Origin of the sequence: Pseudomonas sp. 18173 (assembly GCF_050432945.1) — a bacterium.
In the GTDB taxonomy this organism is placed as follows: Bacteria; Pseudomonadota; Gammaproteobacteria; order Pseudomonadales; family Pseudomonadaceae; genus Aquipseudomonas.
Genome location: NZ_JBKFTN010000015.1, coordinates 112,807 through 170,313 on the forward strand (window position 1 = coordinate 112,807; position 57,507 = coordinate 170,313).

50 protein-coding genes (1 of these 50 only partly in view) are annotated in these 57,507 nt (G+C 60.9%); 26 read left to right on the forward strand and 24 right to left on the reverse strand.

The genetic code is table 11. From position 1 onward, the window contains the following. The first annotated feature begins 58 nt into the window (after positions 1-58). From gshA to tauD, 5 genes are all read left to right on the forward strand, one after another. Complete coding sequence (gshA, locus tag ACLD1X_RS17900) at positions 59-1,642, forward strand: glutamate--cysteine ligase (RefSeq protein WP_429369853.1); 1,584 nt, start codon at positions 59-61, stop codon at positions 1,640-1,642. A 245-nt stretch (positions 1,643-1,887) separates the two neighbouring features. Then, positions 1,888-2,865, forward strand: coding sequence for a taurine ABC transporter substrate-binding protein (gene tauA / locus ACLD1X_RS17905; protein WP_429369855.1), 978 nt, complete (start codon positions 1,888-1,890; stop codon positions 2,863-2,865). Between the two features lie 15 nt (positions 2,866-2,880). Further along, on the forward strand, positions 2,881-3,675 hold the full coding sequence (gene tauB, locus ACLD1X_RS17910; protein WP_429369857.1) for a taurine ABC transporter ATP-binding subunit: 795 nt from the start codon (positions 2,881-2,883) through the stop codon (positions 3,673-3,675). Continuing rightward, positions 3,672-4,505, forward strand: a complete 834-nt coding sequence (gene tauC, locus ACLD1X_RS17915; protein ID WP_429369859.1) for a taurine ABC transporter permease TauC — start codon at positions 3,672-3,674, stop codon at positions 4,503-4,505. Before tauB ends, tauC begins: the two co-directional genes overlap by 4 nt. A gap of 138 nt (positions 4,506-4,643) precedes the next feature. After that, positions 4,644-5,486, forward strand: a complete 843-nt coding sequence (gene tauD / locus ACLD1X_RS17920) for a taurine dioxygenase (RefSeq protein ID WP_429369861.1) — start codon at positions 4,644-4,646, stop codon at positions 5,484-5,486. Positions 5,487-5,633: 147 nt separating this feature from the next. On the opposite strand, the gene mgrA is transcribed toward tauD, so the two are convergent. Continuing rightward, positions 5,634-6,671 (reverse strand): L-glyceraldehyde 3-phosphate reductase, encoded by a 1,038-nt coding sequence (gene mgrA / locus ACLD1X_RS17925; RefSeq protein ID WP_429369863.1) that lies wholly within the window; start codon positions 6,669-6,671, stop codon positions 5,634-5,636. A gap of 238 nt (positions 6,672-6,909) precedes the next feature. On the opposite strand from mgrA, the gene ACLD1X_RS17930 reads away from it, so the two are divergent. Next, the gene (locus tag ACLD1X_RS17930; protein ID WP_429369865.1) at positions 6,910-7,170 is read left to right on the forward strand and encodes a hypothetical protein; all 261 of its coding nucleotides are present in this window, start codon (positions 6,910-6,912) and stop codon (positions 7,168-7,170) included. 24 nt (positions 7,171-7,194) lie between these two features. Here ACLD1X_RS17930 and betT read toward each other — a convergent pair whose 3' ends face one another. Further along, complete coding sequence (gene betT, locus ACLD1X_RS17935; protein ID WP_429369948.1) at positions 7,195-9,156, reverse strand: choline transporter BetT; 1,962 nt, start codon at positions 9,154-9,156, stop codon at positions 7,195-7,197. Between the two features lie 355 nt (positions 9,157-9,511). After that, on the reverse strand, positions 9,512-10,438 hold the full coding sequence (gene epsC / locus ACLD1X_RS17940) for a serine O-acetyltransferase EpsC (RefSeq protein ID WP_429369867.1): 927 nt from the start codon (positions 10,436-10,438) through the stop codon (positions 9,512-9,514). 190 nt (positions 10,439-10,628) lie between these two features. Here epsC and ACLD1X_RS17945 point away from each other — a divergent pair, with 190 nt between their 5' ends. The 11 genes from ACLD1X_RS17945 (at position 10,629) to ACLD1X_RS17995 (ending at position 22,263) form a co-directional block, all read left to right on the forward strand. Next, positions 10,629-11,621: a D-cysteine desulfhydrase gene (locus ACLD1X_RS17945; RefSeq protein WP_429369869.1), complete on the forward strand. Its 993-nt coding sequence runs from the start codon at positions 10,629-10,631 to the stop codon at positions 11,619-11,621. A gap of 300 nt (positions 11,622-11,921) precedes the next feature. After that, complete coding sequence (gene tcyJ, locus ACLD1X_RS17950; RefSeq protein ID WP_429369871.1) at positions 11,922-12,722, forward strand: cystine ABC transporter substrate-binding protein; 801 nt, start codon at positions 11,922-11,924, stop codon at positions 12,720-12,722. Next, positions 12,722-13,387 carry a cystine ABC transporter permease gene (gene tcyL, locus ACLD1X_RS17955; protein ID WP_429369873.1) on the forward strand — a complete coding sequence of 222 codons (666 nt, stop codon included), beginning with the start codon at positions 12,722-12,724 and terminating at the stop codon, positions 13,385-13,387. Before tcyJ ends, tcyL begins: the two co-directional genes overlap by 1 nt. Before the next feature lie 4 nt (positions 13,388-13,391). Then, complete coding sequence (gene tcyN / locus ACLD1X_RS17960; RefSeq protein WP_429369875.1) at positions 13,392-14,147, forward strand: L-cystine ABC transporter ATP-binding protein TcyN; 756 nt, start codon at positions 13,392-13,394, stop codon at positions 14,145-14,147. A gap of 486 nt (positions 14,148-14,633) precedes the next feature. Then, a complete protein-coding gene (locus ACLD1X_RS17965; protein ID WP_429369877.1) occupies positions 14,634-15,398 on the forward strand; it encodes a hypothetical protein in 765 nt (254 codons plus the stop codon). A 370-nt stretch (positions 15,399-15,768) separates the two neighbouring features. After that, positions 15,769-17,001 (forward strand): SfnB family sulfur acquisition oxidoreductase, encoded by a 1,233-nt coding sequence (locus ACLD1X_RS17970; RefSeq protein WP_429369879.1) that lies wholly within the window; start codon positions 15,769-15,771, stop codon positions 16,999-17,001. A 23-nt stretch (positions 17,002-17,024) separates the two neighbouring features. Then, on the forward strand, positions 17,025-18,218 hold the full coding sequence (locus tag ACLD1X_RS17975; protein ID WP_429369881.1) for an SfnB family sulfur acquisition oxidoreductase: 1,194 nt from the start codon (positions 17,025-17,027) through the stop codon (positions 18,216-18,218). Beyond that, positions 18,218-19,576, forward strand: coding sequence for an LLM class flavin-dependent oxidoreductase (locus tag ACLD1X_RS17980; protein ID WP_429369883.1), 1,359 nt, complete (start codon positions 18,218-18,220; stop codon positions 19,574-19,576). The genes ACLD1X_RS17975 and ACLD1X_RS17980 overlap by 1 nt, the downstream gene beginning before the upstream one ends. A gap of 119 nt (positions 19,577-19,695) precedes the next feature. Then, on the forward strand, positions 19,696-20,505 hold the full coding sequence (locus ACLD1X_RS17985; RefSeq protein WP_429369885.1) for a MetQ/NlpA family ABC transporter substrate-binding protein: 810 nt from the start codon (positions 19,696-19,698) through the stop codon (positions 20,503-20,505). A 2-nt stretch (positions 20,506-20,507) separates the two neighbouring features. Next, a complete protein-coding gene (locus tag ACLD1X_RS17990) occupies positions 20,508-21,629 on the forward strand; it encodes a methionine ABC transporter ATP-binding protein (RefSeq protein ID WP_429369887.1) in 1,122 nt (373 codons plus the stop codon). Next, complete coding sequence (locus ACLD1X_RS17995; protein WP_057712488.1) at positions 21,619-22,263, forward strand: methionine ABC transporter permease; 645 nt, start codon at positions 21,619-21,621, stop codon at positions 22,261-22,263. The genes ACLD1X_RS17990 and ACLD1X_RS17995 overlap by 11 nt, the downstream gene beginning before the upstream one ends. A gap of 38 nt (positions 22,264-22,301) precedes the next feature. Here the strand turns inward: ACLD1X_RS17995 and ACLD1X_RS18000 are convergent, their stop codons facing one another. Beyond that, positions 22,302-25,013, reverse strand: a complete 2,712-nt coding sequence (locus ACLD1X_RS18000; RefSeq protein WP_429369890.1) for an RHS repeat domain-containing protein — start codon at positions 25,011-25,013, stop codon at positions 22,302-22,304. A gap of 589 nt (positions 25,014-25,602) precedes the next feature. Here ACLD1X_RS18000 and ACLD1X_RS18005 point away from each other — a divergent pair. Together ACLD1X_RS18005 and ACLD1X_RS18010 are read left to right on the forward strand one after the other, a co-directional pair. Next, positions 25,603-25,941, forward strand: coding sequence for a DUF6124 family protein (locus ACLD1X_RS18005; RefSeq protein ID WP_223502498.1), 339 nt, complete (start codon positions 25,603-25,605; stop codon positions 25,939-25,941). A 156-nt stretch (positions 25,942-26,097) separates the two neighbouring features. Then, positions 26,098-26,724 (forward strand): class I SAM-dependent methyltransferase, encoded by a 627-nt coding sequence (locus ACLD1X_RS18010; RefSeq protein ID WP_429369892.1) that lies wholly within the window; start codon positions 26,098-26,100, stop codon positions 26,722-26,724. Between the two features lie 138 nt (positions 26,725-26,862). Here ACLD1X_RS18010 and ACLD1X_RS18015 read toward each other — a convergent pair whose 3' ends face one another. From ACLD1X_RS18015 to ACLD1X_RS18025, 3 genes are read right to left on the reverse strand one after another with little or no spacing between them, the layout of a single operon-like run. After that, positions 26,863-29,910 (reverse strand): efflux RND transporter permease subunit, encoded by a 3,048-nt coding sequence (locus tag ACLD1X_RS18015; protein WP_429369894.1) that lies wholly within the window; start codon positions 29,908-29,910, stop codon positions 26,863-26,865. Continuing rightward, positions 29,907-30,971, reverse strand: coding sequence for an efflux RND transporter periplasmic adaptor subunit (locus tag ACLD1X_RS18020; RefSeq protein WP_429369896.1), 1,065 nt, complete (start codon positions 30,969-30,971; stop codon positions 29,907-29,909). The genes ACLD1X_RS18015 and ACLD1X_RS18020 overlap by 4 nt, the downstream gene beginning before the upstream one ends. Beyond that, on the reverse strand, positions 30,968-32,071 hold the full coding sequence (locus ACLD1X_RS18025; protein WP_429369898.1) for an efflux RND transporter periplasmic adaptor subunit: 1,104 nt from the start codon (positions 32,069-32,071) through the stop codon (positions 30,968-30,970). The genes ACLD1X_RS18020 and ACLD1X_RS18025 overlap by 4 nt, the downstream gene beginning before the upstream one ends. Before the next feature lie 175 nt (positions 32,072-32,246). On the opposite strand from ACLD1X_RS18025, the gene ACLD1X_RS18030 reads away from it, so the two are divergent. Further along, positions 32,247-33,443, forward strand: a complete 1,197-nt coding sequence (locus tag ACLD1X_RS18030; RefSeq protein ID WP_429369900.1) for an AAA family ATPase — start codon at positions 32,247-32,249, stop codon at positions 33,441-33,443. A gap of 414 nt (positions 33,444-33,857) precedes the next feature. On the opposite strand, the gene ACLD1X_RS18035 is transcribed toward ACLD1X_RS18030, so the two are convergent. The 8 genes from ACLD1X_RS18035 to ACLD1X_RS18070 form a co-directional block, all read right to left on the reverse strand. Further along, positions 33,858-34,640, reverse strand: a complete 783-nt coding sequence (locus tag ACLD1X_RS18035) for a MetQ/NlpA family ABC transporter substrate-binding protein (RefSeq protein ID WP_007972924.1) — start codon at positions 34,638-34,640, stop codon at positions 33,858-33,860. A 134-nt stretch (positions 34,641-34,774) separates the two neighbouring features. Next, positions 34,775-35,716, reverse strand: a complete 942-nt coding sequence (locus ACLD1X_RS18040) for a sigma 54-interacting transcriptional regulator (RefSeq protein WP_429369903.1) — start codon at positions 35,714-35,716, stop codon at positions 34,775-34,777. 54 nt (positions 35,717-35,770) lie between these two features. Further along, a complete protein-coding gene (locus tag ACLD1X_RS18045) occupies positions 35,771-36,352 on the reverse strand; it encodes an alpha/beta hydrolase (RefSeq protein ID WP_007972928.1) in 582 nt (193 codons plus the stop codon). Positions 36,353-36,640: 288 nt separating this feature from the next. After that, positions 36,641-37,042, reverse strand: coding sequence for an ExbD/TolR family protein (locus tag ACLD1X_RS18050; RefSeq protein WP_429369905.1), 402 nt, complete (start codon positions 37,040-37,042; stop codon positions 36,641-36,643). A gap of 1 nt (position 37,043) precedes the next feature. Then, a complete protein-coding gene (locus ACLD1X_RS18055; RefSeq protein WP_429369907.1) occupies positions 37,044-37,769 on the reverse strand; it encodes a MotA/TolQ/ExbB proton channel family protein in 726 nt (241 codons plus the stop codon). A gap of 44 nt (positions 37,770-37,813) precedes the next feature. Next, positions 37,814-38,623 carry an energy transducer TonB gene (locus ACLD1X_RS18060; RefSeq protein ID WP_429369909.1) on the reverse strand — a complete coding sequence of 270 codons (810 nt, stop codon included), beginning with the start codon at positions 38,621-38,623 and terminating at the stop codon, positions 37,814-37,816. A 259-nt stretch (positions 38,624-38,882) separates the two neighbouring features. Next, entirely contained in the window at positions 38,883-41,243 is a 2,361-nt protein-coding gene (locus tag ACLD1X_RS18065; RefSeq protein ID WP_429369911.1) for a TonB-dependent receptor, read from the reverse strand. Between the two features lie 132 nt (positions 41,244-41,375). Beyond that, a complete protein-coding gene (locus ACLD1X_RS18070) occupies positions 41,376-42,296 on the reverse strand; it encodes a TauD/TfdA dioxygenase family protein (RefSeq protein WP_429369913.1) in 921 nt (306 codons plus the stop codon). Positions 42,297-42,479: 183 nt separating this feature from the next. On the opposite strand from ACLD1X_RS18070, the gene ACLD1X_RS18075 reads away from it, so the two are divergent. Beyond that, positions 42,480-43,400: a LysR family transcriptional regulator gene (locus ACLD1X_RS18075; RefSeq protein WP_429369915.1), complete on the forward strand. Its 921-nt coding sequence runs from the start codon at positions 42,480-42,482 to the stop codon at positions 43,398-43,400. Between the two features lie 90 nt (positions 43,401-43,490). Here the strand turns inward: ACLD1X_RS18075 and ACLD1X_RS18080 are convergent, their stop codons facing one another. Then, positions 43,491-44,504 carry an ABC transporter substrate-binding protein gene (locus ACLD1X_RS18080; protein WP_429369917.1) on the reverse strand — a complete coding sequence of 338 codons (1,014 nt, stop codon included), beginning with the start codon at positions 44,502-44,504 and terminating at the stop codon, positions 43,491-43,493. A 380-nt stretch (positions 44,505-44,884) separates the two neighbouring features. Here ACLD1X_RS18080 and ACLD1X_RS18085 point away from each other — a divergent pair, with 380 nt between their 5' ends. Genes ACLD1X_RS18085 through ACLD1X_RS18095 form a run of 3 tightly spaced genes read left to right on the forward strand, consistent with a single transcriptional unit; the run spans position 44,885 to position 48,921 of the window. Next, positions 44,885-46,483 carry an ABC transporter permease gene (locus tag ACLD1X_RS18085; protein ID WP_429369919.1) on the forward strand — a complete coding sequence of 533 codons (1,599 nt, stop codon included), beginning with the start codon at positions 44,885-44,887 and terminating at the stop codon, positions 46,481-46,483. Then, on the forward strand, positions 46,480-47,295 hold the full coding sequence (locus tag ACLD1X_RS18090; RefSeq protein ID WP_429369921.1) for an ABC transporter ATP-binding protein: 816 nt from the start codon (positions 46,480-46,482) through the stop codon (positions 47,293-47,295). Before ACLD1X_RS18085 ends, ACLD1X_RS18090 begins: the two co-directional genes overlap by 4 nt. 15 nt (positions 47,296-47,310) lie before the next feature. After that, on the forward strand, positions 47,311-48,921 hold the full coding sequence (locus ACLD1X_RS18095; protein WP_429369923.1) for an arylsulfatase: 1,611 nt from the start codon (positions 47,311-47,313) through the stop codon (positions 48,919-48,921). A gap of 132 nt (positions 48,922-49,053) precedes the next feature. On the opposite strand, the gene ACLD1X_RS18100 is transcribed toward ACLD1X_RS18095, so the two are convergent. Next, positions 49,054-50,127 (reverse strand): fatty acid desaturase, encoded by a 1,074-nt coding sequence (locus ACLD1X_RS18100; protein WP_429369925.1) that lies wholly within the window; start codon positions 50,125-50,127, stop codon positions 49,054-49,056. 100 nt (positions 50,128-50,227) lie between these two features. On the opposite strand from ACLD1X_RS18100, the gene ACLD1X_RS18105 reads away from it, so the two are divergent. Further along, positions 50,228-51,232, forward strand: coding sequence for an AraC family transcriptional regulator (locus ACLD1X_RS18105; protein ID WP_429369927.1), 1,005 nt, complete (start codon positions 50,228-50,230; stop codon positions 51,230-51,232). A 107-nt stretch (positions 51,233-51,339) separates the two neighbouring features. On the opposite strand, the gene ACLD1X_RS18110 is transcribed toward ACLD1X_RS18105, so the two are convergent. Further along, complete coding sequence (locus tag ACLD1X_RS18110; RefSeq protein WP_429369929.1) at positions 51,340-52,026, reverse strand: Crp/Fnr family transcriptional regulator; 687 nt, start codon at positions 52,024-52,026, stop codon at positions 51,340-51,342. Positions 52,027-52,109: 83 nt separating this feature from the next. Here ACLD1X_RS18110 and ACLD1X_RS18115 point away from each other — a divergent pair, with 83 nt between their 5' ends. Continuing rightward, the gene (locus ACLD1X_RS18115; RefSeq protein WP_429369931.1) at positions 52,110-52,634 is read left to right on the forward strand and encodes a DUF962 domain-containing protein; all 525 of its coding nucleotides are present in this window, start codon (positions 52,110-52,112) and stop codon (positions 52,632-52,634) included. A gap of 88 nt (positions 52,635-52,722) precedes the next feature. Here ACLD1X_RS18115 and ACLD1X_RS18120 read toward each other — a convergent pair whose 3' ends face one another. From ACLD1X_RS18120 to dibA, 6 genes are all read right to left on the reverse strand, one after another. After that, positions 52,723-53,712, reverse strand: coding sequence for a sulfate/molybdate ABC transporter ATP-binding protein (locus ACLD1X_RS18120; RefSeq protein ID WP_057399154.1), 990 nt, complete (start codon positions 53,710-53,712; stop codon positions 52,723-52,725). 4 nt (positions 53,713-53,716) lie between these two features. Beyond that, positions 53,717-54,586 (reverse strand): sulfate ABC transporter permease subunit CysW, encoded by an 870-nt coding sequence (gene cysW, locus ACLD1X_RS18125; RefSeq protein ID WP_008019109.1) that lies wholly within the window; start codon positions 54,584-54,586, stop codon positions 53,717-53,719. Between the two features lie 12 nt (positions 54,587-54,598). Continuing rightward, positions 54,599-55,417 carry a sulfate ABC transporter permease subunit CysT gene (cysT, locus tag ACLD1X_RS18130; protein ID WP_429369934.1) on the reverse strand — a complete coding sequence of 273 codons (819 nt, stop codon included), beginning with the start codon at positions 55,415-55,417 and terminating at the stop codon, positions 54,599-54,601. A 172-nt stretch (positions 55,418-55,589) separates the two neighbouring features. After that, complete coding sequence (locus tag ACLD1X_RS18135; protein WP_102701901.1) at positions 55,590-56,603, reverse strand: sulfate ABC transporter substrate-binding protein; 1,014 nt, start codon at positions 56,601-56,603, stop codon at positions 55,590-55,592. A gap of 74 nt (positions 56,604-56,677) precedes the next feature. Next, positions 56,678-56,860 (reverse strand): sulfur starvation response protein OscA, encoded by a 183-nt coding sequence (gene oscA / locus ACLD1X_RS18140; protein WP_007975618.1) that lies wholly within the window; start codon positions 56,858-56,860, stop codon positions 56,678-56,680. Positions 56,861-57,146: 286 nt separating this feature from the next. Further along, positions 57,147-57,507: the final stretch of a phosphodiesterase DibA gene (gene dibA, locus ACLD1X_RS18145; protein WP_429369937.1), read on the reverse strand. 1,580 nt of this gene lie beyond the right edge of the window; 361 of the gene's 1,941 nt are visible here — the last part of the coding sequence; the start codon falls outside the window, past its right edge — the gene reads right to left on this strand; the stop codon is at positions 57,147-57,149.

A 57,507-nucleotide genomic window follows, 5' to 3' on the forward strand; every position in this document is an offset into this window, starting at 1 on the left:
TTGTAGACCGTCTTGCCCACCCCCATATTGGGGCGACTGACGCGTGAAGGAATCCAACTTGAGCGAACTTCTCAACCGCCGCCTGGCCCTGCTCGGCGAGCGCGCTAACCTCTCTCTGCTCGAACAGTGCCTTCACGGCATCGAACGTGAATGCCTGCGCGTGACCGGCGAAGGTCGCCTGGCGCAAACGCCGCACCCGGAAGCATTGGGTTCCGCGCTGACCAACGAACAGATCACCACCGACTATTCCGAGTCGCTGCTGGAGTTCATCACTCCGGCCCTGCCCGACCCGGCGGACACGCTGGCGAGCCTGGACAGCATTCACCGTTTTGCCTACAGCAAGCTCGGCAACGAGTATCTGTGGAGTCCATCGATGCCGTGCCCGTTGCCGGCCGAGGAAGACATCCCGATCGCCTACTACGGCACGTCCAATATCGGGCAGCTCAAGTACGTATACCGCAAGGGTCTGGCCCTGCGTTACGGCAAGACCATGCAATGCATTGCCGGCATCCACTACAACTTTTCCCTGCCGGAAAAACTCTGGCCGCTGCTCAGGCAGGCCGAAGGCTTTGTCGGCACCGACCGCGACTTTCAGTCGTCGTCCTACATCGCCCTGATCCGTAACTTCCGCCGCTACAGCTGGCTGCTGATGTACCTGTTCGGCGCCTCGCCGGCACTGGACGCCGGCTTCCTGCGCGGTCGCTCGCATCAGCTGGAGCAACTGGATCCGAGCACCCTGTACCTGCCGTACGCCACCAGCCTGCGCATGAGCGACCTGGGTTACCAGAGCAACGCCCAGGCCGGCCTGACCCCGTGCTACAACGATCTGAACAGCTACACCGACAGCCTGCGCAAAGCGGTGGCCACGCCATATGCGCCGTACGTCGAAGTCGGCACCCATCAGGATGGCGAATGGGTACAGCTCAACACCAACATCCTGCAGATCGAAAACGAGTACTACTCCAACATCCGCCCGAAACGCGTGACCTACACCGGCGAGCGCCCTATCCAGGCGCTGATGGCCCGGGGCATCCAGTACGTTGAAGTGCGCTGCCTGGACATCAACCCGTTCCTGCCGATGGGCATCGACCTGACCGAATCACGCTTCCTCGATGCGTTCCTGCTGTACTGCGCGCTCAACGACAGCCCGCTACTGACCAACACCAGTTGCGGCAACGCGACTTCGAACTTCCTCAGCGTGGTCAAGGAAGGTCGTCGTCCGGGCCTGCAACTGCAGCGCGATGGCCATCCGGTTGACCTGAAGGAATGGGCCGGCGAGTTGCTGGAGAAAATTGCTCCACTGGCCGCGATACTCGACCAGAGCCATGGCGGCGATGCCCATAGCAAGGCGCTGGACGCCCAGATGGCCAAGGTCCAGGACTCGTCCCTGACGCCGTCGGCACAGGTCTTGGCGGCCATGGCCGAGCACAAGGAGAGCTTTGCCCAGTTCTCCCTGCGCCAGAGCCAGGCCCATGCCGAGTTCTTCCGCAGCGAGCCGTTGGCGGCTGAGGAGCAGGCGAGGTTTGAAGAGCGGGCGCGTTCGTCGCTGGCTGAGCAGGCTGAGCTGGAGCAGAACGAAGTCGGTGATTTCGATGTGTTTGTCGGGGCGTACCAGGCGAGCATTCTGGCGATCAGCAACTGACCGTCAAACACAGCTCCCCCCTGTGGGAGCGGGCTTGCTCGCGAATGCAGAGTGTCAGGCGACTTTACTGCGACTGACACACCGCCTTCGCGAGCAAGCCCGCTCCCACAGAGAGCATGATCCGCTGACCTCCACAGATTGTTCCCCTCATAAGCTAATTCGAAAAAGTTATTTATTTTCGAATTCTTAGATCATTTAGTCTCTTTCTCACGCCGACATTCGGTCGCCTGACAAGGAGCTTTCTGATGAAACTGACTTTCCCTCTACGCTTGCTGGCGGCCGCTTCCCTGGCGACAGCGAGTTTGTTTGCCCAAGCGGCCGACGTCACCGTCGCCTACCAGACCACCGTTGACCCGGCGAAAGTCGCCCAGGCCGATGGCGCCTACGAAAAAGCCACCAAGGCCGATATCAGCTGGCGCAAATTCGACAACGGTGCCGACATCATCGCCGCCATCGCCTCCGGCGACGTGCAGATCGGCTACCTCGGTTCCAGCCCCCTGACGGCGGCCATCACCCGCAAAGTCCCGGTGGAAACCTTCCTCATCGCCACCCAGATCGGTGCCGCCGAAGCCCTGGTGGCTCGCGACGGTTCCGGGATCAAGAGCCCGCAAGACCTGATCGGCAAGAAGATCGCCGTGCCCTTCGTGTCCACCGGCCACTACAGCCTGCTCGCCGCGCTGAAACACTGGAACATCGACCCCTCGAAAGTCACCGTACTCAACCTGGCTCCGCCAGCGATCATTGCCGCCTGGAAACGCGGTGACATCGACGCCACCTACGTCTGGGACCCGGCCCTTGGCGTGGCCAAGGAAAACGGCAAGGTGCTGATCACCTCTGGCGAGCTGGCCAAATTCGGCGCACCGACTTTCGATGCCTGGATCGTGCGCAAGGACTTCGCCGAGAAGCACCCGGAAATCGTCTCCGCGTTCGCCAAAGTGACCCTGGACGCCTACGCCGATTACCGCAAGGACCCGCAAGCCTGGCTCGCCAACCAGGGCAACGTCGACAAGCTGGTAAAGCTGTCCGGAGCCAAGGCCAGCGACATTCCGCTGCTGCTGCAAGGCAACGTCTACCCGCTGGCGGCTGACCAGGTGATCACCCTCGGCGCACCGACCACCAAGGCCATCACCGACACCGCCGCGTTCCTCAAGGAACAGGGCAAGGTTGAGGCCGTGCTGCCGGACTACGCGCCGTACGTCAGCGCCAAGTTCATCACCAACTGATCGGGAGTCAATGCAATGGCCTTGCTACAGCTGGAGCGCATCAGCGCACAGTACCCCGGCAGCCCTACACCGGTGCTGGCGGATATATCCCTGAGCCTTGGGCCCCGGCAACTGCTGGTCGCCCTCGGCCCGTCCGGCAGTGGCAAGACTTCGCTGTTGAACCTGATTGCCGGTTTCGTCGAACCCAGCGCCGGGCGCATCACCCTTGATGGCGTGCCCGTCAAAGGCCCGAGTGCCGAGCGTGGCGTAGTGTTCCAGGACGACGCGCTGCTGCCATGGCAAGACGTGCTGGCCAACACAGGCTTTGGTCTTGAGCTGGCCGGCGTCGCCCGGGACAAGCGCGAGGCCCGCGCCCGGGAAATGCTCGCCCTGGTCGATCTTTCCGGCTTTGAACAGCGCCGCATCTGGCAGCTATCCGGCGGCCAGAAGCAGCGCGTCGGCCTTGCCCGTGCCCTCGCCGCCGACCCGCGCGTGTTGCTCATGGACGAACCATTCGGCGCCCTCGACGCGTTCACCCGTGAACAAATGCAAGAGCTCTTGCTGCAAGTCTGGCAACGCACCGCCAAACCGGTGTTCCTGATTACCCACGACATCGAAGAGGCCGTGTTCCTCGCCACCGACCTGATTCTGTTGGCGCCGAACCCGGGGCAAATCGTCGAGCGCCTGAGTCTCGACTTCGGTCAGCGTTATGCCGCCGGTGAGTCGGCACGGGCGATCAAGTCCGACCCGCGTTTTATCGAAACCCGCGAACACGTACTCGCCAAAGTGTTCTCCCAACGCAGCGCCGCCACGCGGCAGGAGCGCGCATGAGCAGTTACGAAATTCCCGTCGCCGCGATCAAGCCAGGCACTCCCGTGACTGCGGCACGACGCAGCTTGAGCACGCGCTGGATCAGTGTGCTGACACTGGTCGCTCTGATCGTTTTCTGGTGGGCCGTAACGGCAACCGGCTTGATCGAGCCGCTGTTCCTGCCACCACCTTCCGCCGTCCTGCAAAAAGGCTGGCTGCTGGCGACCTCGGGTTACATGGACTCAACCCTGTGGCAGCACCTCGGCGCGAGCCTGGGCCGAATCGGCCTGGGCCTCGGCTTTGCGACTCTCACCGCCGTGCCGGTGGGAATCGCCATCGGCGCCAACCGTATCGCCCGTGGCGTGCTCGATCCGCTGATCGAGTTCTACCGGCCGATTCCGCCGCTGGCCTACCTGCCGCTGATCGTGATCTGGTGTGGCATTGGTGAATTGTCGAAAGTGCTGCTTATTTATCTGGCCATTTTCGCCCCGATCGCCATCGCCACCGCAACCGGTGTGCGCACGGTCGACCCGGCGAAATTGCGCGCCGCGCAGTCCTTGGGGGCGACACGGGCGCAGTTGATTCGCCACGTTATTCTGCCGAGTGCCTTGCCGGACATCCTGACCGGTGTGCGCATTGGCCTCGGCGTAGGCTGGTCGACGCTGGTCGCCGCCGAACTGATCGCCGCCACCAGCGGCTTGGGCTTCATGGTGCAGTCGGCCGCACAGTTCCTGGTCACCGATGTGGTGGTACTGGGGATTCTGGTGATCGCGCTGATCGCCTTCGCCATGGAGATGGGCCTGCGCGCCCTGCAACGCAAACTGGTGCCGTGGCATGGCCAGGCTCACTGATAACTGAACAACCCCCTGTAGGAGCGAGCTTGCTCGCGATAGCAATGTGACAGGCAACACGATTGTGTCTGACTCACCACCATCGCGAGCAAGCTCGCTCCTACAAAAAAGCTCGACCCCGAATTTAAGAGAACCACCATGAGCCAACTGTCCATCGTCCCTTTGAGTTCTGCCCTCGGCGCGCAAATCAGCGGCATCGACATCAGCCAGCCACTGAACGTCGAACAGCGCGATACCATCGAGCAGGCACTGCTCAAGCATCAGGTGCTGTTTTTCCGCGACCAGCCGATCACGCCACAGCAACAGGCACGATTCGCCGCGAATTTCGGCGACCTGCACATTCACCCGATCTATCCCAATGTACCGGAACAACCGGAAGTGCTGATTCTCGACACTGCCGTCACCGACGTGCGCGACAACGCGATCTGGCACACCGACGTGACCTTCCTGCCGACCCCGGCCCTGGGTGCAGTGCTCAGCGCCAAGCTGCTGCCGGAGTTTGGCGGCGACACCTTGTGGGCCAGCGGGATTGCGGCGTATGAAGCCCTGTCCGCACCGATGAAAGCCTTGCTCGAAGGTCTGACTGCCACCCACGATTTCACCCGTTCGTTCCCGCTGGAGCGCTACGGCAATACACCTGAAGCACTTGCTCAGTGGGAAGAAGCACGGCGCAAGAATCCGCCGCTGTCACACCCGGTGATCCGCACGCACCCGGTCAGCGGGCGCCGTTCGCTGTTCGTCAATGAAGGCTTCACCTCGAAGATCAACGAACTGTCGGAAACCGAAAGCGAGGCGATTCTGAAGTTTCTGTTTGCCCACGCCACGCGACCTGAATTCACCATTCGCTGGCGCTGGCAGCAGGACGATATTGCGTTCTGGGATAACCGCGTGACCCAGCATTACGCGGTGGATGATTACCGGCCAGCGCGGCGGGTGATGCAGCGGGCGACGGTGTTGGGAGATGTGCCTTTCTTTCGCTGAACCCTGAAATCTTTGCTGTCAGGACCGGCCTCATCGCGGGCAAGCCCGCTCCCACAGTGATCTGTGTTGAACACAAATTTTGTGCACACCAGAAAAACCTGTGGGAGCGGGCTTGCCCGCGATGGGGCCGGAACAGACGCCGACAATTTACTCGGCTGTAGATGGCTTCTCCCAAAGATTGATCCCGCCCTCTTGGGCAAACCGGTCAATCTCCGCCAGTTCCTGCGCGCTGAAGCTCAGGTTCTTCAACGCCCCGACGTTCTCGATGATCTGCTCCGGCCGGCTCGCGCCGATCAATGCCGAAGTGACCCGCGGATCGCGCAGGGTCCAGGCCAGCGCCAGTTGCGCCAGGCTCTGGCCGCGCCGCTTGGCGATTTCGTTGAGTGCCCGCACCTGGGCGATGTTGGCCTCGGACAAGTGCGAGGCCTGCAACGAACCACCCCCCGGACGATTGACCCGCGCATCCGTCGGCACGCCGTTGAGGTACTTGTCGGTCAGCAATCCCTGCGCCAGCGGCGTGAAGGCGATCACGCCCGTGCCGAGTTCGTCAGTGGTGTCCAGCAGGTCTTTTTCAACCCAGCGATTGAGCAGGTTGTAGGCCGGTTGGTGGATCAGCAACGGCACTTTCCATTCCTTGAGCAACGTGGCCATTTCCCGGGTTTTCACCCCGGAATAGGACGAAATGCCGATGTACAGCGCCTTGCCCTGTTGTACCGCTGTCGCCAGTGCGCTGGCGGTTTCCTCCAGCGGCGTGTCCGGGTCGAAACGGTGTGAATAAAAGATATCGACGTAGTCCACGCCCAGGCGTTGCAGGCTCTGGTCGAGGCTGGCCAGCACGTACTTGCGCGAACCGCCGCCCTGACCGTAAGGCCCTGGCCACATGTCCCAGCCGGCCTTGCTGGAGATGATCAGTTCGTCACGGTACTGCTTGAAGTCTTCGCGCAGTAGACGGCCGAAGTTGATCTCGGCGCTGCCATACGGCGGGCCATAGTTGTTGGCCAGGTCGAAATGGTTGATGCCCAGGTCGAACGCCGTGCGCAGTAACGCGCGCTGGGTATCGATCGGCGTGCTGTCGCCGAAGTTGTGCCACAGGCCCAGGGACAGCGCCGGCAGCACCAGCCCACTACGGCCCACGCGGCGATAAGGGATGGAGTCGTAGCGGTTTTCGGCAGCGGTGTAAGTCATCGAATCCTCTCTTGTCTGTCTTGGATCTGGTATCGACTGCTTCGCCAGTCGCCCAGCATACGCCCACACGGGCGGCAAAAAACCGGGGATTCGGCTAAATGCTGAAACGTTTCACAAAAGAATTGATCAGCCCGCAAAATTCAACAAAACAGCGGCAGGCTTGCGTGATCAGGGTCGACAGGAACAAAGTCGCCAAGGCAACGAAGAAGCGATAGCTATCGCAAGGAGGGAAGCCGCCATGCACACCACGATCATCATCACCTTCGGCTTGGCCTTGCTCGCCCTGATGCTGTTCATCGGCGAGAAGATCGGCTTCAGCCGCCAGACCCTGACCTACGCGTTTGTGGTGCTGTGGCTGGCGCTGACAGTGATCAATGGTGCCATCGGTGTGGTGAACGCCGGCCAGTCGTTGAGTACGGAACTGGGGATTGGCACGGTGGTATTCAGCATTCCGGTGGCGGCGCTGGTGCTGTTCATGGTGCTGAGCGCCGAGGGCTGAAGAGCCCCGGCGCCCTGCCCGCGATCAACGCACCAGGTGCAGGAACTGCATGTGCCGTTCGTACTGGTCGAGGATGTCGTTGATGATCTGTTCCTTGGTGTAACCCACCAGATCGTAGTCCTGGCTGCCTTCGCTCAAATGCACTTCGGCCCGGTAGTAACGGCGATTGTTGAGTTGCTTGGAACCCATGCCGCCACGGGCAAACGATGGCGTGAAATAGCCGCGCATCTGCACTTGATAAACGAACGGATGCTGATCGCCATGGCCGATTTCCAGGCTGACGCTGTCATTGGCCGGGCCCGGATGCGTCTCTACGTGCAATCCCTTTTCGACGAATACGGCAGACACCTCTTCAATGGCCGGGCGCACCGTCGTATCGAGGAAGCGATAGACCTCATCGCGCGAAGGGAAATGCACCGCCTGGCTCAAGCGCTGACGCCAGCCGCCCTTGCCTCGCCGGGATCCCGAGACCGGTGCCAGTGAGTGCATCTGCGCAATCCGCTTCTGCGATTCCAGATAAAACGCCTTGTGCAGCCCCCACATCATCAACAGCAAGATCAACGAGAACGGCAGCGAGGTCAGGACCACCGCCGACTTCAACGCATCGATGCTGCCCGAGAACAGCAATGCACTGGTCACCAGCGCCGTCATTGCGCCCCAGAACACCCGCAGCCATTTCGGCCCGTCTTCATCGTGATTGCCGCCCTTGGCGGACAGCGTCGACAGCACCACGGTGCCGGAGTCGGCGGAGGTGACGAAAAACACGAAGCTGATGAACACCGTCACCGCGATGACGGTTTTGCTCCACGGGTAGGTTTCCAGCAGCAGGTAGAGCGTCATCGACGGGTTGTCGATGGCCGACATGCCGAGCGCGCTCATGCCGTGGTTGAGCACTTGGTCGATGGCACTGTTACCGAAAATCGACATCCACGCCAGGGTGAAGCCGAGCGGAATCAGCAGCACGCCGAAGACGAATTCGCGGATGGTCCGGCCACGGGAAATGCGCGCGATGAACAGGCCCACGAACGGTGACCAGGCAATCCACCAGGCCCAGTAGAACACGGTCCAGCCACCCAGCCAGTCGCTGGGCTTGTCGTAGGCGTACAGGTCGAAACTCTTCATCGGCAAGGCGCCGAGGTAATCGCCGAGGTTCTGGATCAGGGTGTTGAGCAAGTGCTGCGTGGGGCCGGCGAACAACACGAACAGCAACAGCGCGCAGGCCAGCAGCATGTTGATGTCGGACATGACCCGCATGCCCTTGTCGACGCCGGATACGGCAACGATGATCGCCGCCCCCATCATCAGGGTGATCAGGCCGACCTGAATCCATTGGGTATGGGCGATGCCGAACAGGTAGTCCAGCCCCGAGTTGAGGTGCAACACGCCGAAGCCCATGTCGGCACCGAGGCCGAACACCGTGGCAATGATGCCGAAGCCATCCACCGCATACCCGATGGGGCCATTGATGCGCTTGCCGATCAGCGGATACAGCGCCGAGCGCAGGGCCAGTGGCAGGTTATGCCGGTAGGCAAAGTAGGCCAGCGCCATGCCGACAAAGGCGAACACGCCCCAGCCATGCAGGCCCCAGTGCAGAAACAGAATCTGCATCGCCTGGCGCGCCGCATCCGCGGTACCCGCCTCGCCTTGTGGCGGTTGCAGCATGTGGGTCAGGGGCTCGGACACGCAGAAGAAAAACAGGGTGATGCTGATCCCCGCGGCGAACAGCATGCCGGCCCAGGACAGATAACTGAATTCGGGCTCGTCGTGGTCGGCACCGAGCTTGATCTTGCCGTAGCCGGACAAGGCGGTGACCACCACGAAGACCAGATACAGGGTCATCGCCAGCAGGTAATACCAGCCGACCGTGTTGGCCGCCCAGTTTTGCGCCGCCAGCAACCAGGCACCGGCCTGCTCGGGCATGGCGATGACAACGACACCAAACAACAGGATGAAACTCGCCGAGAACCAGAACACCGGCGGATTCATGCGGATCAGACCGCCTGGAGGGATGGACGATGCACTCATGTACGGTGCACCTCGAAGGGTAGAAACGTGGCTGTGGAAATCGGACTCAGCAAAGGCAAGCCTCCTGTTGTGAGCGGGCAGCGAACCGCCGGTTTAACTTGAATGAACGTTCAAGTTAAACATGGATAGGGGGCTAAGGACTAATCGCAGGGCTGGGCGGTACTGGTTGTACGCTAGCTCAAGGCAGGAAATGTGATGGATTTGGAAGCTTCGCGAGCAGGCTCGCTCCCACAGTGGATTTGTGACCGACGCACACACCCTGTGGGAGCGAGCCTGCTCGCGAAGAGGCCGGACCAGTCAAAGGAGATTCAAAGATCTACTTCTGCGCCCCATCATCATGCTGCAGATTCGCCTGGGTCAGGTTGCTGCCCGCCGGCACGCTGCGGGTCAGCCAGACATTGCCGCCGATGGTCGAGCCCTGACCGATGGTGATCCGCCCCAGAATCGTCGCCCCGGCATAGATCACCACGTCATCCTCGACAATCGGATGCCGCGGCTGGCCCTTCTGCAACTGACCGTCTTCGTCGGCCGGGAAGCGCTTGGCCCCCAAAGTCACCGCCTGATAAATCCGCACGCGCTCGCCGATGATCGCCGTCTCGCCGATCACCACGCCGGTACCGTGGTCGATGAAGAAACTGCGGCCGATCTGCGCGCCGGGGTGAATGTCGATGCCGGTGGCCGAGTGGGCGATTTCCGCACTGATCCGCGCCAGCAACGGCAGCCCGGCACGGTACAAATGGTGGGCCAGGCGATGATGAATCACCGCCAGAATCCCCGGGTAGCACAACAGCACTTCATCGACACTGCGTGCCGCCGGGTCGCCGTGATAGGCCGCCAGTACGTCGGTGTCCAACAGGCTGCGCAACCCCGGCAGGGCGAGGGCGAAGTCCTGAATGATCTGGATGGTCCTGGATTCGACTTCGGTATCGGCCTGGGCACTGTGGCGCGCGGCGTAGCGCAATTCGAGTCGCGCCTGGGCCAACAGCGCATTCAACGCCACATCCAGCGTGTGACCGACGTAGAAATCCTCGCTCTCTTCGCGCAGGTCGACCGGCCCCAGGCGCATCGGGAACAGCGCACCGCACAGGGCTTCGAGAATCTCTGCCATGGCCGCCCGGGAGGGCAGTTCACGACCGCCCTGCTCGCCGCTGGCCCGGCCGTTTTGTGCACGCCACTGTTCACGTGCCGTGCGCAGCTGGCTGACGATGGTCTGCAATTGCCAATGGCTGGAACGCTCACTCACGGTAAAAACTCCTCACGGGCGACCGGACTGTCTGGCCGCACTGACGGCAATTACTTTACGGCAAGGGTCGCAAGGCAAATTAAGAACCAATAGTGCTGTGCTCAGTTCGATTGGCTATAAGCGATTGACGGTTGCCCAGGCTTTGGGGCGTGCCTATAGTCCTGAGATCTTCAACGGCCAGTACGGACCCATGATCAAACAACAGCTCGCCTGCTTTAACCGCCTCGACCTGCTCGGTCAGCCCACCGCCCTGGAAAAACTCGAACGCCTGTCGACCTGGCTGGGTCGCGACGTGTACGTCAAGCGCGATGACCTGACGCCGCTGGCGATGGGCGGCAACAAGCTGCGCAAACTCGAATACCTGGCCGCCGATGCGCTGGCCCAAGGCGCCGACACCTTGATCACCGCCGGCGCACTGCAATCGAACCACGTGCGCCAGACCGCCGCCATTGCCGCCAGGCTCGGTCTGGGCTGCGTAGCCCTCCTGGAAAACCCCCTCGGCACCGATGACAGCAACTACACCGGCAACGGCAACCGGCTGCTGCTCGATTTGTTCGACGCCAAGGTCGAACTGGTGGAAAACCTCGACAACGCCGACGAACAACTGCAAGCCCTGGCCGGCCGGCTGCGCAGCAACGGCAAGAAGCCGTACCTGGTGCCGATCGGTGGCTCCAACGCGCTGGGTGCCCTGGGTTACGTACGTGCCGGGCTGGAACTGGCCGGGCAAATCAAGGACACCGGCCTGACCTTCGCCGCCGTGGTCCTGGCCTCGGGCAGCGCCGGTACCCACAGCGGCCTGGCACTGGCCTTGAGTGAAGTGCTGCCGGACCTGCCAGTGATCGGCGTGACGGTCTCGCGCAGCGATGAAGATCAGCGGCCCAAGGTTCAAGGCCTGGCCGAGCGCACCGCCGAGTTGCTGGGCGTGAACCTGCCGGAGGCTTTCAAGGTCGAGCTGTGGGATGAGTATTTCGCCCCGCGTTATGGCGAACCGAATGCCGGAACACTGGCGGCGGTGAAGCTGCTGGCGAGCCAGGAAGGCTTGTTGCTGGACCCGGTCTACACTGGCAAGGCCATGGCGGGCTTGCTGGACGGGATCGGGCGTCAGCGTTTCGATGAGGGCCCGATTATCTTCCTGCACACCGGTGGGGCGCCGGCGCTGTTTGCCTACAAGGATTTCCTGTAGGAGCGAGCTTGCTCGCGATGGTCGTCAACGATAACGCTGGCAACCTGATACCCCGCGGTGCCCTGTCGTCCATCGCGAGCAGGCTCGCTCCTACAGTGAAAAAGCAATCTATTCCAAAATTGAATAACCAGAAGATTAATTATTATTTTCTAATCTAAAGACGCCATCATATAGTCACGCTGCAGGCGAATTTGCAGCGAGACGCATAAGCTGCATTAGGGCAGGATATCGCAGTCGTCCGAATCCCGAATTTGCCAACTTTCCTTAAGCGTCTTCCATAAGAAAACACAGGGGCTTGTCATGAATTTTTCTGCACTACGTCGTAATCTGCTGGTGGGCTCGCTGGGCCTGGCACTGAGCGCCGGCCTGATTGGCCATGCCGTTGCCGGTGAGCAACTGAAACAGATCAAGGATAAAGGCGTGATCAACGTCGGCCTGGAAGGCACTTACCCACCGTTCAGCTTCGTCGATGAAAACGGCAAGCTTTCGGGTTTCGAGGTCGAGCTCTCCGAGGCCCTGGCCCAGAAGCTGGGCGTCAAGGCCAAGATTCAGCCAACCAAGTGGGACGGCATCCTCGCCGCCCTGGAATCCAAGCGCCTGGACGTAGTGGTCAACCAGGTGACCATCTCCGAGGAGCGCAAGAAGAAGTATGACTTCTCCGAGCCGTACACCATTTCCGGGATTCAGGCACTGGTGCTGAAGGACAAGGAAGCCGCGCTGAACATCAAGAGCGCCGCTGACCTGTCCGGCAAGAAAGTCGGCGTGGGCCTTGGCACCAACTACGAACAGTGGGTCCGTGCCAACGTGCCGGGTGCCGACGTGCGCACCTACGACGATGATCCGACCAAGTTCGCCGACCTGAACAACGGCCGTACCGACGCCATCCTGATCGACCGTCTGGCTGCCCTTGAATACGCCAAGAAAGCACCGAAAACCGTCGCTGCCGGCCAGGCGTTCTCTCGCCAGGAATCCGGTATTGCCCTGCGCAAAGGCGAGCCGGAACTGCTGGCTGCCGTGAACAAGGCCCTCGACGAGCTGCGTGCCGACGGCACCCTGGCGAAGATCTCGGAAAAGTACTTCCAAGCTGACGTCACCAAATAATGGAAGCAGCTTTCCAACTCGCACTGGACTCCGCGCCCTTTCTGCTCAAGGGCGCGTATTTCACGGTCATCCTCAGCCTGGGCGGGATGTTCTTCGGCCTGGTGATGGGGTTCGGCCTGGCGCTGATGCGCCTGTCGCGCTTCAAATCGGTCAACTGGCTGGCCCGCATCTACGTGTCGTTCTTTCGCGGCACGCCGTTGCTGGTGCAACTGTTCGTGATCTATTACGGCTTGCCGCAATTGGGTCTGGAACTCGATCCGCTGCCGGCGGCCCTGATCGGCTTCTCGCTGAACATGGCCGCCTATGCCTGTGAAATCCTGCGCGCCGCGATCGGTTCGATCGAACGCGGCCAGTGGGAAGCCGCTGCCAGCATCGGCATGACCCGCGCGCAAACCCTGCGCCGGGCCATCCTGCCGCAGGCCATGCGCACCGCATTGCCGCCGCTGGGCAACAGCTTCATTTCACTGGTCAAGGACACGGCGCTGGCCGCCACCATCCAGGTGCCGGAGCTGTTCCGTCAGGCGCAACTGATTACCGCCCGGACTTTCGAAGTCTTCACCATGTATCTTGCCGCCGCACTGATCTACTGGATCCTGGCCACGGTGCTGTCGCACCTGCAGAACCAGTTGGAAGCGCGGGTCAATCGGCACGACCAGGAGTCCTGACCCGATGATTGTCGTGGAAAAACTGACAAAGCAGTTCAAGGGTCAAGTGGTGCTCAACGGCATCGATCTTGAGGTCAAGGAAGGCGAGGTGGTGGCAATCATCGGCCCAAGCGGTTCGGGCAAGACCACCTTCCTGCGTTGCCTGAATTTTCTGGAAGAACCCACCAGCGGCCGGATCAAGGTCGGCGATATCGAAGTCGATACCAGCCGTCCCCTGAACCAGCAGCAGAGCCTGGTGCGGCGCTTGCGCCAGCACGTAGGTTTCGTGTTCCAGAACTTCAACCTGTTCCCCCATCGCACCGCCCTGGAAAACGTCATCGAAGGCCCGATCGTGGTGAAAAAGACCCCGCGCGCCGACGCCGTTGCCCTGGGTAAAAAGCTCTTGGCCAAGGTCGGTCTGGCAGGCAAGGAGGACGCCTACCCGCGTCGCCTCTCCGGTGGCCAGCAACAGCGCGTGGCGATTGCCAGGGCGCTGGCGATGGAGCCCGAAGTGATCCTGTTCGACGAGCCGACCTCGGCCCTCGACCCGGAGTTGGTGGGCGAGGTGCTGGCGACCATCCGCGGCCTGGCCGAGGAGAAACGCACCATGGTGATCGTCACCCACGAAATGGGCTTTGCCCGGGACGTGGCCAACCGTGTGGTGTTTTTCGACAAGGGCGTGATTGTCGAGCAAGGCGAAGCGAAGGCATTGTTTGCCAACCCGAAAGAAGAGCGAACCAAACAATTCCTGAGCAAGTTCCTGAATAACGGCCACAACTAACAACCCTGCGCAACAACGGTTAACTTCCATGGATGGAAGTGACACCCCTCGAAATACACTTAATTAATACCAAACTAAACCCGCCTATTCGACACGCATGCCCTGTATGCACACGCGGTACATATATATATGCATCGCAACAATTAAACAGTGCCAATCCAATCAGACTCTTCATGACAGGGCTGTGCCAATGACTGGCACAAAACTACCTGTATCCCGCCGCTTTCAGCAGATAAATTCGACGCAAGGACAGGGTTTACTTACTTGCTAGCGTAGGAACTTTCTGAATAACAGCACGCACCACTCACAACTAACAAATCTTATTGACAGCGGATCTTCCTGACTCTTATCTAGTCTCCTGCCAGCAACATTCATCACGCTTGAACCATTATTTCAACTCGAAGTAATGAATGGCTTTTTCGCTTCGATTTTTAGTTTTTTGATATTCCAGAAACGGACTTCGTTGCAAGACTTCAAGGAGACTTCATGAAAAGCACCTCAAACAAATCCGGGCTTGCGGCCCCGACCCTGGCGCAATCCAACAGGACCGGCATCAACGCCACTTGCGCAGCACATCTGCTGATCGATGTGGCGCCCTACCCCGCCATGGACGCAGGCGACCTGATCGAACTGTTCTGGGACAGCTGCTACGTGGCCTCCCGCGTGGTCACAGCCAGCGATGTCGGCCAACCGGTGCAGTTGAGGGTGCCTGAAAGTTTTGTCGCCAACGGTACTTCGCGCATTCACTACCGGGTCATGCAAATTGGCCGAGGCCCGGCGATATCGGCCAGTCGCAACGTGCAGATCAAACTCGACTGCCCGGGCGGCCAACCCTCAGCCCTGGGCGGCGATGAAAACCAGTGCCTGGCACCGGTGAGCATTCCCGAGGCGATTCGCCGCCAGGGTGTCAATCCGAGTCAGGTCAAACGCGGTGTTCCCTTGACCATCGAACCGTACCTGAACATGGCCGTGGACGACGAAATCACCCTGCGCTGGGGCGATGTGCGCATGGACCTGCCACGACTCAAGCCCGCCGATGTGGGCCAGCCGATCCAGGTGTGGATACCGCCGGCGGTCATCCTCGAAGCCGGCGAGGATCTGCGGCTGGAAGTGACCTACTGCATTCTCGACAGGGTGGGCAACAACTCGCGCTGGGCACCGGCCCGCACGCTGAAGATCGGTTGCGCCAATCCCTATCTGAAAGTCCCCCCGAAAAAAGCCCTCAAGGCCGCCGAATCCCGCAAGCAATGAATACAAGTTCTGTGGCGAGGGAGCTTGCTCCCGCTCGGCTGCGAAACAGTCGCAAAACCGGCTAATGGGTTAGAACCGGGAAAAATCATTAACAGGTTTTGGAGGCGCTTCGCACCTCAACGGGAGCAAGCTCCCTCGCCACAGGGTTCGCGCTCATCTTGCAGGTAACACAATCTATCCATATTCCTAAAAGTTAGTTCATAAAAAATTTATACGCGTTTAGGGTATATACACCGGACCACCGGACATTCTTGTTTTCACGCGCTGCCACAAGCGGCGCTTCCATGAGATGTGAGGTAGGTATGGTCCGGAACACAATCACCCCAGTGCAGATCGCCAGGGCATTGCGTGCAGCCAAGGAGCGGCACTGATGTCCAGTCTGGCAGACGCAATCGTCCAGAGTGACCTGGACATCGCCCCCCTTTTGTTGCCCGCAAAAGTCTTGCGCAACGATGCCCAAGCCATCAAGGCGGCCCATGAACTGGCGCAGGTGGCCCGCCTGCAAGCGGCCAAACGCGACCAGCAGCGCAAGCTCCCATGGTCTGAAATCGAACAGTTCACCCGCAGCGGCCTGGGCAGCATTTCCATCCCCCGCGAGTACGGCGGCCCGCAGGTTTCGTTCGTCACCCTGGCCGAGGTCTTCGCGATCATTTCCGCCGCCGACCCGGCGCTGGGGCAGATCCCGCAAAACCAGTTCGGCATTCTTAACCTGATCCTCGGCAGCGCCACCGAAGCGCAAAAAAGCCAACTGTTCAAAAGCGTCCTTGATGGCTGGCGCATCGGCAATGCCGGGCCGGAGCGCGGCACCAAAAACACCCTGGAACTGAAGGCACGCCTCACCGCCGACGGCGTCCTCAACGGCCAGAAGTTCTATTCCACCGGTGCCCTGTTCGCCCATTGGGTGGCGGTCAAGGCATTGAATGACGACGGCAGGCAGGTGCTGGCGTTCATCCGTCGCGGCACACCGGGATTGCGCATCGTCGATGACTGGTCCGGCTTTGGTCAGCGCACCACCGCCAGCGGCACGATTTTACTCAACAACGTGCAGGTCGACTCCGAACTGGTTGTGGATAACTGGAAGATCAACGACACACCGAACATTCAGGGTGCCGTCTCCCAGCTGATTCAAGCGGCCATCGACGCCGGTATCGCCCGAGGCGCCATCGACGACGCCATCGACTTCGTGAAAACCCGCGCCCGGCCGTGGATCGACGCCAAGGTCGAGCGGGCCAGCGATGACCTCTACGTGATCGCCGATATCGGCAAATTGAAAATCGAATTGCACGCCGCCGAAGCGCTGCTGCGCAAGGCCGGGCAAGTGCTTGATCAGGTCAGCGCCGCGCCGCTCACCGCCGAGTCCGCCGCCCGTGCCTCGATTGCCGTGGCCGAAGCCAAGGTGCTGACTACCGAGATTTCGTTGCTGGCCAGTGAAAAGCTGTTCGAGCTGGCCGGCAGCCGCGCGACCCTCGCCGAATTCAACCTCGACCGCCACTGGCGCAACGCCCGGGTGCACACCCTGCACGATCCGGTGCGCTGGAAGTACCACGCCATCGGCGCCTATCGCCTCAACGGCACGCTGCCTAACCGGCATTCCTGGATCTGACGACCAGACATCTGGAGAACAACATGACAAATTCTCAGCACGTCGCGGTCATCACCAGCGATGAACAAGCCCTGATCGTCGCCAGCGACCTGGCCGAAGATTTCAAACGCGACAGCGCCCTGCGCGACCGCGAGCGCCGCTTGCCACACCCGGAACTGGAAGTATTTTCCCGCTCGGGCCTGTGGGGCATCAGCGTGCCGAAAGAGTATGGCGGCGCCGGTGTTTCCAACGTCACCCTGGCCAAGGTCATCGCCTTGATTGCGCAGGCCGACGGCTCGCTTGGGCAAATCCCGCAAAACCATTTTTATGCCCTCGAAGTACTGCGGGTGAACGGCAACCACGCGCAGAAAAAACGTCTTTATGCCGAGGTACTGGCCGGCCAGCGCTTCGGCAATGCATTGGCCGAACTCGGCACCAAGACCGCACACGATCGCGTCACCCGCCTGACTCGCGACGGCAGCGGCTATCGCATCAATGGTCGCAAGTTCTACGCCACCGGCGCGATTTACGCCCAGCGCATTCCCACCTCGGTGGTGGATGAAAACGGCGTGCAGCAACTGGCGTTCGTCCCGCGCAACAGCAAGGGCCTGAGCGTGATCGACGACTGGAGCGGCTTCGGCCAGCGCACCACCGGCAGCGGCTCGGTGGTATTTGAAGATGTGTTTGTTGCCGCTGACGATGTGATCCCCTTTCAAAGCGCCTTCGAGCGCCCGACCCCGGTCGGCCCGCTGGCGCAGATTCTCCATGCCGCCATCGACACCGGCATCGCCCGCGCCGCCTATGAAGATGCGCTGCACTTCGTTCGCACCAAAACCCGGCCGTGGATCGACGCCACCCACGAAAAAGCCACGGACGATCCGCTGACCCTCAAGAGCTTCGGCCACCTGAGCATTCGCCTGCACGCCGCCGAAGCGCTGCTTGAGCGTGCGGGCGAATACCTCGACAAGGCCCAGGCCGACACGCGCGCCGAGACCGTCGCGGTCGCGTCGATCGCCGTCGCCGAAGCCCGCGCCCTGAGCACCGAAATCTCCCTGGCCGCCGGCAGCACGCTGTTCGAACTGGCCGGCAGCCAGGCAACCTTGATCGAACACAGCCTCGACCGCCACTGGCGCAACGCCCGCGTGCACACCCTGCACGATCCGGTGCGCTGGAAGTATCACGCCGTGGGCAACTACTACCTCAACGATGAAAACCCGCCACTGCGGGGGACCATCTGATGGCCGCCACTAAAAAGAAGATCCTGCTCAACGCGTTCAACATGAACTGCATCGGGCACATCAACCACGGCCTGTGGACCCATCCACGGGATAACTCGACGCAGTACAACACGATCGAATACTGGACCGATCTGGCGCAGCTGCTGGAGCGCGGGCTGTTCGACGGCCTGTTCATCGCCGACATCGTCGGGGTCTACGACGTCTATCAGAACTCGGTGGACGTGCCGTTGAAAGAGTCGATCCAGTTGCCGGTCAACGACCCGCTGCTGCTGGTGTCGGCCATGGCCGCGGTGACGAAAAACCTCGGTTTCGGCCTGACCGCCAACCTCACCTACGAAGCGCCGTATCTGTTCGCCCGACGCCTGTCGACCCTGGATCACCTGAGCCGTGGCCGGGTCGGCTGGAACATCGTCACCGGCTACCTCGACAGTGCGGCCAAAGCCATGGGCCTGAGCGAGCAAGTCGAGCATGACCGTCGCTACGACCAGGCCGACGAGTACCTGGAGGTGCTCTACAAACTCTGGGAAGGCAGCTGGGAAAACGGCGCGGTGCTGAACGATCGGCAACAGCGGATCTACGCGCAGCCCGAGAAAGTGCACAAGGTCGAGCACAAGGGCGAGTTCTATCAGGTCGAGGGGTATCACCTCTGTGAGCCCTCGCCGCAACGCACGCCGGTGCTGTTCCAGGCCGGCAGTTCGGATCGCGGCTTGCTGTTCGCCGGGCGGCATGCCGAGTGCGTGTTCATCAGCGGCCAGACCAAGGCATCGACCAGGGCGCAGGTGGACAAGGTGCGCGCCAGCGCCGTTGAAGCCGGACGCAACCCCGAGGACATCAAGGTGTTCATGGGCCTGAATGTGATCGTCGGCGTCACTGAAGACCAGGCCTGGGCCAAGCACGCCGAATACCTGAGCTACGCCAGTGCCGAAGCCGGCGTGGCGCATTTTTCGGCGTCCACCGGGATTGATTTTTCTCAGTATGAAATCGACGAACCGATCCAGTACGTGAAGAGCAACGCGATCCAGTCCGCCACCAAACACCTGCAAAACAACGACTGGACCCGGCGCAGATTGCTCGAGCAACACGCCCTCGGTGGTCGTTACATCGCCGTGGTGGGTTCCCCGGAACAGGTGGCTGACGAGCTGGAATCGTGGATCGCCGAAACCGGGCTGGATGGCTTCAACCTGACCCGCATCGTCACGCCGGAAAGCTATGAGGATTTCATTGAGCTGGTGATTCCTGAACTGCAACGGCGGGGGTCGTACAAGACTGCGTACGACAGCGGCACCTTGCGGGAAAAGCTGTTTCAGCGGGAAGCGTTTTTGCCTGAGCAACATACCGGTTCGGCTTACCGCCGCTAAAAGCTTCGCGAGCAAGCCCGCTCCCACAGGGGAATGCATTCCAAATGTGGGAGCGGGCTTGCTCGCGAAGAGGCCCGACCCAACACCACAAATTCTATGCACTGACTGGATAACTCATCATGAAAAAGCACTACCTCTCTCACCCAGTCAAAGCACTGGCCCTGGCCCTCGGCCTGTTCAGCTCGGTGACTTTCGCCGCCGACGCGCCACTGAAAATCGGCACCACCGCCGCCTTCGCCATTCCCCTGGAAGCGGCCGTCGAAGAGGCCGGCAAACAAGGCCTGAAAGTCGAGCTGGTGGAGTTCACCGACTGGATCGCACCGAACGTCAGCCTCGCCGCCGGCGACATCGACGTGAACTACTTCCAGCACATCCCGTTCCTGGAAAACGCCAAGGCCGCTTCGGGTTTCGACCTGGTGCCTTTCGCGCCGGGGATCATCAACAACGTCGGCCTCTATTCGAAAAAATACAAAAGCTTCGACGAACTGCCACAAGGCGCCAGCGTGGCCATCGCCAACGACCCGATCAACAGCGGTCGCGGCTTACAGCTGCTGGCCAAGGCCGGGCTGATCACCCTCAAGCCCGGCGTCGGCTACAAGGCCACCGAAGAAGACATCGTCGCCAACCCGAAGCACATCAAGATCCTCCAGGTCGAAGCCGTGCAACTGGTGCGTGCCTATGACGACGCCGATCTGGTGCAGGGCTACCCGGCCTACATTCGCTTGTCGAAAACCTTCGATGCGGGCTCCGCGCTGCTGTTCGACGGCCTCGATCACAAGGAGTACGTGATTCAGTTCGTGATCCAGCCCAAGAGCAAAACCGACCCGCGCCTGGTCAAGTTCGTCGACATCTACCAGCACTCGCCCGCTGTGCGCGCCGCGCTGGATAAAGCTCACGGCAAGCTCTATCAAGCCGGCTGGGAAAGCTGAGCATGACTGCCGCCATCCAACGGCGACTGGAGACTCCAGAGCCGCAAAGTGCCGAACGCACTGAGCTGCATCCCGAACTGAACCATGCCCACGTCCGCTTCATCGGCCTGGGCAAGACCTACAACGGCCAGCAAGGGCCGGTGGCGGCCCTGCACGGCATCGACCTGGCAATCCAGCACGGCGAAGTGTTCGGCATCATCGGCCGCAGCGGCGCCGGCAAGTCGTCGCTGATCCGCACCATCAATCGCCTGGAGCAACCGAGCAGCGGTCGGGTACTGATCGATCAGGTGGAAATCGGCGAGTTCGACGAAGACCGCCTGGTGGCGCTGCGTCGGCGCATCGGCATGATCTTCCAGCACTTCAACCTGATGTCGGCCAAGACCGTTTGGCAGAACGTCGAGCTACCGCTGAAAGTCGCTGGCGTGCCGAAGGAACAACGCGAGCAAAAGGTCCGTGAACTGCTGGAACTGGTCGGCTTGCAGGCCAAACACAAGGCTTACCCGGCACAGTTGTCCGGCGGGCAGAAACAGCGCGTGGGCATTGCCCGGGCGCTGGTGCATGACCCGCAGATCCTGCTGTGCGACGAAGCCACCTCGGCACTCGACCCGGAAACCACGCAATCGATCCTCGGCCTGCTGCGCGAGATCAACCGGCGCCTGGGCCTGACCATCGTCTTGATCACCCACGAGATGGCGGTGATCCGAGAGATCTGTGATCGGGTGGTCGTGCTCGAACACGGCCGCATCGTCGAGCAAGGGCCGGTGTGGGAAGTCTTCGGCAATCCACAACATGAGGTCAGCAAGACGCTGCTGGCGCCGTTGCAGCATGCATTGCCGCCAGAGCTGCAAAGCCGTCTGTTGGCGCAAGCGACATTCCCTGATGCCGCCGTGGTCCTGCGCTTGCAGTTCACCGGCAGCCAGCGCGACGAACCGGACCTGGCAGCACTGTTCAGCGCGCTCGGAGGCCGAGTGCGCTTGCTGCAAGGTGGCGTGGAAAGGATTCAGGGACATGCGCTTGGGCAACTGCTACTGGCGGTGACGGGCTCTTCCCTCGGTGCCGAAGAATTGCGTCAGCGCGCCAGCCAATGGGCGCAACAGGTGGAGGTACTGGGTTATGTGGTTTGATCGCTTGCTGCAGGGCTTTATCGACACCTTCCTGATGGTCGGCGTGTCGTCGTTGATCGCATTGTTGGCGGGCATTCCGCTGGCCGTGATCCTGGTCACCAGCTCCAAGGGCGGCATCTACGAAGCCCCGGCGCTGAACCGCGCGTTGGGCGCCTTCGTGAACTTGTTCCGCTCGGTGCCTTTCCTGATCCTGATGGTCGCCTTGATTCCGTTCACCCGGCTCATCGTCGGCACCACTTACGGCGTGTGGGCGGCCGTGGTGCCGCTGACCATCGCGGCTACGCCGTTCTTTGCGCGTATTGCCGAGGTCAGTCTGCGGGAGGTCGACCACGGTTTGGTCGAAGCGGCGCAAGCCATGGGCTGCCGGCGTTGGCACATCGTCTGGCACGTGTTGTTGCCTGAAGCGCTGCCGGGGATTGTCGGCGGATTCACCATTACCCTGGTGACCATGATCAACTCCTCGGCCATGGCCGGGGCGATCGGTGCGGGTGGCTTGGGGGACATTGCGTATCGGTACGGGTATCAGCGGTTTGACAGCCAGATCATGCTGACGGTGATTGTGCTGCTGGTGGCGTTGGTGGCGGTGATTCAGTTGGGTGGGGATCGGTTGGCGCGGGGGTTGAACAAGCGTTGAACCGGAGGAAGCCCTCACTCAATGGATCACGCAAACAACTATCTAAGCCCAATAGATGCAACGAGCATGGCATATGAATCAGCATTATTTAATAAGACTTTTGTTGTCAGCTCAGGACTTTTGTTCAGCGCTTTCTGTATTCCTTTTTTCCATGGTGTTTTAAAAAATTTTTGTCGCTTGTCACCTGAGACGGTCATCACAGACTGTCGGGCGATGAGATCATTTAACTCTTTCCTCTCAAGAAACTGCTGATTCGGATTGTTTTTATCTGGTATTACAACCCTATGACCTAAATATATAAAATCCTGGCTACCTAACCCGTCCTCTGCGCGGGCACCTTTAAAATGAGATATTTCATGATAAATAGTCATAGCAATTTCTTCAGGTGTACTTTCAAGCGTGTCCTCGGGAATGAAGATTCGCTTGTGAGGATCACGTGAAATTACATGCGCTTCCACATTATCTTTCTTTGAGCCAGTCAAAATAATATCTCTATTCCCCGCGACATACTCCTTCACGGCCAAGTCCATAACTTTGATTTTTGGCAATAGTTCCGATATAGGCACATCTCCAACATACACAACGGAAATTATTTTTTTTACGTCTTCCTCGACTGCCGGCATCTCTAGAGCATTGACGGTTTTTGCCGACCACTCCGATAACTTCTCTAAACCTTCAGCCAATCGCTGTCCTTTATCAGGACTTTTATTCTTTATTTCCTCTATACCCCGAGCGAGAAACGTGTGGCCTCTCAATTTTTCGATAAATTCCAGCCTATCTCCACGCCCCCTTACCAAGCCAAATTCATCGCGATATGTAATTGGCGTATTAGCGCAAAAACAGTACATGTTTAAACCATCAATATTTCCGGCTGGATCAGTGCTAATCCAGCGTTGCAACCACGGTGCGTAATAGCGATAACCATAATAATAAAACCCCGTTGCATCGCGTTCCTTGCCTGAATAGCGAATGGTCTTGTACTTCGCCACCAACACACTTTTACCCGCCCAGCACGCCGTGCCACCAAAGGGGTAATAGTGTTCCTGGGTCAGCACGCCCGCCTCGTCATCCAGTTCCAGGGTGCTAGAGCCGAGGTGATCGCTGAGGCTGTAACGCAGTTGATCACTGCGCGCGCCACCGGGCCAATGCAATGCTCGGACGCTGCTGCGCCCGGTTTCGACGCTGATGACGTGGTGTTCTTCGCCACCGGCCTGACGGTGGATTTCCAAACCCGGGAGGTAACGGACCTCGGTGCGCAGGGAGCGGCCACTGCCTTGGGCGAATCCCGCTTTGCGCAAGCGGTGGCCGGGGCGGTCGTAGGCGTAGCATTCGTAGTCGTCGGGCCCGGTTTCGCGTTTGACCAACGTCACGCGGCTCAATTGGTTACGGATGTCCCAGGCCATGGCTTGCCCGCGTTGTAGTTCCAACTGGTTGCCACAGGCATCGAAACCCAAGGCGATTTCGGGATCTCCCGGCAGCGAGCCGTCGTCCCGTTGCCTGAGGCTGCGGTTGCTCCGTGCCGAGGTGAACATCGAAAAACCGGGCGCACCGCTGTGCTGGCGGGTGATCAGGTTGCCGCCCCGGTCGTACTCGAAGCGTTGGGTGTAATGGCGCCGTTGGTTAGGGTCTAGCGGTGTGGGCAACAGTTCCGGCAGCGTCGGGCCATGGCTCGGTTGGCTGACCTCCCACCCTTGGGCCTCGACCAGTTGATACAGGCTGTCGTAGCGGTAGCGGTTGATCGGGTCGATGCGCTGACTGTTGAAATGGGTGACGGGTTGGGACCGGTCGTGCAGCTCGACGATGTTGCCCACCGGGTCGTAGACGTAGTTCAGGTCCTGCAGGGGTTTCTGGTTGCCGACTGCCGCCGTCAGCCTGATCAGCCGGCCGTCATCGGCAGCGTAGTCAGCACGAGATATCACTCCATTGCCGGCGGTTTCGCGTTCGACCTGATCCTGGGCGTTGTAATGGAGGTCGCTGACCAGGCATTGCGGTCGCTTGCCCTCGCCGGCCATTTGCAGCCAGACCTCACTCCGCTTGCCGGCCACGTCGTAGCCAAAGCTGCGAACGTTACCTACCGCATCGACTTGTCGCTGAAGCTCACCGCCGGGGTTGAAAGTGTGGCGAGTGGTGAACGCTTGATCTTCCAGCCATGTCTCGCGATCTTCGATGCCCGGGGGCCAATCCGGTGTTTCGAGATCCGCGAGAAAGCGTCGTTCTTCAACCAGAACGGCACCGGTAAATCCGTAAGCGTGGAAGATTTGAACGCCGGCTGGATCGTCATGGCGGATCAACTGCCCACACTGGTTGTGCTCGGCGAACACCGGAGCGGAGTCGCCGTAGGTCAGCCGCTCCACTACACGCGGCGCCTCTCCCGCGGCGTGCTCCGTCACCGCCACCGGACGCAGCAGGGCGTCATAATCGGTGTGGCGCTGACTGCCTCGTGCATCCCAGAACGAACCGGGCAAACCCGCCTGATCGAGCAAGCTCAACTGCCAGCCGGCGTCGACACTGTCCGTCAGTAACGGTTGGCTGCTCAGGCTGTAGATCGTAATCAAGTTCGGCTTCGGCGCCGTGCCCCACAACCGCGGATCCCAGGACTCGACCAAACGCCCTGCCGCGTCGAAGCATTGCCGGGTGATGCGTGGATCAATGACCGGGCGGTCGGGATGACGGCAATAACCCACGCTGCGAATCGCCAGGGTGCGCGGGTCGATGACCGACAGCGTCGGTGTCGCGGCATGGGGGTTCATTGCGTTGTCGGTCCTTCGCTTTGACTGAGGACAGACTGAGCCTTTTTTGGCCAAGCCGAAACTGTAAGAAGTAACAGGTCGGCGTGATTCAGTTGGCTGGGGATCGGTTGGCGCGGGGCCTCATCTGTAGGAGCGAGCTTGCTCGCGATGGAGGTCAACGATAATGCGGGGAACCTGATTCCCCGTGGCGCCCTCAGGTTTTTCGCGAGCAAGCTCGCTCCTACAGGAGTTGCGATCCTGGCGATATTTCGTACAAAGAAATCAGCGTTTCCGAAGGCCTGCTCCCTTTCCTTTGCAGGACATTTCCTAGATCATTTCGCTCGCTTGCGCCTGCCAAATCCGGTGGCTAGTCTCGGTCCGTCACTGCTCATCAGTGATCGGGTTTAGTCGCCCGGATCTTACCAGGCGTACAGCGCCACCTCGAGTCAGGTGTTTTTTATTACCTGAAAGTTATGGTGGCTGTGCGCAGGGCACCCTTGGGTGCGCCGGTGTTGCCTGGTGACCGGTCGACTAACCTGTGTGCAGCCGCCACCCCTATTCGTTTAGTCGCGATGACGGTTGGCTCCTACTAATACCAGGAGTTTTACCAATGGAAAAATCCGTACCCGATCCGCCTCCCGAAACTTCCACCGACGAAACCAGGGATCGATCAGCGCTCTACCGTGCGATTGATTTCTACCTGACCGGCGATCAACCCACCCGACCCGATGAGCTGCGCTTCTACAACGTCAGCAAAGACGTGAGCTTCGAAGACACCCAGCTCTATGTTGCCGACCTGTTGCGCTGTGCTTCGGTCAATGCGTATCAATGTGGCGATCAGCTCAAGGGCGCCGACCGGGCGATGGTGTATTCGATCTGGCATCTGCTGGAGATTGCCAAGGCGATGGTGGATCACTCCATTGAATGTTTGGGGATGAAAAAGGGCTGAGCCATCTGTTGTCAGTGCCACCGCCTTCGCGAGCAGGCTCGCTCCCACAGGGGTACGCGATCAACTGTGGGAGCGAGCCTGCTCGCGATGGGCTGCGAAGCAGCCCCAGGCGCCATGGCGTATATTCGACAAATCCCAATTGCCTGCGCAGCCGACATGAAACAGACGCCCATCGATCTTGAGCAGATCACCGCCACCACTCTCGGTCACTACAACGCGGTGGCCGAAAGCTTCCGTGAAGGCACCCGCGACCACGACGTCAGCCAGAACATCGATGCGCTGTTGCGGCACATTCAGGGCGAGGCGCCGTTCGACATTCTCGATTTTGGCTGTGGCCCGGGCCGGGATTTGCAGACGTTTACCCGCATGGGCCACAAAGCGGTTGGCCTGGACGGTTCGGAAAAGCTTGCGCAGTTGGCCCGTGAAGACAGCGGTTGCGAGGTGTGGCAGCAGGACTTCCTGAAGCTCGATCTGCCGGCCGAACGGTTCGACGGGATCTTTGCCAATGCGGCGCTGTTTCATGTGCCGCGTCAGGAACTGCCACGGGTGTTGAAGCAGCTGTGGGGAGCGTTGAAACCGGGTGGCGTGTTGTTCAGTTCCAATCCCCGTGGCGACAATCAGGAAGGCTGGAACGGGCAGCGTTATGGGTCGTATCACGACCTGGCGGCCTGGCAGCAATTGTTGATCGAGGCGGGGTTTGTCGAGCTTGAGCATTACTACCGGCCGGCAGGGTTGCCGCGGGAGCAGCAGCCCTGGTTGGCGAGTGTCTGGCGCAAGGTGTAATGCCGACAAATTTGCAGCGTTTGTGCTGACGTCTTCGCGGGCAAGCCCGCTCCCACAGTTGACCGAGTTGTTCAGGAATACTCGGTTCCCTGTGGGAGCGGGCTTGCTCGCGAATAGAGCGCGCAGCGCTCGCCTTTACTACGCCTGTTTCTTCGGCTCGCGAATCTTGTACCAGGCCACATACAGCGCCGGCAAAAACAGCAGCGTCAGCAAAGTGGCGATGACGATCCCGCCGATCATGGCGTAGGCCATCGGCCCCCAGAACACTTCCCGGGCAATCGGGATCATGCCCATGCTCGCCGCTGCCGCGGTCAGCAGGATCGGCCGACGCCGATGCTCGGTGGCCTGCACCACCGAGTCCCACGGCGTATAACCCTTCTGCTCGTACTCCTCGATCTGGGTCACTAGGATCACCGAGTTACGGATGATGATACCGATCAGCGCCAGAATCCCGAGGATCGCCACGAAGCCCATGGGCGTACCCGTAGGCACCAGCGCAAGCACCACGCCGATCAGCCCCAGCGGCGCGACGCTGGCCACCAGGAACAGCTTCTGCACGCTGTGCAGCTGGATCATCAGGAAGGTCGCCATCAAAAACAGCATCAGCGGCACAACCTTGGCAATCGGCCCCTGGGCCTTGCCGCTTTCCTCCACCGTACCACCGGTGGCGACCTTGTAGCCCGCCGGCAATTTGGCCGCGAAATCGTCGATGGACGGCTTGAGGATTCTCACCAGGTCGGTCGGCTGGATGTCATCGCGTATCGCCGCCTTGATGGTGATGGTCGGCAGGCGATCGCGACGCCACACCAGCGGCTGCTCCAGTTCGTAGCGCACCGTGGCGAACGCCAGCAGCGGAATCGACGTGCCGCCAGGCGTGACGATTTGCAGGTTCTGCAGGGTTTCCGGCGTTCCGCGCTCGGAATCCACCGCACGCCCGACCACGTTGATCAGATAGATGTCGTCATCGACCTGGGTCACCGTCTGGCCGCTGACGATGCTGTTCATCAGGTTGGCCACATCCTCGGAAGACAACCCCAACTGCCGCGCCTTGTCCTGGGCGATGTCGATGCGCAGGACTTTGCCCGGTTCGTTCCAGTCGTAGATGATCTCGCCGATGTGCGGATTCTTGTCCAGCTCGGTGGCCAGGTCGATGGCATGGCGGCGTACTTGGTCGATGTCCTTGCCGCTGACCCGGTACTGGATCGGACGCCCTACCGGCGGGCCCATTTCCAGTGCATGGACATAACCGCCGATGCCGACGAAGTCGTTGCGCAAGCGCTCGCTAAGCTTGTGCATCATGGCCTCGCGGGTATGGCCTTTGCTGACGATCACCAACTGCGCGTAGAACGGGTTTTGCAGTTGCTGGTCCAGTGGCAGATAGAAACGGATGGCGCCCTGACCGATGTAGGTGCTCCAGCGCACGATGTCCGGATCGTCCTTGAGCGTGGCTTCGAGTCGATCGACGGCCCGGCGGGTTTCGTCGATCGAGGCGTTTTGCGGCAGGTTCAGATCCACCAGGATTTCCGGTCGATCCGAAGACGGGAAGAACTGGTTCTGCACATAGCGCATGCCAAACACCGCCAGTACAAAGCACAGTACGGTGACGCCAATGGCCCACCAGCGATTGCGCATGCACCACAGCAGTCCGCCGTTGAACGCTTTGCCGATACGCCCGGGTTCGCCTTCATGGGGTTTCACGTTGGCGCTGAGAATGTGCACGCCGATCACCGGCGCAAACAGCACCGCCACCACCCATGACACCAGCATCGCACAGGCAATCACCGCAAACAGGGTGTAGGTGTACTCGCCGGCGGAACTGGCGTTCAAGCCGATCGGCACGAAGCCCGCCACCGTGACCAGCGTACCGGTGAGCATCGGGAACGCCGTGGAGGTGTAGGCGAAGGTCGCCGCCTGCTCCTTGGTCTCGCCCATTTCCAGGCGCGTGACCATCATCTCCACGGTGATCATCGCATCGTCCACCAGCAGGCCGAGGGCGATGATCAGGGCACCGAGGGAAATCCGCTGCATGGTGATGCCGCTGTATTCCATGAACACGAACACCATCGCCAGCACCAGCGGGATCGAGCACGCCACCACCAGCCCGGCGCGCACGCCAAGGCTGACGAAGCTGACCAGCAGCACGATCACCACAGCTTCGAACAAGGCACTGGTAAAGCCGCCGACGGCTTCTTCCACCACCACGGCTTGGTCGGAGACGTTATAGATGCCGACCCCCACCGGCAGGTCGGCTGTCAACTGATCGATACGGGTGTGCAAAGCCTTGCCGAACGCCTGGACGTTGCCACCGGTCTGCATGGCAATCGCCAGGCCGATGGCCGGTTTGCCGTTGAAGCGGAATTCCGGCGAGGACGGATCGACATAGCCGCGACTGATTTCGGCAATGTCGGCCAGACGATAGTAGCGGTCGTTGAGCTTGAGGTTGACCTCGGCCAGGTCTTTCTCCGAAGCGAACTTCCCTGAAGTTCGCACCGAAATCCGCTCCGGCCCGGCTTCGATGACACCCGCCGGGGTCACGGCGTTCTGCGATTGCAGGCTCTGCACCACCTGACGCTCATCGATGCCCAGCGCGGCGAGTTTGCGCGTGGAGAAGTTCAGGTACAGCACTTCGTCCTGCTGGCCGACCATTTCGATCTTGCCCAGCCCCGGCACGCCGCGAATTTCCATGCGGGCCTGTTCCACGTAATCGCGCAACTGGCGCATGGTCAGGCCGTCGGCGGTGAAGGCGTAGACCGACCCGAAGACGTCACCGAACTCATCGTTGAACGACGGCCCCTGTATGCCTTGTGGGAACTGGTATTTGATGTCGGCGATCTTTTTGCGCACCTGGTACCAGATTTCCGGGATGTCCTTGGCACTGGTAGTGTCGCGCAGATATACGTACACCGTGGACTCACCGGGGCGCGTGTAGCTTTTCACGTAGTCGAGAGAATCCAGCTCTTCGAGCTTTTTCTCGATCCGGTCGGTGATCTGCTTGAGGGTTTCCTCCTGGTTCGCCCCCGGCCATTTGCTCTGGATCACCATGGTCTTGATGGTGAACGAAGGGTCTTCTTCGCGACCCAGGTTGAAGTACGAGAACACACCCATCAGCAACGCGACGAACATCAGATACCAGATGAACGACTGATGCTTGAGGGCCCATTCCGAGAGGTTGAAAGGCCCTTTCATTGACTGTCCTCGTCGATTTTCACTGGTTGCCCCGGTTTGAGGCTGTTGACTCCGGCACTGACCACTCGCTCGCCGTTCTTCACGCCGCCGGCCAGCACCACGGTGTTGCCGGTGCGGCTGATCACGGTGATGTCACGGGGGGAGACGGTTTTGCTCTGCGCATCGATCACCCAGATGCGCGGTTTGCCATCGACCTCCTGCAGCGCGGTGACAGGCAACTCGATGCGCGGCTTGACCGCCGAACTCAAGGTGACGCTGATCGCCGTGCCCAGGCGAAAGGCGGCTGGCGTTTCGGCCAGGGTCAGGCGGGCGCGACGGGTGCGCGTGGCGCTTTGAGCCTGCGGTTCGATTTCGCGGATGACCGCCGTGGTGTTGATGCTCGGTTCGAGTTGCACCGCAACCAGGAACACCACATCTTTGGGCAGTTGATCGACCAGGGTATCGGGCAGGTCGATCACCGCTTCCTTGATGTCCGGTTGCGCCAGGGTCACCACTTGCTGACCGGCCGAGACCACTTGCCCGGCCTCGGCGCTCCACGCGGTAACCACGGCTTTATGATCGGCGCGCAACTCGGTGTAGCCCAGTTGGTCCTTGCTCTGGTTGACGGCTGCCCGGGCCTGATCGAGGGAGGCCTGGGTGGTTTTCAGGTCGGTATTGGCCGCGTCGAGTTGCGCTTGCGCGCCGACCCCGCGGTCAAACAAGGCTTGCTGACGCTGGGCAGTGGCCTTGGCGTTGATCAGTTGCGCCTGGATCTTCGACAGGTCGCCCTGAGCCGAGCGCAGTTGGTTCTGCTGATCGGAAGGATCGAGGGTGGCAAGCAACGTGCCCTTCTCGACCTCGGCACCGACATCGACTTCACGGCTGGCGATTCGCCCGCCCACGCGGAACCCGGTATTGCTTTCATAGCGTGCCTGGATACTGCCGGCGAAGCGGCCCAGGTCCTCTTCGTTCAAGGTCTGCACCTTGATCGACAGCACCGGCCGTACCGGTGCCGGCGGTGGTTCGCTTTTGGAACAGGCGCTCAGCACCAGCCCGATGGACAACGCCCATAAAGGCTTCATGGCTTGGCTCCCCAGGTCAGATCCTTGTAGGTGTTTTCGGCAATCTCGACTTCCATGTCCGGATGCAACAACTGCCCGCCCGCGACTATGACTTTGTCCCCTTCCTTCAACCCGTCGCTGATGATGACCTTGCCGGTCAGGTAGCGGCCGACCGTCACCGTATGCAGTTGGGCCTTGCCCTTGTCGTCGACAATCCAGACCGCAGGTTTACTGATGTTCTTGGTCAACGCCGACCACGGCAGCTCGATGGCCGCCTTGCCCGAGCCCTGGGCCGTGGCACTGACCACCGAGCCCAACTGCATGCCTTCAGGCAGCTTGTCGAGGCCGACCTTGACCTGCACGGTGCCCGATTGCGCCGACACCGACGGGGTGACTTCACGTACGGTGCCAGTGGTTTTGATGGCGGGGTTGTCGACCAGACTCAGGACAATGGTCTGATCCTTAGGCTTATGGGCCAGCAGCGATTCATAGACGTTGAACACGGCATCCCGGTCGCCGTCCCGGGCCAGGCTGAAGACCGGCATCGTCGCCTGCACCACCTGGCCGACTTCCGCCTGGCGTTCGGTAATGATCCCCGGCGCATCGGCAACCAGCGCCGTATAGCTCAACTGATCCCTGGCATTGGCCAACTGCGCCTGGGCTGCGCTCAAGGCACTCTGGCTGCTGTTCAAGGCCGCCTGGGCCGAGTCATATTCGCTCTGGCTGGTGTAGCCCTTGGGCAGGAGTTTTTGCTGACGCACGAACGCCGCCGCACTCTGTTTCACTCGCGCCTGTTCGGCGACCACTTGCGCCTGGGCAGAGTCGACACTGGCCTGCAGGTCCTTGGGGTCGAGGCGGGCGAGCACTTGCTTGGCGGTCACGCGATCTCCGACGTCCACCGAGCGCTGGATGATCTTGCCGCCCACACGGAAAGACAGCTCCGTCTGTACCCGCGCCTGGATGTCGCCTGTGAGGGTGACCGAAGCGGCGTAATCCGTTGGCTTGACGACTTGTACGAACACCCGCGGCAGGTATTCCTGCACGGGTTTTTTCTCCTCGCACGCCGTTAGCAGGGTGACGACACTCAAGGCCATTACTACTTTCAGTCCGGGAACCGCCATGCAAACTCCTTGGCCTTTTTTATGGACAACTCGACAGAGAGCTTAGAACAGGATTTCAACCTTGCACGTACGTCTTATGAAGAAAAAATTTGCCGCGCTTTACCCCTGAAACACTTGCCATAGACACCTGCGCATGCCTGACAATGAACCCCGGTCGACCCCCTCAGGAACCCACATGCTCAACACGCTCGCGGTGGCCAATTACCGCTCGATCAACAAACTGGTGATTCCGCTGGGCCGACTGAATCTGATCACCGGGCCCAACGGCAGCGGCAAATCCAACCTGTACCGTGCGCTGCGCCTGCTGGCGGAAACCGCCCACGGCGGAGTGGTCAATGCGCTGGCCCGCGAAGGCGGGCTGGATTCAACCTTCTGGGCCGGCCCGGAGACCCTCTCCCGGCGCATGCGCAATGGCGAAGTCGCCATCGAGCCCAGCGTGCGCCAAGGCGTCAAACGCCTGCGCCTGGGGTTTGCCGCAGAGGATTTCGGCTACTCGATCAGCCTCGGCCTGCCCGATTCCAACGGCCAGTTCATGCTGCCCGGGCGCACCACGCCGACACCGTCTTATTTCAGTCTCGACCCGCAGATCAAACGTGAATGCCTGTGGGCAGGCGCGTTCTATCGCCCGGCCAGTCTGCTGGTCGATCGTGACGGCCCGATGATCCGTGCTCGCGCCGATCGTCGCTGGGATGTGCTGGCGCAACACACGCCAACGTTCGACAGCCTGTTCGATCAGGTCGGCAGCCTGCGCAGCTCTCCGGAAGTACTGGAGATGCGCGAGTTCATCCGCCGCTGGCGCTTTTACGATCACTTTCGCAGCGATGCCGACGCCCCGGCCCGTCAACCGCAACTGGGCACCCGCACGCCGGTGCTGCATCACGACGGGCGCGATCTGGCGGCGGCCTTGCAGACGATCATCGAAATCGGTGATCCGGACGCTTTGCGGGCTGCGATCAGCGACGCGTTTCCCGGTGCGCGACTGCACATCGAACCGCTGGCCGGCGGGCGCTTTGCCATCGAGTTCTATCAGGAAGGATTGTTGCGCCCGCTGTCGGCAGCGGAGTTGTCGGACGGGACGTTGCGCTATTTGCTGCTGGTGGCGGCGCTGCTGACGCCCCGACCGCCGACGCTGATGGTGCTGAACGAACCGGAAACCAGCCTGCACCCGGATCTGCTGCCGGCACTGGCGCGCTTGATCATCCGTGCATCGGAGCAGTGCCAGGTGTGGGTGGTGTCCCATGCCCGGCGCTTGATTTCGGCCCTGCAGGAAGATCCGGAATGCAATTGCATCGTGCTGGAGAAGAATCTCGGGCAGACCGGGATTGTCGGGCAGCGGATGCTGGATGAGCCGGCGTGGTATTGGCCGGATTGAACGGCGCGTGATTTGACGGGAGATGGAAGACGTCTATTTTCCCCTGAACCGTAGGAAGGATCTTTTTTTCGAAACGCAGCTCCAAGGACGAACCACTTTTGGCCAGACTTCCGGCCACAACCTCACAAGGACGAGAACATGGCAGACGTACAACCACCGCAACGGCTGGATCCGCAGGACATTCTGAAACTCTTGATCGCCTTGCGCAGGGCCTTGGAGACCAGGGTAGCCTGACCTGACCCTGTGGGAGCGAGCCTGCTCGCGAAGGCGGCGTATCAGCAAACATCAGTGTCGATTGACACGCCCTCTTCGCGAGCAGGCTCGCTCCCACATGCAATGCGCACACGCAAAAAAAACGCCGACGCTATTGCCAGCCGTCGGCGTTTGAAACCTTGAAGGGGTTTACTTCGTGAATCAGAACGCTGGCAATACTGCGCCGCTGTACTTCTTCTCGATGAAGGCTTTCACTTCCGGGCTGGTCAGGGCCTTGGCCAGTTTCTGGATGGCAACGCTGTCCTTGTTGTCCGGACGGGCCACCAGGAAGTTCACGTAAGGCGAATCGGCGCCTTCGATCACCAGTGCGTCTTTAGCCGGGTTCAGACCCGCTTCCAGCGCGTAGTTGGTGTTGATCATGTCCAGGTCGACCTGATCCAGCACACGCGGCAGCATGGCCGACTCAAGTTCCTTGAACTTGAAGTTGTGCGGGTTCTTGGCGATGTCTTTCGGTGTGGCCAAGGCGTTTTTCGGGTCTTTGAGCTCGATCAGGCCAGCCTTCTGCAGCAGGATCAGGGCACGGCCGCTGTTGCTGCCTTCGTTCGGGATGGCAATGGTCGCGCCGTCTTTCAGCTCAGCCAGGGTTTTGACTTTCTTCGAGTAGCCGCCGAAAGGTTCGACGTGCACACCGATCACGGTTTCCAGGTGAGTGCCTTTACCTTCGTTGAAGCTCTTGAGGTACGGCAGGGTCTGGAAGTAGTTGGCGTCCAGGCGCTTCTGGTCGACCTGCACGTTCGGCTGAACGTAGTCGGTGAAGACTTTGATTTCCAGGTCCACGCCTTCTTTGGCGAGGGTTGGCTTGATCAGCTCAAGAATCTCGGCGTGTGGGACCGGGGTCGCGGCAACCACCAGTTTCTCGCCAGCCTGGGCCAGGCCCGCGGTCAGGGCAGCCGCCAGTGCGGTGAACAACAGAACCTTTTTCATGCAGTGTCCTTATCGAAAATCGCAGTCGCTTGTGGCGACGGCTTGAAAATGAGAGTGCCAGTGAAGTGCTATCGCTGGCGTGAAGCGGACAATACCGGGATTTTTTATTCCCGAACAATAACGTTTATTCAGCTTCATATTCCATTTTGTTCATACAGCAATCCGGTGCTTGCGAGCAATTTTTTCAAGGCGGCTTTCTCGGCATCGGTACCGCTGCCAAGAATCTGCTTGAGCTGCCGCTCGATCTGTCCCAGACCTTCATCGGGTAAATTCAAATGTTCCGGCAGGATCTCGTCGCCGGTACTCACCAACAGCGCGAAGTGAATGACATTTTCCAGTTCCCGGGTATTGCCCGGCCAACTGTGGCGTTCCAGAACAAGCTGCGCCGCTTCGCTGATCAGCGGCACCGGCAGGTCCAGGCGCTGGCTGTAGATGCCGAGGAAGTACTCCGCCAGCGAGAGGATATCCCCCACCCTCTCGCGCAACGCCGGCAGTTCGAGCGGGCCTTCGCTGAGGTAGCGATAGAGCCGCTCATGGAATTTTCCAGCGGCAACCGCCTGGGCCAGATCGATGCTGGTGGCCGCCACCAGACGCACATCCACCGGGCTCGGCTGATGGGCGCCAACGCGGGTGACTTCGTGGTTCTCCAGGGCGGCGAGCAGTTTGACCTGGATCGGTAGCGGCAGGTCGCCGATTTCGTCCAGGTACAGCGTGCCGCCATTGGCCGAGCCGAACCAGCCGGCACGACTGCTCGCTGAACCGCTGTAACTGCCCGCGGCGTAGCCAAACAGCTCGGCGTCGGCGTAGGTCGGGCTGATGGCACCGCAGTTGACCGAGACGAATAACCCGCCGCGATCGCTGGCGCGATGGATATGCCGGGCCAGCAATTCCTTGCCGGTACCGGTTTCGCCACGGATCAGCACTGATACCGAACGCGTGGCCAGTTGCTCGAGGTCTTCACGTAATTGCCGTGAACGCGGATCGACAAACACCAGCGCCTTGGCGCGAATGCTCAGGGGACTTTTTTCCGCATCGGGAAAGGTCAGCAGCGGCTGACCGAAGGTTTCAAAGCTCATGGCAGACTCCCGCCCAAACCGCCGGGAGACGGGGGCGTTAAATAAGGAAAGTGTTCAAGCGCGGCGCAGGGCGTGGTGTTCCATGCGGTTTTGCAGGCGATAGAGATAGGCAAAACCCTGCTCCCAGCGCTGGTGGCCGGACTTCACGTTGATATGCCCCGCCCCCGCCAGGATCCCCGCCTCGGCGCCCCAGTTACGCGCCAGCTCCAGGGCTCGCGGTGCGCTGACGGCACTGTCGTTGTCGGAGCTGACGACCTGGCTCGGGAAGGGCAGCAGGTCCGTCGGGATCGGTGCGAAGTTGCGCAAGGCCGGCGCGCAGGCCGGGCGTTCGACGTCCGCCGGTGCGACCAGCAAGGCACCGCGAACCTGACGCAAAAACTGCACAGGCGCGGTGGCAGCCCAATGAGCGACGGTGATGCAACCCAGGCTGTGGGCGATCAGGATGACCGGCGTGCTGTCGGCGGCAATCGCCTCGGCCAGCGCCGCGACCCAGTCTTCACGGCGCGGCGTCAGCCAGTCGGCCTGCTCCACCCGCGCGCTGTTCGGCAGGCTGTTCTGCCAGTGGCTTTGCCAATGATCTTCTGGCGATCCTTGCCAGCCCGGCACAATCAGGTAGCGAATTGATTCGTTGCGCATGGGGAAGCTCTCCTGCGTGTCTGTTCCCGGTCGAGTATAGGGAGGCGAGATATATTCGTTAAGGAATAAGAAGCTATTTGTTAAGACCTATATCGCATATGCAACTCGATCCAATGTGGGAGCGGGCTTGCTCGCGAAGGGGCCATCAGATCCAACATCCTTGTCGCCTGACACTCTGCATTCGCGAGCAAGCCCGCTCCCACAGGGGTACTGCTGCGTTGTGAAAATCGAGGCAAAAAAAAGGGGCCGCACCCTGCCAAGGAGACGGCCCCGGAAAACGAAAATCCGTTAACGCGCAGTAATCACCGACAGCCTGGTGATCCCGGCCCGCTCGATCGACGCCATGGCCCGCGCCACTTCGCCGTAATTCACACCATCGTCCGCCTGCAACTGCACGCGCACCTCGGGGTCCCTGGCCTTCGCCGACTTGAGGTTGAACTCCAGCAGATCCGGCTGTATCTCGTCCTTGTTGATAAACAGTTTGCCGGCACCGTCGATGCTCACCACCAGCGGGTCTTTCTGCTCCACCGGCGCCACCGCTTCGGTCTTGGGCAGGTTGATCGGAATCGCGTTGGTCAGCAGCGGTGCGGTGACGATGAACACCACCAGCAACACCAGCATCACATCCACCAGCGGCGTCACGTTGATCTCACTGAGCACCTCATCAGTGTCTTGCGTGGAGAAGGCCATATCAGGACGCCTCCTTCACTTTCTGCACGCTGCCCTGGGCTGCCGCCTTGTGCGCCGTCGGGTGGATCAGCACACGGAACGAACTCTTCTGCGCCAGGCTGTAGAAGTCATGGGCGAAGTCATCCAGGTCCGCCGCCGTCAGCTTCAAACGGCGCAAAAAATAGTTGTAAACCAGCACCGCCGGCACTGCGACGGCGATCCCCACGCCAGTGGCGACCAGCGCCGCGCCAATCGGCCCGGCGACCGTTTCCAGGCTTGCCGAACCCGCCGCGCTGATGCCCTTCAACGCTTCCATGATTCCCCACACCGTGCCGAACAGACCAATGAACGGCGAGGTGCTGCCAATGCTCGCGAGCACCGCCAACCCGGTTTCCAGCGACCGGCGCTCGCGCACGATCTGCTGGCGCAAGGCACGCTCCAGACGATCCTGATGATTGATCGCCTGGCTCAGGTCCGCCGCTTGCGGCGCCTCGCCCACCTGGATTGCCGCATAACCGGCCTGCGCAACCCGGGCTGCCGCTCCGGGCCGGGTTTCGCTCAGTTCGGCCGCCGAATCGAGACTCGAAGCGGCCCAGAACTGTTGGTGAAACTTTCGATCCTGTGCCTTGAGGCGACCGAACTGCACGCCCTTGAGCAATGCCAGCCCCCAGGTCGCGACGGAAAAAACCACCAGCAGCCAGATCACCGCGCTTTCGATGGATTCAAGTGGAGATGCCAGTAACGTCATGGTGTATTCCTCGTGTAAACGTTTCGCGCGAATTTGGTTTCGGTTTAATGAATCTTGAAATCGATGGGCACGCTGACCCAGCCGTCCTGGGCGACATCGCCTTGCTTGGCTGGCACGAAACTCCAGCGTTTCACCGCATTCAGCGCCGCTTCGTCCAGCGCATCGCGACCGCTGCTTTTCTGGATCTGGATCTCGCCGGGCTTGCCGCTGGCCAACACGTGCACGCGCAGCAGCACCGTGCCTTCCCAACCGCGACGCTGGGCCAGCGACGGGTATTCCGGCGCCGGGTTTTTCAAGTAGCCGGCCGTGGCGGAAGCCGGGGTCACAGGCGCGGGCGCCGGCGGTGCAGGTGGCGCCGGGGTCGCAACAGGCGCTGCCGGTTTCGCTGGCGCGGGAGGTTGCTCGACAGCTTTTGGCGCCGGTTTCGTTACCGGTTTGGCAATTGGCTTGGGCTTGGGCACCGGCTTCGGTGGAGGTGGCTTCACGGCCAGTTCGTCTTCCACCGGCGGTGGCGGCTCAACCACCGGCTGCACAGGTTGCGGTGGCACAGGCTCGACCACCGGTGGCGCCGGACGCGAGAACTCGATAGTCATCGGCGGAATCTGCGGCGGCACGACAGGCAGCACGGTGGTCGGCTGTTGATTGACCCAGTAAATCACCGCGCCATGCACCAGCAACGCCAGCACACCGAGCAGGATCGTCTCCCGTCGACTCAGGATGCCCTTGGGCGCGCGCTGCAAACGCAACTGGCCCAAGGGCACCCGGTGCGGTCGACCGAGGTCGACCAGTTCACCACCGGGTGCCTGGCGCCACAGCACTTCATGTGCACTGACGGCGGTCTGGACATTGCCCATTGCTTCACTCCCTGCGGTCTCTTTACGGATAACCCGAAACGTCGTGTGAACATCCCCCGACGACATCCCGGTGGAGAAATCATTGGCTGGAACGCTTAGTTCTTAAAGTAATTTTTCATGAGTTATTTAGATCAAAAACACATATACGAAACCCGTCGATCAGTGCCAGAGCCCGCTATTCAAGGGCTCTGGCCCGATGGCGAAAAACCGATGCCTTGCCTGCATTGAAAATATTCATCCAAGGCATGCTTTTCAGCCGTCAGAAGTCGTACCGACCGGTCACGCCCAGCGTTCGTGGCGTGCCGAGCAGGCCTTCATAACCGCCGTTCGCGGCCGCCCACAGCGTCGTGTAGTAGGTTTTGTCGAAGGCGTTTTTCAGCCACAACGAAACGTCCCACTGCCCCTGGTTGAAGTCGCCGCGCAGGCCGGTGGACAGGTTGACCAGCGCATAACTCGGGATCTGGCCGAAGTCGGAATCTTCCACCGTGCCCACCGCTTTGGAGCGGAACGCATAGCTGGCGGTGACGTACTCTTCGAAGCCGTTGCTCAGGTTCCACTTGTATTCGCCGTTGGCGTTGCCGATCCATTTCGAAGCCCCCACCACTTGATGCCCGGTGAGGTCGCAGGACGCCGGAGCGCCCGGCGCCAGGCTGACTTCCGGCGGGCACGGCGCATCCTTGTACGAGAGGTAGCTGACATCGTTGTACGAGCCGTTGAGGTTCAGCGTCAGGCCGCGCAACGGGATCAGGGTGCTTTCCAGCTCCACGCCACGGGAGCGCACCGAGCCGGCGTTGGTCAGGAACTGCACACGATTGACCTCGTCGAAGGCGTTGGTCTGATAGCCGTTGACCTGGGTCCAGAACACGTTGGCATTCAGCAGCAGGCGACGGTCCCACAGGGTGCTCTTGAAACCGAGTTCGGCGTTGTTGGCGCGTTCGGTGCCGATCAGCAGCGAATCGGGGCCGGCCACCAGCGCCGTACCGACAGCCAGATTGACCCCTCCGGATTTTTCGCCATGGGACAACGTGGCATAGGTGAGCAGGTCGTCGGTGAGGTGGTAGCTGAGGTTCAACAGGCCCGAGGGACTGGCGCTGTACTGGTTCAGATCGCCGGAATCGAAGGCCCCCGCACGAGCGCGTCGCGCCGCGGCCGCCGCACCGGTGACCGCGACACCACCGGCCGGTGCATCACGGGTCACCCGGGCGTTTTTCTCTTCATAGGTGCCGCGCAGGCCGGCGGTGAAATCCAGGCGCTCGGTCAGGTGCCAGGTGCCTTGGGCGAACAGCGCGAAGCTGTTGGTTTCGATATGACCGTTGCCGATGCTGTCGACGTTGTTCAGTGCACCGTTGGGGGTGCCGTTCCAGATGTCCGCTTGCGGGCCGTTGAAGGTGAAGGATTTGTTGTCCAGGTCAGAACCGAAGTAATAGGCGCCAAGCACGTAATCGAAGAACCCGCCGGTGGGTGATGCCAGGCGAAACTCCTGGGAATACTGTTTGTCCTCGACCGAAACGCCGGCGTTGAAGAAGGCGGACACGTTCAGGCCGTCATCGTTGCGCGGGGTGAAATTCCACCAGCGATAGGAGCTGATGGAGGTCAGGGTGAAGTCACTCGGCAGCGCCCAGTTCGCCTCGACCGAAGTGCCGCCCTGATGCACGGTGACCTGCTGGTCGTTGTTCAGGTTGACCTTACGGTGCGTGCCGTCGACCAGTGTCGCGCCCGCCGCATCGGCCCGGCGCTGGTAAAGGTTGATGCCATTGATGGTCGGCCCGGTGTTGAACAGCACACGGGTGCCGGCGCTGGAATCTTCTTCGTTGTAGTCGCCGATCCAGCGCAGGTTGAACGCTTCGTTCGGCTTGAAAAGCAATTGGGCGCGAAAGCCTTCGCGGGAGCCACCGTTGAGGTCATGGCCGTCGAATTCGTTCTTGATGTCGCCGTCGCTACGGGTGCGGTAGGCAGAGAAACGTCCGGCCAGCTCGTCATTCAGCGGCCCGGAAATCGTGCCCTTGGTCTGGAAATAACCATCCTCGCCCACCGACGATTCGATGCTGCGCTCAGGGGTAAAGGTCGGCGCGCGGGTGCTGATGTTGATCACGCCGGCGGTAGTGTTCTTGCCGAACAAGGTGCCTTGCGGACCACGCAGCACTTCAAGCTGCTCGATGTCCATCAGGTCGAACACCGCCATGCCCGGCCGGCCGAGGTAAACGTTGTCGAGGTACAAGCCGACACTGCCTTCCAGGCCATCGCTGGCCGGGTTGTTGCCCAGGCCACGGATCGACACGCTGGACTGGCGCGCATGCATGTAGGCGACGTTGACGCTGGGCACCAGTTGCTGCAAATCCTGGATGCGATAGACCCGCTGGGTTTCCAGTGTCTGGCCGCTGACCACGCTCATGGGCGTCGGCACATCCTGCGAGCTTTCTTCGCGGCGACGCGTTGTGACCGTCACGGTTTCCAGTTGCGTATTGCCGGCCGTGGCGGTTTTGGCGGAGGGGGTTTCAGGGGGGGTGCTGTCGGCTGCATAGCCTTGGGTCCAGCCGGCGCTGCCTGCCAGCAGCAGGGCCAGAGGCAAGCGCTTGAGCCGTTGGGGTGATGAGGTTTGAGCGAAGTGCAACGGACTCATAAGGCGGGGTTCCCGATCAGAAAAGTTCTTTGTCGCTTGGTAGGCCGCCTTCGCGGGCAAGCCCGCTCCCACAGGGATCTCGAGTGTTCACACGGTCAGTGTGGGAGCGAGCCTGCTCGCGAAGGCGTCGGTTCAGACGCCGCCGATATCCGGCCCTTTCACCGTCTGACTGACCTGCCCGTTCACACCCACCGGCACTTCGCCCTTGAGCGTCACACGGCGCACGATCCGGTCCTGGGTCCCGTAGTCATCCACCGCGTAATGCTGGGTGGAGCGGTTGTCCCAGATCGCCACATCGCCCGCCTTCCAGCGCCAGCGCACGATGTTTTCCTGGCGGATCACGTGGCTTTGCAGCAAGCCGAACAGGTGCGCCGAATCGGCCTGTGAATAACCCTTGATGCGTTTGACGAAATGCCCCAGCAACAGGCTCTTCTCGCCGCTGATCGGGTGCACGCGGACCACCGGGTGTTCGGTCTCGTAGACGGTCGAGGTGAAGATCTTGCGATAACGCTCCAGCTTCTCGGCCGAGACGTCCGGCCGGGTGCCGGCGTAGTCGTATTCATTGCTGTGCACCGCGATCAGTTTGTCGGCCAGCTCACGCAGCTCTGCCGACAACCCGTCATAGGCGGAGGCGGTGTTGGCCCACAGGGTGTCACCGCCGAAAGCCGGGGCCACCACCGAGCGGAGGATCGAGGCTTTGGGGTAGGCCTCGACGAAGGTCACGTCGGTGTGCCAGGAGCTCGCTCGCTGGCCTTCGGCACCGTCCAGTTCCAGCAGAAAACGTGTGCCTTCGCGCACCGGTACGGTCGGGTGCGCCACCGGTTCGCCGAGCAGGTGGGCGAACGCCTCCTGGCGCTGATCGTCGAGTTGGGTCTGCTCGCGGAAGAAGATCACTTTGTATTGCAGCAGCGCCTGTTGAATGGCTTCAACAGTGGCGGCATCCAGCTCGCCCGAAAGCTGTACGCCACGGATTTCGGCACCGATGCGACCGGCCACCGGGTGGATTTCAAGCGCGTGAACAGCGGGTTGTACTGCGAAAGCGGCATTGCTCATGGGTAGACCCTCATCAGACTGCTTGCGGTTGAACCGGCCGCGAAACACTGCTCTATCTATATTCAATTTAGATCTAATAGATATCTACATGCTTCGTTGACGGAATAAGAGGTTGCATTTAAAACCTCAGTCAACCCTCGTCGCAAATGCCTTCGAGCTATTTTTAGGATGCCGGAAAAGCATATGGATCTTCGCCAGTTGCGTTACTTCATCGCCCTCGACGAACACCGCAGTTTCGTGCGCGCAGCCGAGGCCATGGGCATTACCCAGCCGGCCTTCAGCCGCAGTATTCAGGGGCTGGAGCAGGAGTTCGGCTGCGTCCTGGTGGACCGCGGCAACAAGGATTTGCGTCCCACCCCGGAAGGCCTGGTGGTGCTGCAACATGCCCGCAGCCTGGTGCAGGGTGCGGCGTTGCTCAGCTGCGAAGTGACGCAGATGACCAAGCTCGATGCCGGTGAGCTGCGCTTTGGATGCGGCCCGGCGCCGGCGGTAAAACTGGTGCCGGATGCGGTGGCGCAATTCATCAATGCACACCCGAAAGTGCGCACCTGTTTCGAGGTGGATAACTGGGAAAAACTCAGCCGCGCCCTGAGCCGTGAGGAGATCGAGTTCTTCATCGCCGACATCCGCCATTTCGAGTCCGATCCGAACTTCCAGACCCAGCCATTGACGCCCAAGCGCGGCGTGTTTTTTTGCCGCCCCGGGCATCCGCTGCTGGCCAAGGAGAGCCTGTCGACCAACGACATGTTCGATTACCCGCTAGCGACCACGAAGATCCCGCCAGGCATTCGCAAACTGTTGGCAAACCTCAGTGGCCGGGTGGACTTTTCGCCCACCCTCGAGACCGAACATTTCCCGGCGCTGGTGAAAGTGGTGCTGCAATCCAACGCCATCGGTGTGGGTACGCAAGAGGCGTTTGTCGAGGACGTTGCCCAGGGGTCGCTGGTGCTGCTGCACTGGCGCAATCTGCCGCAGAACATCGAGAGCATGAATGCGCGGTGCGGGATCGTCAGCCGCACCGGGTTCCGCTTGTCACCGGCGGCGCGGGCGATGATCGAGACGCTGGTGGCGGTGGACAGGCAGCAGATGGCCGTTGCGGTTTAGGGCCTCTTCGCGAGCAAGCCCGCTCCCACACTGGAGATATCCTGTGGGAGCGGGCTTGCTCGCGAAAGCGTCCGCACTGACGACAAAAATTCAGAGCCTGGCCGCCGCCAACTGCGGCGCCACCCAATCACTGACCTTGAACGACTTGCGGATCAGCTTCTGCTGCGAAGCCAGATCCACTGCATCCTGCAATTTGCCAAGGAACACCGGGTCAAGCGTCGAGGGGAACACTTCACTCAGTTTCTGATCCTTCAAATCCTGAGTGAGGATCACCGCCGGGTAACTCGCCAGCCCCGACACCAGCTGGATGTAGGCGTCCTTATTGCTTTCCTGGGTCAGCCACGTCACCGCTTGCTGTTGCGCCTTGAGCAGTGTGGCGACCGCCTCGGGGTGCTCGTCGACAAACTTCCCGGTGCCCACCAACACCGCCTGCACACTGCCAGCACCCTGTAGATCCTTGGTATTGAGCGGCAACTCGGCCAGCCCCTTGGCCTGCAACGCCGTGAGCCCGGAGCCGCCCCACGAGGCATCGATCTGCTTGGCCGCCAGCGCCGCGACCGCCGCGTTGAAGTCGAGGTTGATGACCTTCACGTCCTTCTCGCTCAACCCCTGGCTGGCCAGCGCCGCATCGAAGGACAGCTGGCTGGCGGTGCCACGGAAGATGGCCACGCGCTTGCCCTTGAGGTCTTGCAGGGTCTTGATCCCCGAACCCGGCACCACGCCGAGGTAATGCTTGACCCCGCGCGCCGAGGCGCTGAGCAACCGCGTATCCAGGCCATTGGACTTGCCGATGATGGCTGCCAGGTCGCCCAGGTAAGCCAGGTCCACCTGACCGTTGGCAAACGCCTCGTTGATCACCGGGCCTGCGCCCTTGAAGAAGCTCCATTGAATCTTGATGCCCTGTTCGGCAAAGGCCTTTTCGAAGATCTGTTGATCACGCAGTACGTCCACGACACCGCCACCGCTGTGCTGGGTACCGGCACTCAGGTCCGGTACCGCGATGCGGATTTCCTTGAGCTCACTGGCGTTGGCCGTAAAGGCCAGAAAACCCGCCAGGGCCGGTGCGGCGAACAGACTGATGACACGTTTGAAGGGAAGGTTCATGGGTGCGGCTCCTTGGGCAACGGGCGTTGAGGAGCCGAAAGTAGGCTGAAGGAGCACCAACACTTAAATACTATAAATTCACATTTTTAGATCTTTTAGATCTATATCAACACCTGCGGACCTCTCCGTGGCGTATGCCTTGGCAGCATTAAAAATATTCTTCGAATGCATTGGATGCGGTGGCTTATGGGGGCCTTAAATGGTTTCGCTTATCTCTCAATAGCATTGATTTGAATTTTTATAGATCAATTTTGCATACACCTAAAAACCTGTGGGAGCGGGCTTGCTCGCGAAAAGGGAGTGTCAGTCACTTCATAGCTGCCTGATACGCCGCTTTCGCGAGCAAGCCCGCTCCCACAGAAAGACAACGGAGGTCATCCATGGCCCGTGTTTTTCTGCTCAGCCTGCCATTGCCCGCGCCGTCGCTTGAAAGCAAGCAGCGCTGGCCCAGCCTGAATCGTCGGCTGTTGCCTTGGTTGCTGCCGATCACCCTGTTCACACTCTGGTGGCTCGCCAGCCGCAATCACTGGATGAGCGAGCAGATCCTGCCGGCGCCGGGGCTGGTCTGGAGCAGCGCCGTTGAATTGTCCCATGGCGAGTTGTGGAGCCATTTGTGGATCAGCCTGCAGCGCCTGTTCTGGGGCTTGCTGGCCGGGATCAGCACAGGCGCTGTGTTGGGTGCGGCACTGGGTTTCAGTCGTCGGCTGGAGCGCCTTGTATTTCCGACTTTCGCCGGGTTGGCGCAAGTCCCGACCCTGGCCTGGATTCCCTTGTTCATGGTGTTTTTCGGCATCGGTGAAACGCTGAAACTGGTGGTGCTGATCAAGGCCATCGTGGTGCCGGTGACCCTGCATACGCTGGTCGGTGTGCGCGATGCGCAACCAAGGCTGCGCGAAGCCGCCGCCGTGCTGCGCCTGCCCAAACACCTGTTGATCCGACGCCTGGTGCTGCCTGCCGCATTGCCGGCCTTCATGGCCGGTGTACGCCTGGCGCTCGCCGCCGGCTGGACTTCACTGCTCGCTGTTGAGCTGCTCGCGTCCAGCGAAGGCATCGGTTACCTGATGGTCTGGGCACGGCAATTGTTCATGCTCGACATCGTGTTCGTGTGCATTGTGGTGATCGGTTTGATCGGCGTGGCGATGGATCGCGGCATCGGTCTGCTGGACAGGAAACTGGTGCACTGGCCGCACCCCGCCACCGCCGAAATCCGTCGCGGGCCGCGTTATCAAGGCTGGCAACGCCTGCAACCGTGGCTGCTGCCGCTGGCGCTTGTGGCGTTGTGGCAACTGGCCTCGGATCAGCAGTGGGTCGACGCGAACATTCTGGTCAGCCCGCTGGCCGTCCTGCAGACCACTCGGGATGGTTTGCTCGACGGCACACTGCTTGGCGGCATGGGCCTGAGTCTGGGCCGAACCCTTGGCGGGTTGCTGCTCGGTGGCGGGTCAGGGTTTGCCCTGGGGCTGCTGCTGGGGTTGTCGCGCACCAGTGAACGGCTGCTCGGCCCCACCCTCGCCGCCATTCGCCAGATCGCCATTTTCGCCTGGGTACCGCTGCTCACCGCGTGGTTCGGCCTGGGCGAATGGGCCAAGTGGGTGTTCGTGGCCCTCGCCGCATTTTTCCCGCTGTTCATCGCCACCCAACGCAGCGTAGCCCATCTGTCGCCGCAACTGAACGAGGCCGCGCAGGTGTTGCGCCTGAACCTGCGCCAGCGTCTCGCTCGACTGGTATTGCCGGGCGCCGCGCCGGGGATTTTCGCCGGGCTCAGGCTGAGCCTGATCTACGCCTGGCTTGGCACCATCGGCGCCGAATATTTCATGCCGTCCAACGGCGGCATCGGCAGCCAGATGATCGGCGCCCAGCAACTGCTGCGCATGGACCTGATCATGGCCGGCATGCTGCTGGTGGGCCTCACGGGTGCCCTGCTCAACCTCATTGGCCAACGCCTGGAAATCCGCGCCACTCGCTGGAGACACGCATGAACGCACCGATTGTCAGCTTCAATCACGTGGGCAAAACCTTTGACGTCGACGGCTTCGAACTGGAAGCCATTCGCGAATTCAACCTGGACATCGCCGAGGGTGAGTTCGTCGCCATCGTCGGCTCCAGCGGTTGCGGCAAATCCACATTGCTGCGGCTGCTGGTGGGCCTCGATACGCACTTTCGCGGGCAGATCAGCGTGGACGGAAAAGCCGTCACGGGCATCGGCGGCGAGCGCGGCATCGTCTTCCAGGAACACCGCCTGTTCCCGTGGCTGAGCGTGGCCGACAACATCGGCCTGGGCCTGGTCAACGAGCCACTGAGCGCTGCGCAAAAGCACAAGCGCATCCATGATTTCATCGAACTGGTGGGCCTGGGCGACTTCGCCCGCGCCTATCCGCACCAGCTCTCCGGTGGCATGGCGCAGCGCGTGGCCATTGCTCGCGGCCTGGTGGCCAGCCCACGGATCCTGCTGCTGGACGAGCCCTTCGGCGCCCTCGATGCGCTGACCCGCCAGCAGATGCAGGACGAACTGCTGGCGATCCGCGCACGGGCAAAAATCACCACCGTGCTGGTCACCCACGATGTCGAGGAAGCGATCTTCCTTGCCGACCGCGTGGTGGTGATGGAGCCGCGTCCGGGGCGGATCAAGCAAGTGGTCGACATTGCCCTGCCCCATCCGCGCCAGCGCAGCAGCTTCGACTTCCACCAATTGCGCGAAGAACTGCTTCACGAGCTCACCAGCGACGATCACTACCAGCCCCCCGTGCCGGTGCAGGTTCGTGATCTGCCGCTGTCCTTCATTGCCTACTGAGAAAGGAAATTCCTGATGCCGCAACGCCCCAACTTTCTGGTGATCCTGGCCGATGACCTCGGCTTCTCCGACCTCGGCGCCTTCGGCGGCGAAATCAGCACGCCGAACCTCGACGCGCTGGCCAACAATGGCCTGCGCCTGACCGACTTTCACACCGCACCGACCTGCTCGCCGACCCGTTCGATGCTGCTGACCGGCACCGATCACCACATCGCCGGCATCGGTACCATGGCCGAAGCCCTGATCCCGGACCTGATCGGCAAACCGGGTTACGAAGGGCACCTGAACGACCGCGTGGTCGCCCTGCCCGAGTTGCTGCGCGAGGCCGGTTACCAGACGTTGATGAGCGGCAAATGGCACCTGGGCCTGACCGCGGAACTGGCGCCCCACGCCCGGGGTTTCGAGCGTTCGTTTTCGCTGCTGCCCGGCGCGGCCAACCATTACGGCTTCGAGCCGACCTACGATGAAACGACGCCACGGCTGCTCAAATCGACGCCGGCGCTGTACATCGAAGACGACCAATTCATCGACGAGCTGCCGAAGGATTTTTATTCTTCCGATGCCTTTGGCGACAAACTGCTGCAATACCTCAAGGAGCGCGACCAGACTCGGCCGTTCTTCGCCTACCTGCCGTTTTCCGCCCCCCACTGGCCGCTGCAGGCACCGGCCGATGTGGTGGAAAAATACCGTGGACGCTATGACGCCGGCCCTGAAGTGCTGCGACTCGAGCGCCTGGAAAAGCTCAAGAAACTGGGGCTGATCGAGGCCGATGTCGAACCCCATCCGTTGATCCAGCTGAGTGCACAGTGGGATGCCTTGAGCGACGAACAACGGCAGATCTCCGCGCGCGCCATGGAGGTTTATGCGGCGATGGTCGAGCGCATGGACTGGAACATCGGCCGCGTCGTCGACTACCTGCGCCAGCAAGGGCAACTGGACAACACCTTCATCCTGTTCATGTCCGATAACGGCGCCGAAGGGGCTTTGCTGGAGGCGTTCCCGAAATTCGGCCCGCAGCTGCTGACCTATCTCAACCAGCATTACGACAACAGCCTGGACAACATTGGCCGCGCCAATTCCTATGTCTGGTACGGGCCGAACTGGGCACAGGTAGCGACCGCGCCGTCACGCTTGTTCAAGGCCTTCACCACCGAAGGCGGGATCCGCGTGCCGGCGCTGGTGCATTACCCGCAGCTGCCGCTCAAGGGACAGATCAGCCACGGTTTCGGCACCGTGATGGACATCACCCCGACCATTCTCGACCTGGCTGGTGTGCGCCATCCGGGCAAGCAATGGCACGGCAAGCCCGTGGCGGAAGTTCGCGGGAAGTCGTGGCTTGGGTTCCTGTCGGGCGAGACCGCGCAAGTGCATGACGAGCACACCGTCACCGGGTGGGAATTGTTCGGTCGGCGGGCGATTCGACAGGGGCAATGGAAGGCGGTGTACATCCCGGGACCGGTGGGGCCGGCGACCTGGCAGCTGTACGACCTGGGCAATGATCCAGGGGAGATTCATGACCTGGCGTCGAGCCAGCCGCAGAAGCTCAGTGCCTTGATCGAGCATTGGCAGCGGTATGTGGATGAGACCGGGGTGATCTTGAGTGAGTCGCCGTTTCAGCCGGATTGATGCTGCCTGATCCGGCCCCTTCGCGGGCAAGCCCGCTCCCACAGGTTTCTGCAGTTGAATGCAAAATTTGTGTTCACCACAAATCACTGTGGGAGCGGGCTTGCCCGCGATAGGACCATCAAACACACCCAATCAAGCCCCGACTGTACGCACCTTGTCCGCAACCACTTCATCCTTGCGCTCAAACCGGTTGGCCCGCGCAAACGTGCCGAAATCATTGAACCGCACGCCCATCTCGCGCATCACCTTGTGCCCCACCGGCACGGTGAGCTGGCGGATGTAGAACGGTTCCTTCACCACAAAGTGATGGATTCCGTGGCTGCTGCCGAAGTTGAAGCAGAACGCCTGCAACGGCCACAGCCACCGTGCGTTCAGCACCTGGCATTGCTGCATCACGTTGCCCGGCTCGATGTCACCGTAGTAGTGCATGTTCGAGCTGATGAAATGCAGGCAGAACGTGCGCAACACGTTCGGGCCGATGATCACGACTGCCGCGATGTCGATCACCTGCATCACCGACAACGTCGTCGCCGACCACTCGATCGGTGCGCCCATCAGATGCGCCACGCCATTGGCTGCGTGAAAACCGAGAAACACATACCACGCGCCCCAATGCATCAACGCCAGCGGCGCATAGACCTTCAGCGTGCGCTGGAGGATGCTGAATTTCATGGCCCAGCTCTTGGCCCGCAGCATGCGGATCAATGACGACATGATGTTGTCGCCAATCATCAGCAACCGCGCGAAACCCCATGGCTCGCCGTTGGTGATGGCGCGTTCCTCCATGTCGGCTTCGGAGCCGGAAACCTTGTGGTGATTGAGGTGCAGGTGGCGGCGAATCCACGGGTTGATGGTGCTCGGCCGCGCCAGCCACACCAGGCCCATCATCAGGTTGTGCGGCACCTTCTGCTTGCGAAAGTACATGCTGTGGATCAGGTCGTGTTCCAGCTCGTGGGTCAGCGAGGCGAAAAAAGCATTGAGCAGCAGGCACACCCACCAGGCCATGTGCCCGGTCAGGTAGAGCGCGGCCGAACCGATCATACCGGCCAGGGCGAAGGCCAGAATGCCTGCGCCGAGGGCGTCCTGATGCTTGAGAATCGGGTACTGCTCGCGCAATTCGACGCCCCTGGCCAGCACCACTTCACGGATATGGGCTGATCGTTGAGCTGCATTCAGTCGTTGGGGGCTTGCAGAAGTACGGTCCATGCTTCCATCCTCTGGTTATTGATGGTTGCATCCTGCCTTGCGTACCTTCGCAACGCGGTAGCCGAGAACGCCAACCTGTTGACTGGAAGCGCCAATCAGCATGACCGAACCGACCTCTCTCGCCAGCTGGACCCGCGCCCTGCGCAAGCAACTCGACGCCCTTGGCATCGACAGCACCGCGCTGTGCCATCAAGCGGGGCTCGATCCACAATTGATGGACGACCCGAACGCCCGATACCCGCTGTCGGGCACCACACAGCTGTGGGCGTTGGCGGTACAGGTCAGCGGCGACCCGGCGATCGGCTTGCGGGTTTCGCGCTTCGTCAGCCCGACCACCTTCCATGCGCTGGGTTATGCGCTGGTGGCCAGCGGCAGTTTGCGGGAGGTGTTCGAGCGCATCGTGCGTTATCACCAGGTGATCAGCGACGCCCTGGAACTGGAGCTGACCCGCGCTGAGGATCGCTACCGTTTCCGTCTGAAAATCCCTTCCGGCAACCCGGCCCCGGCCTTCGAAGCCATCGATGCGTTCATGGCGATCTACGTGCGCACCTGCCGCAATCGCCTGGGCCGCGAATACGCGCCGCTGGCGACCTACCTGCGCCGTCCGGAACCGACAGACTCGCACCAATGGCATAAAGTCTTTCGCTCACCCGTGCACTTCGGTGCCGAAGAAGATCGGCTGGAATTCGCCCTCGTCGACTTCGACAGCCACCTGGATGACGCCAACCCGGAGCTGGCCGAACACAATGAAACCGTGCTCAAGCGAACCCTGGCGCAACTCAAGCCGCTGACGTGGGAGCGCAAGGTCCGCGACGCCATCGAGGAACAACTGCCTGAAGGCGAACCCAGCGCCGAGCACATCGCCAAGGCCCTGCACCTGAGCCTGCGCAGCCTGCAACGGCACCTGGCGGATGAGGGCTGCCGGTTCGATACGCTGCTCAACGAAAGCCGCGAGAACCTCGCGTTGCTGCACCTGCGTGACCCTCAAGTATCGCTGAGCGAAATCAGCTATCTGCTCGGGTTTGCCGACACCAGCAGCTTCAGTCGCGCGTTCAAGCGCTGGACGGGGATGACACCGGGGCAGTTTCGGGATGGGTTGCGGTGATCAACTTGAAAAGCGGGTTGTCTGGACTGGCCTCTTCGCGAGCAGGCTCGCTCCCACATTGAAATGCATTCACCTGTGGGAGCGAGCCTGCTCGCGAAGAGGCCGGGTCAGATTGTCGCCAACGCCCGCAACCGCCCCGCATCGAGAATCTCGATCTCGCCATAGCCCAGGTTCAAAATCCCCTGCCCCTGCAACTCCTTGAGAATCTGGTTGGTGGTCTGGCGCGACAGCGACAACATTGCAGCAAGCTGCTCCTGGGGCAGCTGCAGGACGCGGCGCGCAGGGATGGTCTCGCCATAGCCTTCGGCGATCATCAACAAGCGGTGCGCCAGCCGTGCCGGGGCCGGCAACAGGCTCAATTGTTCGAGGTTGATGAAGGTCATGCGCAGTTTCTGGCTCATCAGCAACGCCAGTTGACGCCAGTGCTGCGGATGCTCGTCGAGCAGCGCCAGCAAGGTGTTCTGGGGAATGTGCAGCAGCGTGCACTGGCCCACGCCGTATGCATCGTGGGTGCGTGGCTGGCCATCGAACAGGCAGATTTCACCGAACCAGTGCGGCGGCTCTACCAGGCTCAGCAACGCTTCCTTGCCCTGCTCGCTCACGGCGCCGACGCGCACCGCGCCTTCCAGCACCGCGTACAGGCCACAGGGCGGATCGCCACGCTTGAACAGCCGCTGGCCCGCAGACAAGCGCCGCACCCTGGCCACCGACAGCAGGCTATCCTGTAGGGAAACAGGCAAATGGCTGAACCACTGACCGCTCATCAGGCGTGGACGCCAAACCTGCATATCCATGAAAACTCCTAGAGATTGTCGCCTGGCTGACAGAGCGGGAAGTGGCCCCGGGGCATGATCAGTCACCCCACAGGAGAACAACAATGAAAAGCCTCGTCGACCATCTCAGTCAATACGCCGCCTATCACCGTGACCCGCGCAACATTGCATCGCACTTTATCGGTATTCCGCTGATCGTGGTTGCCGTCGCGGTGTTGCTGTCTCGTCCGCAATGGTCGCTGGGCGGCGTGTGGCTGTCACCGGCGGTGCTCGTCTCGCTGGCGTCGGCGTGGTTTTACCTGCGTCTGGAGTTGCGCCTGGGCGTGTTGATGACCGTATTGCTCGGGCTGAGCGTCTGGGCCGGTCAAGCGCTGGCACAGCAAAGCACGCTGTTGTGGCTGGGCAGCGGCGTGGCGATGTTCGTGATCGGTTGGGCGATCCAGTTTGTCGGCCATCACTACGAAGGGCGCAAACCGGCATTTGTCGATGACGTGACCGGGCTGATCGTCGGGCCGCTGTTTGTGGTGGCCGAGTTGGCGTTCATGCTGGGGATGCGGCATGACCTCAAAGAACAGATCGAGGCGCGGGCGGGTGGGGTGCGTCTGCGTCAGAAAAACGCTGCTGCGTAGATCGCAATCGCGGGCAAGCCCGCTCCCACAGGTTTTGTGAACGACACAGATCCCTGTGGGAGCGGGCTTGCCCGCGAAGCTTTTGATCTTAAATGTTGGCGAGTTTCTGCCAGACCTTCGGCTTGAAGAACAGCGTCTCACCCTTCGCCAACCCGATCAGGCTGTCGTGATCCTTCACCACTTCGGCCTCGATCAGATCACTCTGCCCTTCAACCTTCAGCGTCACCCGCGTCGTCGCACCCAACGGACGGATATCCCGCACCTCGGCCGCGTGGTGATCTTCCAGTTCATGGCGCGACAGCGACACCTCGTGCGGGCGGAACAGCACGTGCTTGTCTTCGCCCAGGTGCAGTCGGTTCGAATCACCGAGGAAGTGATAGACAAAATCGCTGGCCGGGTTTTCGTAGACGTCGCCCGGTGAACCGATCTGCTCGATCACACCCTTGTTCATCACCACGATACGGTCGGCAACTTCCATCGCTTCTTCCTGGTCGTGGGTGACGAACACCGAGGTCAGGTTGATGTCTTCGTGCAAGCGCGCCAGCCAGCGGCGCAGCTCCTTGCGAACCTTGGCGTCGAGGGCGCCGAAGGGTTCGTCGAGCAGCAGCACCTTCGGCTCCACCGCCAGGGCGCGGGCCAGTGCAATACGCTGACGCTGACCGCCGGAGAGTTGTTCCGGGTAGCGGTCCGACAGCCAGTCCAGTTGCACCATGTTCAGCAGTTCGTGGACTTTGGTGGCGATCTGGCTTTCGCTCGGGCGCTGGTTTTTCGGTTTCATGCGCAGGCCGAACGCGACGTTGTCGAACACCGTCATGTGGCGGAACAAGGCGTAGTGCTGGAACACGAAACCGACGTTGCGATCCCGCACGTCATGGCCGGAAACGTCTTCACCGTGGAACACGATGTTGCCCTGATCCGGGGTTTCCAGGCCGGCGATGATCCGCAGCAGCGTGGTCTTGCCGCAACCCGACGGACCGAGCAACGCGACAAGCTCGCCGCTCTGGATGTCCAGGCTGATGTTGTCCAGCGCCTTGAACGCGTGGAAGTTCTTGCTGACGTTACGCACTTCGATCGACATGAAATCATTCCTCCGCGGCGCTGGCGCGCAGGCGGTTAATACGGTTTTCGCTCCACTGCTTGGCCAGCAGGATGAAGAGCGCCAGGATCAGCAACAGGCTCGCCACAGCGAACGCGGCCACGTGGTTGTATTCGTTGTAGAGGATCTCAACGTGCAGCGGCAGGGTGTTGGTCACCCCGCGAATGTGCCCGGAAACCACCGACACCGCACCGAACTCGCCCATGGCCCGCGCGGTACACAACACCACGCCGTAGATCAGGCCCCATTTGATGTTGGGCACGGTGACGTGCCAGAACATCTGCCAGCCATTGGCGCCGAGCAGGCGTGCAGCCTCCTCTTCCTGAGTGCCTTGTTCCTGCATCAGCGGGATCAGTTCACGGGCCACGAACGGCACGGTGACGAAAATCGTCGCCAGCACGATGCCCGGCAGGGCAAAGACGATCTGGATATCGTGATCCTGCAACCACGGACCGAACAGCCCCTGGGCACCGAACATCAGCACATAGACCAGACCCGCGATCACCGGGGATACCGAGAACGGCAGGTCGATCAGCGTCACCAGCATGCTCTTGCCGCGGAACGAGTACTTGCTCACGCACCAGGCCGCGCTGACACCGAACACCAGGTTCAGCGGCACCGAAATCAACACAGCGATGACCGTGAGTTTCAGGGCCGACAGCGCGTCCGGCTCAAAGATCGCGGTGAAGAACGCACCGAGGCCGAGCTTCAGGCCCTGGGACACCACGATGAACAGCGGCAGCAGCAGGAACAACGCAAAAATCAGCCAGCCAAGGCCGATCAGGATTCGCCGCGAGGTCGCACTGCCACGGCGGGCAGCGTTCGAGGAAGCGGCAGCAATAGACGATTGGGACATGGGTGCGCCTCCTTATGGGGTTTCGATGCGCCGCTGCAACAAGTTGATCAGCAGCAACAGGACGAAGGAAACCACCAGCATCAGTACACCAATGGACGTAGCGCCGGTGTAATCGTATTGGTCGAGCTTGACCATGATCAGCAGCGGCAGAATCTCGGTTTTCATCGGCATGTTGCCGGCGATGAAAATCACCGAACCGTACTCGCCGACCCCGCGGGCAAAGGCCAACGCGAAGCCGGTCAACCAGGCGGGCAGCAGCGCTGGCAACAGGATATGGCGGAAAACCTGCAAGGGTTTCGCACCCAGGCACGCAGCCGCTTCTTCCACCTCACGGGGAATGTCGGCCAATACCGGCTGTACGGTACGTACCACGAATGGAAGTGTCACAAAAGTGAGGGCAAGGGTGATGCCCAAGGGGGTGTAGGCGATCTTGAAACCCAGATCCGCTGCAAACTGACCGACCAGGCCGGTAGGGGTGTACAACGCTGTCAGCGCAATACCGGCCACCGCCGTGGGCAATGCGAACGGCAGGTCGATCATGGCGTCGATGACTTTGCGTCCAGGGAAGGTATAGCGCACTAATACCCAGGCCAACAGCGTGCCGATGATGCCGTTGATGACCGCGGCACACAGGGCGGTGCCGAAACTGAGCTTCAACGCGGCCAGCACCCGTGGCGCCGAGATGATTGCCCAGAACTGATCCCAGGTGAGTTGAGCGGCATGCACGAACATCGCCGCCAGTGGTATGAGCACAATCAGGCTGAGGTACACCAAGGTGTAACCCAGCGTCAGCCCGAAGCCGGGTATGACGGGGGAGATACGACGCGACATAAAAGTCCTTGGTTGAAAAGCGGTCCGCTAAACGCATCAATGTGGGAGCGGGCTTGCTCGCGAAGAGGCCATATCAGTCAACATTTGCGTCTCCTGACACACCGCCTTCGCGAGCAAGCCCGCTCCCACACTTACGAGCCCAGGCATCAGGCTCGTTGATGGCTATTTAAGATTACTGCGCCTGGTAGATCTGGTCGAACACGCCGCCGTCATTGAAGAATTTCGGCTGTGCGGTTTTCCAGCCACCGAAGTCCTTGTCGATGCTCACCAGTTCCAGTTTCGGGAACTGTTGGGCGTATTTGGCGGCAACATCCTTGTCCCGTGGACGGTAGAAGTTTTTCGCCGCGATTTCCTGGCCGGCCGGGCTGTACAGGTGCTTGAGGTAGGCTTCGGCGATCTGCTCGTTGCCTTTTTTCTCGGCGTTCTTGTCGACCACCGCCACCGGTGGTTCGGCGAGGATCGACAGCGAAGGCACGACGATGTCGAACTTGTCGGCGCCGCCTTCTTCTTTCAACGCCAGGAAGGCTTCGTTTTCCCAGGCCAGCAACACGTCGCCCTGACCGTTGTTGACGAAGGTGATGGTCGAACCGCGAGCGCCGGTATCCAGTACTGGCACGTGCTTGAACAGGGTTTGTACGTACTCCTTGGCCTTGGCTTCGTCACCGCCGTTGGCCTTCAAGCCATAGGCCCAGGCTGCGAGGAAGTTCCAGCGCGCACCGCCAGAGGTTTTCGGGTTCGGCGTGATCACCGAGACATCATTCTTGACCAGGTCACCCCAGTCCTTGATGCCTTTAGGGTTCCCTTTGCGCACCAGGAACACGATGGTCGAGGTGTAAGGCGTGCTTGCGTCCGGCAGGCGCTTTTGCCAGTCCGCCGGCAGGGTCTTGCCAAGCTTGGCGATTTCGTCGATATCTCCGGCCAGGGCCAGTGTCACGACGTCGGCACGCAGGCCGTCGATCACCGCCCGGCCTTGCTTGCCCGAACCACCGTGGGATTGCTGGATTTTCACGGTGTCGCCGGCATGCTCCTTCTGCCAGAACTTGACGAATTCGGCGTTGTAGTCCTGGTACAGCTCGCGGGTCGGGTCGTACGACACGTTGAGCAGCTCGTAGTCCTTGGCAACCGCGGAACCGGCAAAGAGGGCGCTGGCCAGGGCGGCCAAAGCGAAGTGGCGAATCGACGACATGGTGAAAGCTCCTGGAATTCTTGGTTTGTTGGCTTTTTTTATGGGATATCGGAAATCGCGGTGCCTGGTTCGCCTCAGCCCGGCTTATTGCCCGGCTGCTGCAAACGGAATTTTTCCTTGCGCTCGATCTGCACCACCTGGGCGTTGTGCACGGTGATTTCCACGGCACCAAAGCGCAGGTCGCGCAGGGCACTCTGGATTTCACGCAGGATGGTGGCTTCGTCTTGACCGTCGACGCTACGCAGGGATGCGCTCATGTTGCTGCTCCTTCAACTGAGAGGTTGCCTCGCAGTGTCGGCACTGCTTGCGGCTTGAGGGCAATACTAGAGAGGTGTAGATATTCTTAAAAAGACTATTTAAGAATGTTTATATAACCAGAAGACATTATTTGGCGGGACAAGGGTTTGCGGTGAATTGACCTCTTTCAGGCGCAGAAAAAACCTGTGGGAGCGGGCTTGCCCGCGAAGAGGCCGGCACATTCAAGATCCCTGTCGCCTGACAGTCCGCCTTCGCGGGCAAGCCCGCTCCCACAGGATTTGTGTATTACCGAGGCGCAGAGGTAAATGTTCCAATCATCGGTGCATGCAACCAATCCAGCTGCCCAGCCGGCACCGGTCGCCCGAACCAATAGCCCTGCCCCAGATCACACCCCCGCTCGAGGAGGAAAGCTGCCTGCTCAACCTGCTCGATCCCCTCGGCATGCACCTGCATGCCCATGCTCTGGGCCAGCGCAATGATCACCCGCGAGATCGCCGCATCATCCTCGTCCCACGGCAATCCGGCGACGAAACCCTGGTCGATTTTCAACTTTTGCACCGGTAGGCGCTTGAGCCGCAGCAGTGATGAATAACCCGTGCCGAAGTCGTCGATGGCCAAGCACACACCCAATTCGCGCAGTCGATGC

Coding starts and splice junctions, on each gene's coding strand:
- tauA (WP_429369855.1), top strand. CDS start 1,888: ATGAAACTGACTTTCCCTCTACGCTTGCTGGCGGCCGCTTCCCTGGCG.
- tauB (WP_429369857.1), top strand. CDS start 2,881: ATGGCCTTGCTACAGCTGGAGCGCATCAGCGCACAGTACCCCGGCAGC.
- tauC (WP_429369859.1), top strand. CDS start 3,672: ATGAGCAGTTACGAAATTCCCGTCGCCGCGATCAAGCCAGGCACTCCC.
- tauD (WP_429369861.1), top strand. CDS start 4,644: ATGAGCCAACTGTCCATCGTCCCTTTGAGTTCTGCCCTCGGCGCGCAA.
- mgrA (WP_429369863.1), bottom strand. CDS start 6,671: ATGACTTACACCGCTGCCGAAAACCGCTACGACTCCATCCCTTATCGC.
- ACLD1X_RS17930 (WP_429369865.1), top strand. CDS start 6,910: ATGCACACCACGATCATCATCACCTTCGGCTTGGCCTTGCTCGCCCTG.
- betT (WP_429369948.1), bottom strand. CDS start 9,156: ATGAATCCGCCGGTGTTCTGGTTCTCGGCGAGTTTCATCCTGTTGTTT.
- ACLD1X_RS17945 (WP_429369869.1), top strand. CDS start 10,629: ATGATCAAACAACAGCTCGCCTGCTTTAACCGCCTCGACCTGCTCGGT.
- tcyJ (WP_429369871.1), top strand. CDS start 11,922: ATGAATTTTTCTGCACTACGTCGTAATCTGCTGGTGGGCTCGCTGGGC.
- tcyL (WP_429369873.1), top strand. CDS start 12,722: ATGGAAGCAGCTTTCCAACTCGCACTGGACTCCGCGCCCTTTCTGCTC.
- tcyN (WP_429369875.1), top strand. CDS start 13,392: ATGATTGTCGTGGAAAAACTGACAAAGCAGTTCAAGGGTCAAGTGGTG.
- ACLD1X_RS17965 (WP_429369877.1), top strand. CDS start 14,634: ATGAAAAGCACCTCAAACAAATCCGGGCTTGCGGCCCCGACCCTGGCG.
- ACLD1X_RS17970 (WP_429369879.1), top strand. CDS start 15,769: ATGTCCAGTCTGGCAGACGCAATCGTCCAGAGTGACCTGGACATCGCC.
- ACLD1X_RS17975 (WP_429369881.1), top strand. CDS start 17,025: ATGACAAATTCTCAGCACGTCGCGGTCATCACCAGCGATGAACAAGCC.
- ACLD1X_RS17980 (WP_429369883.1), top strand. CDS start 18,218: ATGGCCGCCACTAAAAAGAAGATCCTGCTCAACGCGTTCAACATGAAC.
- ACLD1X_RS17985 (WP_429369885.1), top strand. CDS start 19,696: ATGAAAAAGCACTACCTCTCTCACCCAGTCAAAGCACTGGCCCTGGCC.
- ACLD1X_RS17990 (WP_429369887.1), top strand. CDS start 20,508: ATGACTGCCGCCATCCAACGGCGACTGGAGACTCCAGAGCCGCAAAGT.
- ACLD1X_RS17995 (WP_057712488.1), top strand. CDS start 21,619: ATGTGGTTTGATCGCTTGCTGCAGGGCTTTATCGACACCTTCCTGATG.
- ACLD1X_RS18000 (WP_429369890.1), bottom strand. CDS start 25,013: ATGAACCCCCATGCCGCGACACCGACGCTGTCGGTCATCGACCCGCGC.
- ACLD1X_RS18005 (WP_223502498.1), top strand. CDS start 25,603: ATGGAAAAATCCGTACCCGATCCGCCTCCCGAAACTTCCACCGACGAA.
- ACLD1X_RS18010 (WP_429369892.1), top strand. CDS start 26,098: ATGAAACAGACGCCCATCGATCTTGAGCAGATCACCGCCACCACTCTC.
- ACLD1X_RS18015 (WP_429369894.1), bottom strand. CDS start 29,910: ATGAAAGGGCCTTTCAACCTCTCGGAATGGGCCCTCAAGCATCAGTCG.
- ACLD1X_RS18020 (WP_429369896.1), bottom strand. CDS start 30,971: ATGAAGCCTTTATGGGCGTTGTCCATCGGGCTGGTGCTGAGCGCCTGT.
- ACLD1X_RS18025 (WP_429369898.1), bottom strand. CDS start 32,071: ATGGCGGTTCCCGGACTGAAAGTAGTAATGGCCTTGAGTGTCGTCACC.
- ACLD1X_RS18030 (WP_429369900.1), top strand. CDS start 32,247: ATGCTCAACACGCTCGCGGTGGCCAATTACCGCTCGATCAACAAACTG.
- ACLD1X_RS18035 (WP_007972924.1), bottom strand. CDS start 34,640: ATGAAAAAGGTTCTGTTGTTCACCGCACTGGCGGCTGCCCTGACCGCG.
- ACLD1X_RS18040 (WP_429369903.1), bottom strand. CDS start 35,716: ATGAGCTTTGAAACCTTCGGTCAGCCGCTGCTGACCTTTCCCGATGCG.
- ACLD1X_RS18045 (WP_007972928.1), bottom strand. CDS start 36,352: ATGCGCAACGAATCAATTCGCTACCTGATTGTGCCGGGCTGGCAAGGA.
- ACLD1X_RS18050 (WP_429369905.1), bottom strand. CDS start 37,042: ATGGCCTTCTCCACGCAAGACACTGATGAGGTGCTCAGTGAGATCAAC.
- ACLD1X_RS18055 (WP_429369907.1), bottom strand. CDS start 37,769: ATGACGTTACTGGCATCTCCACTTGAATCCATCGAAAGCGCGGTGATC.
- ACLD1X_RS18060 (WP_429369909.1), bottom strand. CDS start 38,623: ATGGGCAATGTCCAGACCGCCGTCAGTGCACATGAAGTGCTGTGGCGC.
- ACLD1X_RS18065 (WP_429369911.1), bottom strand. CDS start 41,243: ATGAGTCCGTTGCACTTCGCTCAAACCTCATCACCCCAACGGCTCAAG.
- ACLD1X_RS18070 (WP_429369913.1), bottom strand. CDS start 42,296: ATGAGCAATGCCGCTTTCGCAGTACAACCCGCTGTTCACGCGCTTGAA.
- ACLD1X_RS18075 (WP_429369915.1), top strand. CDS start 42,480: ATGGATCTTCGCCAGTTGCGTTACTTCATCGCCCTCGACGAACACCGC.
- ACLD1X_RS18080 (WP_429369917.1), bottom strand. CDS start 44,504: ATGAACCTTCCCTTCAAACGTGTCATCAGTCTGTTCGCCGCACCGGCC.
- ACLD1X_RS18085 (WP_429369919.1), top strand. CDS start 44,885: ATGGCCCGTGTTTTTCTGCTCAGCCTGCCATTGCCCGCGCCGTCGCTT.
- ACLD1X_RS18090 (WP_429369921.1), top strand. CDS start 46,480: ATGAACGCACCGATTGTCAGCTTCAATCACGTGGGCAAAACCTTTGAC.
- ACLD1X_RS18095 (WP_429369923.1), top strand. CDS start 47,311: ATGCCGCAACGCCCCAACTTTCTGGTGATCCTGGCCGATGACCTCGGC.
- ACLD1X_RS18100 (WP_429369925.1), bottom strand. CDS start 50,127: ATGGACCGTACTTCTGCAAGCCCCCAACGACTGAATGCAGCTCAACGA.
- ACLD1X_RS18105 (WP_429369927.1), top strand. CDS start 50,228: ATGACCGAACCGACCTCTCTCGCCAGCTGGACCCGCGCCCTGCGCAAG.
- ACLD1X_RS18110 (WP_429369929.1), bottom strand. CDS start 52,026: ATGGATATGCAGGTTTGGCGTCCACGCCTGATGAGCGGTCAGTGGTTC.
- ACLD1X_RS18115 (WP_429369931.1), top strand. CDS start 52,110: ATGAAAAGCCTCGTCGACCATCTCAGTCAATACGCCGCCTATCACCGT.
- ACLD1X_RS18120 (WP_057399154.1), bottom strand. CDS start 53,712: ATGTCGATCGAAGTGCGTAACGTCAGCAAGAACTTCCACGCGTTCAAG.
- cysW (WP_008019109.1), bottom strand. CDS start 54,586: ATGTCCCAATCGTCTATTGCTGCCGCTTCCTCGAACGCTGCCCGCCGT.
- cysT (WP_429369934.1), bottom strand. CDS start 55,417: ATGTCGCGTCGTATCTCCCCCGTCATACCCGGCTTCGGGCTGACGCTG.
- ACLD1X_RS18135 (WP_102701901.1), bottom strand. CDS start 56,603: ATGTCGTCGATTCGCCACTTCGCTTTGGCCGCCCTGGCCAGCGCCCTC.
- oscA (WP_007975618.1), bottom strand. CDS start 56,860: ATGAGCGCATCCCTGCGTAGCGTCGACGGTCAAGACGAAGCCACCATC.